The organism is Cellulomonas phragmiteti, from assembly GCF_016862775.1.
Classification (GTDB): domain Bacteria; phylum Actinomycetota; class Actinomycetes; order Actinomycetales; family Cellulomonadaceae; genus Cellulomonas; species Cellulomonas phragmiteti.
Genome location: NZ_BONP01000021.1, coordinates 1 through 57,671 on the forward strand (window position 1 = coordinate 1; position 57,671 = coordinate 57,671).

46 protein-coding genes (1 of these 46 running past the window's edge) are annotated in these 57,671 nt (G+C 76.3%); 17 read left to right on the forward strand and 29 right to left on the reverse strand.

The genetic code is table 11. From position 1 onward, the window contains the following. Window positions 1-259: hypothetical protein (locus Cph01nite_RS14780; RefSeq protein WP_203675503.1), on the reverse strand; the 259-nt coding region annotated here is incomplete at its 3' end. On the opposite strand from Cph01nite_RS14780, the gene Cph01nite_RS14785 reads away from it, so the two are divergent. Further along, window positions 177-902 (forward strand): endo alpha-1,4 polygalactosaminidase, encoded by a 726-nt coding sequence (locus Cph01nite_RS14785; protein WP_203675455.1) that lies wholly within the window; start codon window positions 177-179, stop codon window positions 900-902. The two genes, Cph01nite_RS14780 and Cph01nite_RS14785, sit on opposite strands and share 83 nt — an antisense overlap. Before the next feature lie 43 nt (window positions 903-945). Further along, window positions 946-2,502, forward strand: coding sequence for a DNA polymerase IV (locus tag Cph01nite_RS14790; protein ID WP_203675456.1), 1,557 nt, complete (start codon window positions 946-948; stop codon window positions 2,500-2,502). On the opposite strand, the gene Cph01nite_RS14795 is transcribed toward Cph01nite_RS14790, so the two are convergent. From Cph01nite_RS14795 to Cph01nite_RS14820, 6 genes are all read right to left on the reverse strand, one after another. Beyond that, complete coding sequence (locus Cph01nite_RS14795) at window positions 2,456-2,914, reverse strand: hypothetical protein (RefSeq protein WP_203675457.1); 459 nt, start codon at window positions 2,912-2,914, stop codon at window positions 2,456-2,458. The genes Cph01nite_RS14790 and Cph01nite_RS14795 overlap by 47 nt on opposite strands. A gap of 114 nt (window positions 2,915-3,028) precedes the next feature. Beyond that, on the reverse strand, window positions 3,029-3,793 hold the full coding sequence (gene map / locus Cph01nite_RS14800; protein ID WP_203675458.1) for a type I methionyl aminopeptidase: 765 nt from the start codon (window positions 3,791-3,793) through the stop codon (window positions 3,029-3,031). A gap of 13 nt (window positions 3,794-3,806) precedes the next feature. Then, on the reverse strand, window positions 3,807-5,168 hold the full coding sequence (locus tag Cph01nite_RS14805; protein ID WP_203675459.1) for a YcaO-like family protein: 1,362 nt from the start codon (window positions 5,166-5,168) through the stop codon (window positions 3,807-3,809). Further along, complete coding sequence (locus Cph01nite_RS14810) at window positions 5,161-7,410, reverse strand: YcaO-like family protein (RefSeq protein WP_203675460.1); 2,250 nt, start codon at window positions 7,408-7,410, stop codon at window positions 5,161-5,163. Before Cph01nite_RS14810 ends, Cph01nite_RS14805 begins: the two co-directional genes overlap by 8 nt. A gap of 312 nt (window positions 7,411-7,722) precedes the next feature. Continuing rightward, entirely contained in the window at window positions 7,723-9,561 is a 1,839-nt protein-coding gene (locus Cph01nite_RS14815) for an amino acid ABC transporter ATP-binding/permease protein (RefSeq protein WP_203675461.1), read from the reverse strand. Beyond that, complete coding sequence (locus Cph01nite_RS14820) at window positions 9,558-11,366, reverse strand: ATP-binding cassette domain-containing protein (RefSeq protein WP_203675462.1); 1,809 nt, start codon at window positions 11,364-11,366, stop codon at window positions 9,558-9,560. The genes Cph01nite_RS14815 and Cph01nite_RS14820 overlap by 4 nt, the downstream gene beginning before the upstream one ends. 39 nt (window positions 11,367-11,405) lie before the next feature. Here Cph01nite_RS14820 and Cph01nite_RS14825 point away from each other — a divergent pair, with 39 nt between their 5' ends. Genes Cph01nite_RS14825 through Cph01nite_RS14835 form a run of 3 tightly spaced genes read left to right on the forward strand, consistent with a single transcriptional unit; the run spans window position 11,406 to window position 14,351 of the window. Continuing rightward, a complete protein-coding gene (locus tag Cph01nite_RS14825; protein WP_239069285.1) occupies window positions 11,406-12,554 on the forward strand; it encodes a FecCD family ABC transporter permease in 1,149 nt (382 codons plus the stop codon). A gap of 29 nt (window positions 12,555-12,583) precedes the next feature. Next, window positions 12,584-13,573 (forward strand): ABC transporter substrate-binding protein, encoded by a 990-nt coding sequence (locus tag Cph01nite_RS14830; protein WP_203675463.1) that lies wholly within the window; start codon window positions 12,584-12,586, stop codon window positions 13,571-13,573. A gap of 25 nt (window positions 13,574-13,598) precedes the next feature. Then, the gene (locus Cph01nite_RS14835) at window positions 13,599-14,351 is read left to right on the forward strand and encodes an ABC transporter ATP-binding protein (protein WP_203675464.1); all 753 of its coding nucleotides are present in this window, start codon (window positions 13,599-13,601) and stop codon (window positions 14,349-14,351) included. Window positions 14,352-14,734: 383 nt separating this feature from the next. On the opposite strand, the gene Cph01nite_RS14840 is transcribed toward Cph01nite_RS14835, so the two are convergent. Further along, complete coding sequence (locus tag Cph01nite_RS14840) at window positions 14,735-15,373, reverse strand: GNAT family N-acetyltransferase (RefSeq protein ID WP_203675465.1); 639 nt, start codon at window positions 15,371-15,373, stop codon at window positions 14,735-14,737. Window positions 15,374-15,473: 100 nt separating this feature from the next. Here Cph01nite_RS14840 and Cph01nite_RS14845 point away from each other — a divergent pair, with 100 nt between their 5' ends. The 5 genes from Cph01nite_RS14845 to Cph01nite_RS19260 all read left to right on the forward strand — a co-directional run bounded on the left by Cph01nite_RS14845 (window position 15,474) and on the right by Cph01nite_RS19260 (window position 22,165). Continuing rightward, a complete protein-coding gene (locus tag Cph01nite_RS14845) occupies window positions 15,474-16,079 on the forward strand; it encodes a TetR/AcrR family transcriptional regulator (RefSeq protein ID WP_203675466.1) in 606 nt (201 codons plus the stop codon). 185 nt (window positions 16,080-16,264) lie between these two features. Next, the gene (locus tag Cph01nite_RS14850; RefSeq protein WP_203675467.1) at window positions 16,265-17,383 is read left to right on the forward strand and encodes an LPXTG cell wall anchor domain-containing protein; all 1,119 of its coding nucleotides are present in this window, start codon (window positions 16,265-16,267) and stop codon (window positions 17,381-17,383) included. 212 nt (window positions 17,384-17,595) lie between these two features. Further along, window positions 17,596-19,125: an outer membrane protein assembly factor BamB family protein gene (locus tag Cph01nite_RS14855; protein WP_203675468.1), complete on the forward strand. Its 1,530-nt coding sequence runs from the start codon at window positions 17,596-17,598 to the stop codon at window positions 19,123-19,125. Next, a complete protein-coding gene (locus Cph01nite_RS14860; protein ID WP_203675469.1) occupies window positions 19,122-20,603 on the forward strand; it encodes a PQQ-binding-like beta-propeller repeat protein in 1,482 nt (493 codons plus the stop codon). Before Cph01nite_RS14855 ends, Cph01nite_RS14860 begins: the two co-directional genes overlap by 4 nt. 53 nt (window positions 20,604-20,656) lie before the next feature. Beyond that, window positions 20,657-22,165, forward strand: a complete 1,509-nt coding sequence (locus tag Cph01nite_RS19260) for an outer membrane protein assembly factor BamB family protein (RefSeq protein ID WP_203675470.1) — start codon at window positions 20,657-20,659, stop codon at window positions 22,163-22,165. 87 nt (window positions 22,166-22,252) lie between these two features. Here the strand turns inward: Cph01nite_RS19260 and Cph01nite_RS14870 are convergent, their stop codons facing one another. Then, window positions 22,253-23,908, reverse strand: coding sequence for a beta-1,3-glucanase family protein (locus tag Cph01nite_RS14870; RefSeq protein ID WP_203675471.1), 1,656 nt, complete (start codon window positions 23,906-23,908; stop codon window positions 22,253-22,255). A 213-nt stretch (window positions 23,909-24,121) separates the two neighbouring features. Next, window positions 24,122-24,508: a DUF1304 domain-containing protein gene (locus tag Cph01nite_RS14875; protein WP_203675502.1), complete on the reverse strand. Its 387-nt coding sequence runs from the start codon at window positions 24,506-24,508 to the stop codon at window positions 24,122-24,124. Window positions 24,509-24,699: 191 nt separating this feature from the next. Between Cph01nite_RS14875 and Cph01nite_RS14880 the strand changes: the two genes are divergently transcribed. Beyond that, a complete protein-coding gene (locus tag Cph01nite_RS14880) occupies window positions 24,700-25,860 on the forward strand; it encodes an AI-2E family transporter (RefSeq protein WP_203675472.1) in 1,161 nt (386 codons plus the stop codon). Window positions 25,861-25,867: 7 nt separating this feature from the next. On the opposite strand, the gene Cph01nite_RS14885 is transcribed toward Cph01nite_RS14880, so the two are convergent. Then, on the reverse strand, window positions 25,868-26,533 hold the full coding sequence (locus tag Cph01nite_RS14885) for a ThuA domain-containing protein (protein WP_203675473.1): 666 nt from the start codon (window positions 26,531-26,533) through the stop codon (window positions 25,868-25,870). A gap of 270 nt (window positions 26,534-26,803) precedes the next feature. On the opposite strand from Cph01nite_RS14885, the gene Cph01nite_RS14890 reads away from it, so the two are divergent. The 3 genes from Cph01nite_RS14890 to Cph01nite_RS14900 all read left to right on the forward strand — a co-directional run bounded on the left by Cph01nite_RS14890 (window position 26,804) and on the right by Cph01nite_RS14900 (window position 28,097). Further along, window positions 26,804-27,496 carry an Abi family protein gene (locus Cph01nite_RS14890; protein WP_203675474.1) on the forward strand — a complete coding sequence of 231 codons (693 nt, stop codon included), beginning with the start codon at window positions 26,804-26,806 and terminating at the stop codon, window positions 27,494-27,496. Next, complete coding sequence (locus tag Cph01nite_RS14895) at window positions 27,493-27,888, forward strand: YchJ family protein (RefSeq protein WP_203675475.1); 396 nt, start codon at window positions 27,493-27,495, stop codon at window positions 27,886-27,888. The genes Cph01nite_RS14890 and Cph01nite_RS14895 overlap by 4 nt, the downstream gene beginning before the upstream one ends. Window positions 27,889-27,953: 65 nt before the next feature. After that, window positions 27,954-28,097 (forward strand): hypothetical protein, encoded by a 144-nt coding sequence (locus Cph01nite_RS14900; RefSeq protein WP_203675476.1) that lies wholly within the window; start codon window positions 27,954-27,956, stop codon window positions 28,095-28,097. Window positions 28,098-28,119: 22 nt separating this feature from the next. Here Cph01nite_RS14900 and Cph01nite_RS14905 read toward each other — a convergent pair whose 3' ends face one another. From Cph01nite_RS14905 to Cph01nite_RS14915, 3 genes are all read right to left on the reverse strand, one after another. Beyond that, window positions 28,120-29,586, reverse strand: coding sequence for a YyaL domain-containing protein (locus Cph01nite_RS14905; protein ID WP_203675477.1), 1,467 nt, complete (start codon window positions 29,584-29,586; stop codon window positions 28,120-28,122). 83 nt (window positions 29,587-29,669) lie between these two features. After that, a complete protein-coding gene (locus Cph01nite_RS14910; protein ID WP_203675478.1) occupies window positions 29,670-30,212 on the reverse strand; it encodes a hypothetical protein in 543 nt (180 codons plus the stop codon). 116 nt (window positions 30,213-30,328) lie between these two features. Next, on the reverse strand, window positions 30,329-31,975 hold the full coding sequence (locus Cph01nite_RS14915; RefSeq protein WP_203675479.1) for an ABC-F family ATP-binding cassette domain-containing protein: 1,647 nt from the start codon (window positions 31,973-31,975) through the stop codon (window positions 30,329-30,331). Window positions 31,976-32,014: 39 nt separating this feature from the next. Between Cph01nite_RS14915 and Cph01nite_RS14920 the strand changes: the two genes are divergently transcribed. Then, a complete protein-coding gene (locus Cph01nite_RS14920) occupies window positions 32,015-32,785 on the forward strand; it encodes a phosphatase PAP2 family protein (protein ID WP_203675480.1) in 771 nt (256 codons plus the stop codon). A gap of 152 nt (window positions 32,786-32,937) precedes the next feature. Then, complete coding sequence (locus Cph01nite_RS14925) at window positions 32,938-33,918, forward strand: LacI family DNA-binding transcriptional regulator (protein WP_203675481.1); 981 nt, start codon at window positions 32,938-32,940, stop codon at window positions 33,916-33,918. A gap of 56 nt (window positions 33,919-33,974) precedes the next feature. Here the strand turns inward: Cph01nite_RS14925 and Cph01nite_RS14930 are convergent, their stop codons facing one another. From Cph01nite_RS14930 to Cph01nite_RS14960, 7 genes are all read right to left on the reverse strand, one after another. Next, the gene (locus tag Cph01nite_RS14930; RefSeq protein WP_203675482.1) at window positions 33,975-37,484 is read right to left on the reverse strand and encodes a choice-of-anchor I family protein; all 3,510 of its coding nucleotides are present in this window, start codon (window positions 37,482-37,484) and stop codon (window positions 33,975-33,977) included. A gap of 49 nt (window positions 37,485-37,533) precedes the next feature. Then, a complete protein-coding gene (locus Cph01nite_RS14935; protein ID WP_203675483.1) occupies window positions 37,534-39,045 on the reverse strand; it encodes a nitronate monooxygenase in 1,512 nt (503 codons plus the stop codon). A gap of 40 nt (window positions 39,046-39,085) precedes the next feature. Then, window positions 39,086-39,850 carry an enoyl-ACP reductase FabI gene (gene fabI, locus Cph01nite_RS14940; RefSeq protein WP_203675484.1) on the reverse strand — a complete coding sequence of 255 codons (765 nt, stop codon included), beginning with the start codon at window positions 39,848-39,850 and terminating at the stop codon, window positions 39,086-39,088. Window positions 39,851-40,070: 220 nt separating this feature from the next. After that, window positions 40,071-40,613 (reverse strand): hypothetical protein, encoded by a 543-nt coding sequence (locus Cph01nite_RS14945; protein ID WP_203675485.1) that lies wholly within the window; start codon window positions 40,611-40,613, stop codon window positions 40,071-40,073. Window positions 40,614-40,708: 95 nt separating this feature from the next. Continuing rightward, window positions 40,709-41,257: a DUF3558 family protein gene (locus Cph01nite_RS14950; protein WP_203675486.1), complete on the reverse strand. Its 549-nt coding sequence runs from the start codon at window positions 41,255-41,257 to the stop codon at window positions 40,709-40,711. A gap of 16 nt (window positions 41,258-41,273) precedes the next feature. Further along, window positions 41,274-42,767, reverse strand: coding sequence for a hypothetical protein (locus Cph01nite_RS14955; protein ID WP_203675487.1), 1,494 nt, complete (start codon window positions 42,765-42,767; stop codon window positions 41,274-41,276). Between the two features lie 250 nt (window positions 42,768-43,017). Beyond that, a complete protein-coding gene (locus tag Cph01nite_RS14960; RefSeq protein WP_203675488.1) occupies window positions 43,018-43,215 on the reverse strand; it encodes a hypothetical protein in 198 nt (65 codons plus the stop codon). Between the two features lie 492 nt (window positions 43,216-43,707). On the opposite strand from Cph01nite_RS14960, the gene Cph01nite_RS14965 reads away from it, so the two are divergent. Further along, on the forward strand, window positions 43,708-44,097 hold the full coding sequence (locus Cph01nite_RS14965; RefSeq protein WP_203675489.1) for a hypothetical protein: 390 nt from the start codon (window positions 43,708-43,710) through the stop codon (window positions 44,095-44,097). A gap of 175 nt (window positions 44,098-44,272) precedes the next feature. Here the strand turns inward: Cph01nite_RS14965 and Cph01nite_RS14970 are convergent, their stop codons facing one another. The 8 genes from Cph01nite_RS14970 to Cph01nite_RS15005 all read right to left on the reverse strand — a co-directional run. Further along, the gene (locus Cph01nite_RS14970; protein WP_203675490.1) at window positions 44,273-44,482 is read right to left on the reverse strand and encodes a hypothetical protein; all 210 of its coding nucleotides are present in this window, start codon (window positions 44,480-44,482) and stop codon (window positions 44,273-44,275) included. A 322-nt stretch (window positions 44,483-44,804) separates the two neighbouring features. After that, window positions 44,805-45,992, reverse strand: coding sequence for a cytochrome P450 (locus tag Cph01nite_RS14975; protein WP_203675491.1), 1,188 nt, complete (start codon window positions 45,990-45,992; stop codon window positions 44,805-44,807). Further along, entirely contained in the window at window positions 45,989-46,255 is a 267-nt protein-coding gene (locus tag Cph01nite_RS14980) for an acyl carrier protein (protein WP_203675492.1), read from the reverse strand. The genes Cph01nite_RS14975 and Cph01nite_RS14980 overlap by 4 nt, the downstream gene beginning before the upstream one ends. Before the next feature lie 14 nt (window positions 46,256-46,269). Beyond that, the gene (locus Cph01nite_RS14985) at window positions 46,270-47,928 is read right to left on the reverse strand and encodes an acyl-CoA dehydrogenase family protein (RefSeq protein ID WP_203675493.1); all 1,659 of its coding nucleotides are present in this window, start codon (window positions 47,926-47,928) and stop codon (window positions 46,270-46,272) included. Further along, window positions 47,925-49,526 carry an acyl-CoA dehydrogenase family protein gene (locus Cph01nite_RS14990; RefSeq protein WP_239069288.1) on the reverse strand — a complete coding sequence of 534 codons (1,602 nt, stop codon included), beginning with the start codon at window positions 49,524-49,526 and terminating at the stop codon, window positions 47,925-47,927. The genes Cph01nite_RS14985 and Cph01nite_RS14990 overlap by 4 nt, the downstream gene beginning before the upstream one ends. Before the next feature lie 23 nt (window positions 49,527-49,549). After that, the gene (locus Cph01nite_RS14995) at window positions 49,550-51,262 is read right to left on the reverse strand and encodes a fatty acyl-AMP ligase (protein WP_203675495.1); all 1,713 of its coding nucleotides are present in this window, start codon (window positions 51,260-51,262) and stop codon (window positions 49,550-49,552) included. Continuing rightward, entirely contained in the window at window positions 51,259-52,977 is a 1,719-nt protein-coding gene (locus tag Cph01nite_RS15000; RefSeq protein ID WP_203675496.1) for a thioester reductase domain-containing protein, read from the reverse strand. The genes Cph01nite_RS14995 and Cph01nite_RS15000 overlap by 4 nt, the downstream gene beginning before the upstream one ends. Then, window positions 52,974-57,671 carry the 3' portion of a non-ribosomal peptide synthetase gene (locus Cph01nite_RS15005; protein WP_203675497.1) on the reverse strand. The gene runs 2,301 nt beyond the window's last position, so 4,698 of the gene's 6,999 nt are visible here — the last part of the coding sequence; its start codon lies beyond the right edge, outside the window — the gene reads right to left on this strand; it ends in the stop codon at window positions 52,974-52,976. The genes Cph01nite_RS15000 and Cph01nite_RS15005 overlap by 4 nt, the downstream gene beginning before the upstream one ends.

Here is a 57,671-nt window from a genome sequence, read left to right on the forward strand (position 1 = left end):
CCACGGTCGTGCCGACCCCCACCCCCACCCGCAGCGCGGCACCTCGCCCCACGACGAGCCCGTCCGCCACCGCCGCGCCGGCCCCCACCCCCACCCGCAGCGCGGCACCTCGCCCCACGACGAGCCCGTCCGCCACGGCCGCACCGGCACCTGCTCCCACGGCGAGCGCCCCGGGCGTGACGCTGCCGCCGGCGGGCGCACGCTTCGAGTACCAGATCGGTGGCGCGGACGCACCCGCCGCGGACACCCAGGTGGTCATCCGTGACTCCACCGCCGCCCCGACCGGCCGCTACGACATCTGCTACGTCAACGGGTTCCAGACCCAGCCGGGCGAGACCGCTCGTCTCCTGCGCGAGTCCCCCGAGCTGGTGCTGCACCGCAACGGCAAGCCCGTGCAGGACGCGGGCTGGCCGGACGAGGTGCTGTACGACATCACGACCCCCGCGCTGCGCACCCGGGTCGCGGAGCGCATCGGCGCCGTCATCGCCTCGTGCGCCGCCGCAGGGTTCGACGCCGTCGAGATCGACAACCTGGACTCCTACACGCGCTCCGGTGGTCTGATCACCCCCGAGCACACGCTCGCCTACACGGGGCTGCTGGTGGACCGGGCGCACAGCCTGGGCCTGGCGTTCGCGCAGAAGAACACCGCCGAGCTGGTGCGGGAGGTCCGCGCCCTGGGTGCCGACCTCGTGGTCGCGGAGGAGTGCCAGGAGTGGAAGGAGTGCCACGTGTACACGCGGGTCTACCCGGTGGTCCTCGACATCGAGTACCAGCGCGCGGCGTTCGACGCCGCCTGCGCGGTGCAGCGGTCCACCGCACGCGACCCACGCCTGTCGGTGATCCTGCGCGACTACGGCGTCTCCCCGCGCGGCGCCCGTGGTGCGGTGCACGGGACCTGCTGACCCACCGGCGGCCACCCCGCCGCTGACACCGCAGGATAGGGGCGTGGACCCCGCACGCGCGCACCGTCTCGAGGCCGGTGTGCGCGTGCGGGGCGCAGCCACGGTGCTGCACCTGGACGCCGACGCGTTCTTCGCGGCCGTCGAGCAGCGCGACAAGCCGTCGCTGCGGGGACGGCCCGTGCTCGTCGGCGGCGTCGGGGGGCGCGGCGTCGTGTCGACCGCGTCCTACGAGGCGCGGCGCGACGGCGCCCGGTCCGCGATGCCGATGGCCCGGGCCCGCCGCCTCAGCCCCGCCGCGGCCGTCCTCGTGCCCCGGTTCGCCGCGTACGCCGCGTACTCGCAGGTCATCATGGGGGTGCTGCGCGAGCTGACGCCCGCGGTCGAGCCGCTGTCGATCGACGAGGCGTTCGCCGACCTGGCCCTCGCGCCGGATGGCGTCCCGGAGCCCGAGGATGCCGCCGCACAGCTGCAGGCGCGCGTGGCCGAGCTCACCGGGCTCACCGTGTCGGTGGGCGTCGGCCGCTCCAAGCTGGTCGCCAAGATCGCGTCCGACCTGCGCAAGCCCGGCGGGGTCGTCGTCGTGCGGCCCGAGGACGAGGACGACGTGCTGCTGCCCCTGGACGTGCGGACCGTCCCCGGGGTCGGCCCCGCGACCCAGGGCGCGCTGGAGCGCCTCGGCGTGCGGACCGTCGCCGACCTGCGACGCCAGCCGCTCGACACCCTGACGATGACGCTCGGCGAGGCGCACGGCACCGGGCTGTACCTCATGTCCCGCGGCCTGGACGACCGGCCCGTGGTCACCACGACCGAGCGCAAGTCCGCCGGTGCCGAGCGGACCTTCGCCACCGACCTGCGCGGGCGCGACGTCGTCCTGTCCGCGGTCGACGACGTCGTCGACGAGGCCCTGCAGCGGCTCGAGCGGCACGGTGGCGCCGCGCGCACGGTCGTCGCCAAGGTGCGCTACGCCGACTTCTCGACCGTCACCCGGTCGGTCACGTTCCCGCACCCCACCGCGTCGGACGCGGACCTGCGCGACGCCGCCCGCAGGGCGGTGCTCGCCGCCGGCGTCGTCGAGCCAGTCCGCCTGCTGGGGGTGGCGTTCCACGCCCTGTCCACGCACGCGCAGCTCGCCCTCGACCTCGACGCCCACCTGTTCGACGCGCCACGTCGCGCGGTCGTCGGCGAGCACGACCACGTGGGCGGGCGGATGGTGGACGCGGACGGCGCGGACCCGGTGCTGCCCGACGGCGTCGCGGCCCCCGACGTCGACGAGGACGTGGTCCGGCTCGTCGAGGACGACCCGCGGCTCGTCGGGGCGGAGAAGGCGGTCGTCGGCCGGCCGCTCGGCGGCTCGCAGGTGGGGCTGCCGCTCGACGAGGGCAACGCGCGCCCGGGGCTCGACGTCGAGCACGCGACCCTCGGGCGCGGCTGGGTCGTGCACGTGCGCGGGCGGGAGGCGACCGTGCGGTTCGAGACCGCCGTGACCCCGCCCGCCCGGTCCCGGGTGGTCGACCTCGACGCGGACCCGCTCGTGCTCGTCGAGCCCGTGGGGGTCACGCCCCCGTCGGCAGTCCCGCCCGAGCTGCGCGACGACGCCTGACGACGGCCCCCACCACGACGACGCCCGCCCCGAGCAGCGCCCCGACCAAGAGCTGGGCGGCGAGCTCCACGCCCGGGAGCGCCTGCCCCAGTGGGGTGAGCACGAGCGCACCGGTCGCGACGAGCACCAGCACGGCGATCTCCAGCACGGTCCACCAGCGGACGCCGGTCCGGCGGGTCCGCACCGTCTGCTCCGCGGCGACGACGACCACGACCGCGAGCACGAGCGGCCCGAGGTCCCCCAGCGCGGACGCGAGCACCAACGCCGCGGCCAACGCGGCGCGCAGCCACCGGTCCCCGTCCTGGTTCCAGCGGGGCCCGTCCCCGTCGTCGCCCGACGGGTCCGAGCGGTACGCCTGCGCGTCGACCGGCCGCGCCGCCGGGATCCCTGCCGCCCCCTGCTGTCCGCTCATCCGGCCATCCTGGCGCACCGGCCCCGTCCGCGGGGGCCGTTCGCCGCGTCGGAACCGGGACCGTGCGGGGTTGCCGTCGTCAGGCGACGGCAACCCCTCACGTTCGCGGGTGCGTCAGTCGCGGGCCGTCAGGACCACCGGGCCGCGCTTGGTGATCGCGACGGTGTGCTCCGCGTGCGCCGTGAGCGCGCCGTCGGCGCTGCGGATGGTCCAGCCGTCGTCGTCGATGACGTAGTCGCTGCCGCCGGCCATGAGCCACGGCTCGATGGCGATCACCGTGCCCGGCTTGAGGCGGATGCCGGTGCCGGGTCGGCCGTCGTTGGCGACGTGCGGGTCCTCGTGCATCGTCCGCCCGACGCCGTGCCCACCGAAGTCGGTGTTGAGCGCGAACCCGGTCTGCCGCGCGACCCGCCCGATGGCAGCGGAGATGTCGCCCATCCGCGCGTTCGGCTGCGCCGCCGCGATACCCGCCGCGAGCGCCTGCTCGGTCGCCGTGATGAGGGCCTGCGCCTGGGGCGTCGTCGTGCCGAGCTGGAACGTCAGCGCCGAGTCGGCGACCCAGCCCTCGACCTCGCACGCGAAGTCGATGCTCACGACGTCCCCGTCGGCCAGCACCCGGTCCGAGGGGAGCCCGTGCAGCGCGTGGTCGTTGACGGACGTGCACAGGACGCCCGGGTACGGCATCGCCCCGAAGCTCGGGTGGTACCCGAGGTACACCGAGCGGGCGCCGGCCTGCGCGATGAGGTCGCGCGCGTGGGCGTCCAGGTCGTTCGTCGTCATGCCGACCTGGGCGTACGCGCGCAGCGACGTCAGGACGCTCGCGACGAACCGCCCGGCGGGGCGCATCTGCTCGATCTCTGCGGGGGACTTGAGGGCCACGCGCGTCAGTGTGTCACCACCCCGGCCAGGGCACGGACTCGCGCGGGCCGGGCTCGCGACCCAGGCGCCGGGCGGCGGCGCGGGCGACGGCCGGGTCGGGCGGGAAGGCGCCCGGCGCCAGGCGCGACGCCCCGGGGACGAGGACGCGCACGCACGCCCACCCACGCGCGGCGACGTCCGGGGTCGTCAGGTCGACGACCCACGGGACCGCCGCCGGGTCCGCCGCGAGCGCGCCGTGGACAGCCGCGAGCGCGCCGTGTGCCCCGGGCGCCGGGTCCGCCCCAGGCGACGACGACCGCTGCGTGCCGCGCGCGGGCGCCGTCGTCCGCAGGCCGCCCAGCCGCGCGTGCACGCGCCGGCGCACCGTCGGGTCCAGGGCGAGCTGCACGTGGTGCAGGGGGTCGACGAGGCCGCGCGCACCCGGTCCCGCGGCGGCGAGGTGGTCGCCGGACGGGCGGTGCACGGCCGCGCCGGAGCGCACGAGCGAGCCCCCCGGGTCGGCGAGGTCGCGCGCCACGACGAGCTGCCACAGCGCGCGGGCCGCGGCGGCGTGCTGCGCGCGCGGACCGGCCGCGACCGCCAGGACGGTCACCGCGCCGTCGTCGACGACCGCGAGCACGGCACCCTCCGCACCGCCCGCCAGCAGGGGTGCCGGCAGCGCCCGCAGGTCCAGCCGCAACGGGCTGCGGCCCCAGGCGCGCACGAGGTCCGGGACGGGAGCCAGCGGGCGCGGGGCCGGGGCGGCGGTGTCCGACCACCAGGTCCAGGCCGCGTCCTGCGCGACCACGTCCGCCCACGCGGCGGCCACGGCCGCGTCGGGGGTGGGGCCGGCGCCGAGCCCGGCCATGGTCAGGGGGTGGGCGACGGGCTCGTCCGGGCGGCCGTCGAGGTACCGCACGACGACCTGCCCGTACGGCACCCGCCCGGTGGCCGCGCCGTCGGTGCCGCGCCCGTCGATGCCGTGCCCGGGCGGCCCGATGCGGGTCGCGCGGACCCACGTCAGCGGCGTGCTGCCGTCGACCCGGACCAGCGGGCAGCCCGGCGTGGCGAGCACGGCCGGGTCGACGAGGCCGAGGTCCTCGAGCGTCAGCACGGGCACCCCCGCCGCCCGCAGCGCGTCGGCCGACGTGCGGACGACGTCGAGCTGGCCGTGGTCCTCGCCCGCCCAGTGCCGCACGGCGGCGGCCGTCAGCACGTCGGGGTCCGGTGCGCCTGGACCGTCGGGCCCGTCGGCGACGAGCTGCACGGCGACCGCGTGCGCGTCGACGCCGTGCGCCGCGGGCATCGTGACCTGGTGGTGGTGGAAGCCGGGCGGCAGGTCCGGGGGGTGGCGCAGCCGCACGGCCGTCAGCGCGTCGAGCACGGCGTCAGGCATGCGGCATCGGGAAGGTCACCAGCTCGTCCTCCGCGAGGGGGCGCTCGCGCCACCCCAGCTCGACCGCCAGGTCCTGCACGCGGCGCCGGCCCAGGAACGGGAAGGCGGCGGGCGCGTTGCCGACCGTGCCGGGCACCAGCACGCGGACCACGCGCATGCCCGTCGAGGCGACGTCCGGCGTGGTGAGGTCCACGACGACGACCTCGTGGCCCGCGGCCTCGACGGTCGCGCGGTACGTCGCCGCGGACCGGTCGGGCAGGGACGGCACGTCCGCGAGGGTGCGCGTGACCGGCGGGTCGAGCAGGTGCGCCATGCGCGCGCCGGCACGCGGGTCCAGGTAGACCTGCTGCTGCACCATGAGGTCGTCGCAGTCGCGCATGTCGGGGCGGAAGTCGTCGAGGTAGCGGCGGTCCGCGCGCCACGGCTTGAACGCGCGGCCGTTGAGCTCGCCGTCGGCCATCACCTGCCAGTGCAGGCCGTCGCGGCGCAGCAGGTCGCGCGAGCCCTCCTGCAGCGTGAACGCCTCGGTCCACGCCTTGAGGGCCGCGTCGGCGAACGACGGGCGCACGGAGAACCCGACGTTGACCAGCTGCGCGTCGTCGTCGTGCACGACCGCGGCGGCCACGGGCACGCCCAGCTCGTTGTCCAGGTGCAGCAGCGCGGTGCGGCCCGGGCCGGCGGTCACGGCGGCGACGTGCGGTCCCAGGGCGTCGGGGGCGACGGCGGGCAGCGGGTGGCCGTTGAGCCACCAGACCATCGTCGCGTGCCGCTCGACGACCTCCTCCAGCGCGCTGGCGACCGCGAAGTCCTCGTCCGGGCCGGCGGCGATGCCGGCGAACGCGCAGAAGTTGGTCGGCGGTGCCGCGGCGTACCCGGCGGAGTACCAGTTGACGTAGACCAGCGACGCGGGCACGAGCAGCTCGCGGTCCGTCGTCAGGGAGCGCCCCGGCACCCAGTGGACGGCCAGGTCGCGCGCGAGCGGCACGAACGGGAAGCCGCGTGCCGCGTACTGCGCGTCGGAGTACAGGACCAGGTCGGCCGGGTCGAGCGCGGGCACCCCGCGGCGGCGCAGCTCGTCGTACGACGCGTGGGTCACCGGCAGGGTGTCGAGGACGTTGCCGCAGTACCGCTCGACCGACTCGCCGACGGCCGCGGCGTACGCCCCCGCGGGGTCGCCGAACGCGCTGCCCTGGCACAGGACGTTGTTGGCCCACGCGCTGACGGACCGCACGTCGCCGACGTCGGCCTGCCGCGTGACCAGCGACGACGGCACCGCGGCGTGGTGGCGCACGTCCCGCACCCGCAGGACGAGACCGGTGCGCGGGTCGACGAGGTCGGCGCGGTCGTGCGGCCGGTGGACGGTGCTGCGGTGCGGCAGCGGCAGCACGGGGTGCCGCGCGTGCTCGACGCCGCCCGGGCTGCGGTGCAGCTCGTGCAGGACGTCCCCGGGGGCGGCGAGGCCGTCGTGCGCGCGCGGCGCGAGGTCGGCGACGACGTCGATCACCGCGTCGAGCACGTCGGGCAGGAGCAGCGGGTCGGGGCCGCCGTCGCCGCCCACGGCCGGCCCGCGCACGGCCCGGTGGACGCGCCGGTCCCGCGCGGCGGCGGTGCGCCGGGCGACCGCGTCCTCGTACGACGCGCCCACGCCGGGCGTCACCAGCGGGCCCACCCACGCGCGCCCGCGGGTCAGCTCGACCGCGAGCCACGGCACCCGCAGGTCGTGGCACATGCGGTCGAGGTCGGCCAGGTCGGCGTCGCGCGGCCCGCGCACCGCGACGACGAGCAGCCGTCGCGTCGTGTAGGCGCGGTTCACGGACGCGCGGTCGTCGCGCGGCAGCACCTGCACGCCGTCCGCGCGCGCGGCGAGCGCGGCGACCAGGTCGTCGTCGCCGGTGAGCAGCACGTCGAGCGTGCGGCGTGGGGCGTCCGGGCGGGCGGGCGCTCCCGCGGGGCCGTCGACGGCGTCCGCAGACCCACCCAGCCCGCCACGCGCGACGAGCAGGTCGTGCAGCGGGCGCGCCGCGACCGCGAGCGCGGGGTCGACGAGGTCGGTGCGCCCGCTGCGCCACGCGTCGACCAGCCGCAGGACGTCGAGCGCGGGCAGCCCGACGACGTGGTGCACGTCGTCAGGAGTGGTCACCACGCACGTGCCGGGGTCGAGCGGGCGCACCTCGGCGAGGGTGCCGGGGTGCACCGCCGAGCGGGCGGCCGGGTGCGGGGTCGTCGCGGGCAGGCTGGTCATCGTGCTCTCCGCTCGGGGGGTGCTCGGTGGCCGTCGTCTCGACGACGGGTGCGGGGGGACGGGACGGGACCGGGTGGGACGCCGGTCACGTGCGGGCGTCCGACGCGCGGGCGTAGCGTCGGAGCCGGCACCCGTGCGGTGCCGACGCGGGTCCGGCCTCATGCGTCGAGGCCGGACCCGCTCGGGTACCGCCCGGGCGTCAGGCCCAGGAGAACGCCGTGGAGACGTGGCCGTGGTGGTTGGAGTTCGGCGCGAGGACCGTCTCGGCCGTGCGCTGCTCCTCGACCGTGGTGATCGTGATCTGCATCTGTGTCACCCCCTCTCCGGGATCGGTGCGTCCCCCGGCTGGTCGCCGGGGTCGTCGGGGGCCGCGAGCGCGTCGCGGTAGGCGGCGCTCGTGGCGAGCAGGCGGTCGTGCGGGCCGTCGGCGACGACGCGCCCGCCGGCCAGCAGCACCACGCGGTCGCACGCGCGCATCGCGGCGGGCCGGTGGGTGACCACGACGGTCGTGCGCCCGGCGCGCACGTCGGCGAGCGTCGCGAGGAACGCCGCCTCGGTGCGGGTGTCCAGGCCGGCGGTCGGCTCGTCGAGCACGAGGACGGACGGGTCGCGCAGCAGCCCGCGTGCAAGGCCGAGGCGCTGCCGCTCCCCGCCGGACCAGGCGCCGCCGCGCTCGGCGAGCGGGGTGTCCAGCCCCTCGGGCAGCGCCCGCACGCGGTCCGCGAGGTGCACGCGCTCGAGCACGCGCCACAGCGCGGCGTCGGAGGTGCCGGGCGCGAGCAGGTTGTCGCGCACGCTCGCGCGGAAGACGTGCGCGTGCTGCCCGACGAGCACGAGCCGCTCGCGCGTGCGGCGCCCCGTCTCGTCGTCCGCGGGGACGCCGTCGACCGCCAGGTGGCCGGAGTCCGGCGCCACGAGCCGCGCGAGCGCCAGCGTGAGCGTCGTCTTGCCGGCGCCGCTCGCACCCACGACGGCGACGTGCTCCCCGGGGGTGACGTGCAGGTCCACTCCGGCCAGGACGGCGCGGTCCGTGCCCGGGTACGTCACGCGCAGCTGCTCGACGTCGAGGCGGCCGGGCGCGGGTGCGCCGCGGTCGACGTCGGGGCCGTCGGCCGGTCGCGCCCCGGGGGCGCGCAGCAGCGCGTCGACGCGGGCGGCGGCGGCGGACGTCTCGCCGGTGCGCTGCAGGCCGGCGACGACGGTGAGCACCGGCGCGAGCCCAGCACCGGCCAGCGCGACCGCGACGGGCAGCGCCGTGGGCGCCAGCGCGCCGTCCTGGACCCGGGCGGCGACCAGCGCGAGCGTCGTCAGGACGGTCGCGGCGCCGACGGCCTCGAGGGCGGCCTGCTCCGCACCGGTGCGCACGGCGATCCCGCGGCGCACGCGCTGGACGCGGGCGGTCCCGGCCCGCACGTCGGCGACGACGGCGGGCACGCGGCCCAGCAGCACGGTCTCGCGGGCGGCGGCGCGGGCCTCCATGACGACGGACGCGAGGTCCGCGATCCCGCCGCGCAGCGCGGCACCCTGCCGGGACGCGACGGGCAGCGCCAGCAGCGGGACAGCGAGGACCAGCAGCTGCGCGACGGGCAGCACCAGCCCGGCCGGGCCGAGCCAGACGACGGCGCCGACCGACACGGTCAGCGCGGCCGCGAGCCCGGCGACGACCTGCGCGGCGGTGTGCGCGTAGAACCACTCGAGCGCCTCGGCGTCGGTCATCGCGGCCGCGACCGTCTCACCGGAGCGGCGACGCCCCAGGCCGAGCGGCGCGAGGCGCGCGATCGCGTCGTGCACGGCCCTCCGCACGGCGTCGATGACGCGGTAGGCGAGCACGTGCGCGACCCACTGCTCGGTCCAGGCCAGCAGCCCGAGGGCGACGACGGCGACGGCGAGCGCGGCGAGCAGCGCGCCGGCGCCGTCGTCGACGACCGCGGCGGTGGTCGCGGCCACGGACAGCACGGTGGTGCCGACGCCCAGGACGAGCACGAGCCACGCGACGACGACGACCTGGACGGCGAGCCGCGCCTCGGCCCGCAGGTGCGCACCGAGCGCGACGAGCGGTGCGGCGACGGTCCGCCACGTCGAGACAAGGCGGCGCACGGGCGCGTCGGCGTGTGCGTCGGCGCGGGCCTCGGTGAGCGACGTCGCGCTCATACGGCGACCACCCCGGCGAGCGCGGCGAACGCCCCGTCGCGGGCCAGCAGCGCGTCCGGCGGGCCCTGCTCGACGACGCGCCCGGCGTCGACGACGACGACGTGCGCGGCGCGCAGCGCGACGTCGACGCGGTGGGTCACGGCCACGACGGGCCGCGTCGGGTCGGCGGTGACGACGGCGTCGACCAGCGCGGCCTCGCTCGCGGCGTCGAGCGCCGACGTGGCCTCGTCGAGCACGAGCACCTCACGTCCCTGGACCAGGGCGCGGGCGACCGCGACGCGTTGCCGCTGCCCGCCGGACACGAGCGCACCGCGCTCACCCACGGGCGTCGCGGGGCCGAGCGTGGGGTCCTGCGTGCCGATCCCCACCAGGGCCAGCGCGGCCGGCACGTCGGGCACGTCCCGGCGCGTCCCCTCCGCGCGAGGTCCGGCCGGGCCACCGGCCGCCGTGACACCGGACGGCAGACCGAGCGCGACGTCCGCGGCGACGGTGCCGGCGAACAGCACGGGGTCCTGCGGGACGAGGCTGACGCGCTCCAGCAGGGTGTCCGGGCCGGCGGGGACCCCGTGCAGCAGCACCTGCCCGGCGCTCGGCACGAGCAGGCCGGCGAGCACGCCCGCGAGGGTGGACTTGCCGCTGCCGGTGGCGCCGACGACGGCGGTGAGCCCGGCGTGCAGCACCACGTCGACGTCGGCGAGCGCGTCGCTCTCGGTGCCGGGGTACCGCGCGGTGACGCCGCGCAGGACGACGGGCGCGGGCGCACCGGGCGCCGTCGTCGGACCGCCGCGGGCGTCGTCGTCCGCCGCGGGCACCGCGGTCACCGCGTCCCGTCCGGCGGCCGCCCGGACGCGGTCGGCCTCGAGGACGGCGGCGACCTGCGCGCCGGAGTACGTGCCGAGGTACCCGGCGTGCCACTGGGCGGCGAGGTCGCGCAGCGGCCGGACGAGCTCGACGGACAGCAGGACCAGGGCGAACACCGCGACCGTGTCGAGGCTCGCCCGGCGTGCCACGACCACGCCGAGGGTGACGACGGGGACGGCGGCCAGGGCGAAGGTCGACAGGCCGGACTCGATCAGCGAGACCCGCAGCTGGTGCAGCGTGCGCTCGAGCAGCCGCGCGGACGCCGCGGCGAGCTCCCGGGCGCGCGACCGCTCGGCGTTGAGGGTGACGAGCGTGGTCATGCCCTGCATGGAGTCGACGAACTCGGCGTGCAGGTGCTGGTAGGCGTCCCAGTGGTCGGCGCCGCGCGCCGCCAGGACGCGATCCCACGCGCGCGGCAGCAGGGGCAGCACCGCGGTCGCGGCGACGGCCGTGAGCCCGACGACCGGGTCGACGACGACCATCGCGGTACCCACGCCGGCCACGACCACGCCGGTGACGAGGAGCTGCGGGAGGTACCCGGACAGGTAGGGGTCGAGGTTCTCGATGCCGTCCACGACCACCGCGTGGTCGCGGCCGGTGCGCCCGGTACCGGGGTCGGCGGCGCTGCGGCGCAGGAACCCGCCGGTGACGGCGGCGCGCAGGTCCTGCTTGGTGCGCGTCATGAGGCGCTGGGCGAGCAGCTGGCGGGTCAGGACGAGCAGCGGGCGCGCGACGAGCAGGGCGGCCAGCGCGACGAGCAGGGGCGCCAGGTCGTCGAGGGGCGCGGGGGCGCGGCCGGCGCCGGGCACGACGGCGGCGAAGACCCGGGAGGTGACCAGTGCCTGGGCGACCCACGTCGCGGCGACGGCCACGCCGACGGCAGCCAGCGGCACCAGCACCCAGCGGCGTCGCCCGAGCAGCCGTGACAGGCGCACGTGGACCACGTCGACCCCCCGTTGTTGAGAGTGGTTATCATTCCCGCTGTGACCCTAAGCACCTCGCCGCCGCACGTCAACGCGTCGTCCACGTCGGGTCCGTCCCGGACCCCGACGGCGGACGACGCGACGGCCGCTCCCGCACGGCCGACGCGGGGCCGCCGACGCACCCCCACGCGCGGCGCCGTGGTGCTCGTGGTGCTCGCTGCCGCGCTCGTCGCCGGCTGCGTCGCGGCCGTGGGGATCGGGCCGCTCGTCGTGCCCCCGCGGGCCGTCCTCGACGTGGTCCTCGCGCACGTCGCCGGCGGGCCCGGGCCCGCCGACCCGATGCACGACACGGTCGTCTGGCTGCTGCGGCTGCCCCGCGTGCTCGTCGGCGCGTGCGTCGGCGCGGTGCTCGCCGCCTCCGGGGCCGCGCTGCAGGCCGTCGTGCGCAACCAGCTCGCCGACCCCTACCTGCTCGGGGTGTCCGCCGGGGCGTCCCTCGGTGCGGCGCTCGTGCTCACCCTGGGGCTCGGCGCCCTGGTCGGCACCGTCACCCTGACCGGCGGCGCGTTCGCCGGGGCGCTGCTCGCGCTGCTGCTGGTCATCGGCGTGCTCGGCGCCCGCACCGGCCTATCCAGCCACCGGCTCGTGCTCGCCGGACTCACCGTCGGCTACTTCCTCACGGCCGTCACCAACCTCGTCGTCGTGCTGGCCGACAGCCGCGACGCCGTGCGGGCCGTCATGTTCTGGATGCTCGGCTCGCTCGGCCGCTCGAGCTGGGGCGACCTGCCGCTGCTCGCCGCCGCGACGGCCGTCACGCTCGGCGTCCTCGTGCTGCGCGCCCGCCGCCTCGACGCGATCTCGCTCGGCGACGACGTCGCCCGCAGCCTGGGCACCGACCCGGACCGGCTACGACGCCAGGTCGCGGTCGTCGCGGCGCTCGGCGTGGCCGCGGCCGTCGCGGTCAGCGGTGCCATCGGGTTCGTCGGGCTCGTCGTCCCGCACCTCGCGCGCCGGCTCGTCGGCGCCACCCACCGGCTCGTCGTGCCCGCGTCGGCCCTGCTGGGCGCGCTCGTGCTCGTCGTCGCCGACACGCTCGCGCGCACCGTGCTCGCCCCGCGGGAGATCCCGCTGGGCGTGCTCACCGCGCTGCTCGGCACCCCCCTGCTCATGGCCCTCGTGCGTCGCCGCCTGCGGCGCAGCGCCGACTGACCGCCCCCCACCCCTCCAGGAGGAACCCGATGAACCCCCGCACCCGCACCACCGCCCTGCTCGGCACCGCGCTCGTCGCGCTGCTCGCCGCGTGCACGTCGTCCGCCCCCGCGTCGGAGCCCGCCGCCGCGCCGACGGGCTCGGCCGACGGCTACCCCGTGACCGTCGACGACTGCGGCACCCCCGTCACGCTCGACGCCCGCCCGGCCTCGGTCATGACGGTCGGCACCGCGGCCGTCGCGCTGCTCGACGCCGCCGGCGCCGCCGACGTCATCACCGCCCGGTCGGGTGAGTTCGACGCGGCCCTGCCCGCCGGCCTGACCGACCCGCCCGCGGACGACCTGGTCGTCGACCCGTCGGACCCGACGACCGAGGCCGTGCTCACCGCCGACCCCGACGTCGTCCTCGGGTACGGGCTGTTCGTCGCCGACCCCGACCAGGTGCGCGACGCCGGCATCACCCTGCTCACCGTGCAGGGCGACTGCGGCCACGACGCCTCGACCGACGCCCCGGCCGAGATCACGCTCGACACCGTCGTGGACGACGTGCGACGCCTCGGCCAGGTGTTCGCGACGTCGGACGTCGCCGAGCCCGCCGCCGACGCCCTCGCCGAGCGGATCGCCGACGCCACGCGCCCGGCCACCGGGCAGACCGCCGCCTGGCTGTACTACTTCTCGTCCACCGACACGCTGTCCGGCTACGGCGGCACCGGCCTGCCGCACGCGCTGCTCACCGCCGCGGGCCTGGAGAACGTGTTCGCCGACCAGCGCGAGGCCTACCTCACCATCGCCACCGAGAGCCTGCTGGCGGCGCAGCCCGACTGGGTCGTGCTCAGCCACGGCCTGTACGGCGAGAGCGTCGAGGACGCCCGCGCCACCCTGCTCGCCGAGCCGGGCATCGGCGACCTGACCGCCGTGCAGGAGGGCCGCATCGTGCTCGTCGGGCCCGACGCGTCGCACCCGTCGCCGGCGTCCGTCGGCGGGCTCGAGGAGCTCGTCGCCGGGACCGAGGCCGGCTGACGTGCCCCCGGCCGAGGTCGCGCCCGTGCTGCACGCCGTGGGGGTCGGCGTGCGGCACGGGCGCGTGGACGCGGTCACGGACGTGACGCTGGCGGTCGCCGCCGGGGACAAGGTCGCGCTCGTCGGCCCCAACGGGTCGGGCAAGACGACGCTGCTGCGGGTGCTCGGCGGGCTGTGCACACCGACGTCGGGCATCGCGCACCTCGACGGGGCGGACCTGCGGCGCGTGCCGGGGCCCGCCCGCGCGCGACGGCTCGCGTTCGTCGGGCAGGACGAGCAGGGCGACCTGCCGTTCACGGCCCGGGACGTGCTGCTGCTGGGCCGCGCGGTCCGGCACCCGGACTGGCGCCCGTACGACGACGCCGACCACGCGGCCGTCGACGCCCTGCTGGACCGCTGGGAGCTGGCGCCGCTCGCGTCGCGCGGGCTCGACGAGATGTCGGGCGGCGAGCGGCGACGCGTGCTGCTCGCCCGGGCGTTCGCGCAGGGCGGCGACGTCCTGCTGCTCGACGAGCCGACCAACCACCTCGACCTGCGCCACCAGCACGCGCTGCTCGCGCACGTCGCCGACGCCCCGGGCACGGCCGTCGTCGCGCTGCACGACCTGGACCTCGCGGCGGCGTACTGCACGCGCGTCGTCATGCTCGCCCGCGGCCGCGTGGTGGCCGACGGCCCGGCGCCGCAGGTGCTGACGGCGGCCCGCGTCGGCGAGGTCTACGGCGTGGACGCCCGCGCGGTGGACCTCGGGGGCCGTCACCACCTGCTCGTGGGCCGTTGACGCCGCCGCCCGGGCGGCGGCCGCGCGGGCCCGGGCGGAGCGCTGCGGGCAGGGAACAGCCCGTGGGCTGCACCTCCTGACGGAGGTGCTGCCGCGAAGGACGAGGTCGCGGCTCCCACGGGCTGCGGTGACTGCCGGGTAGTCGCTGACCGCCCTGCCGGCGAGCCGGCGGAGCAGCGAGCGGACCGAGCGGTCCGTCCGATGACTCGGGCGGCTAGCGGGCAGCCACCTCACGCGTCCGGTGAGACTTCATGTCGTGGACCACCTCCTTCCGTGTGTGCCACGACGCTACGACGTCCGCGCGGGCCCGCCAAGGGTTTTCCCGCGCGCACGGACGACCGGGCCGCGGCGGGTGTCCGCGCCGGTGTCCGCGCCGGACGCCGTCAGCCGGCGACGGTGCTGGCGCGCAGGGCGCGCTCGGTGGCGGGGGCGCGCCACATCGCCATGGGGGCGGCGCGCAGGCCCCGCACGGGGGCCACGTCGACGAACCCGTGACGCCGGTACAGCCGGCGGTTGCGCTCGGTCGAGGACTCCAGGTAGGCGGCGGCACCCTCGCCGTCGACGCCGGCGAGGCGGGCCTCGAGGAGCGCACCACCGACGCCGCGGCCGCGCGCCGCGGCGGACACGCCGATCTCCTGCAGGTACCAGTGGGGGCGGCGCGGGCGGTGCCGGTCGAGCGCGTTCTTGGTCGTCGCGGCCCGCCACAGGCCGGTGGGGCCGCACGCGCGCCAGAACCAGGGCACCTGCAGCGCGAGCCGCGCGACGCCGGTGACCGAGCCGGGGGCCTCCCAGATCGCGACGCCGAGGACCCGCGGGTCGCCGGCCTCGCGGGCGACGTCGACCGTGCCGTCGGCGATGACGGGGCGCAGCAGTCCCGTGAACAGGTGCTCGGTGCGGGCGAGCCGGTCACGGACGGGACCGCCCACGACGGCACCCGTGACCGGGTCGTCGACGAAGGCCTCGGCGAGGACGGACACGGCTGCGGCGAGGTCGCTGGGCGCGGCCGGTGCGACGACGATCATGGGGTCCTCCTGCGGGCAGTCACGCGGTGCGTGACCCACCGTACGGCGAAGTTGGCCAAGCGTCCAAGTCATCTGGCCAAGCCCGTCCTACGATGGCCGGGTGAACCTTCCAGCGGTCGGGCACCGATCCGTCGACGAGCGGCGCGCGCAGCTGCTCGACGCCGCGGTCGAGGTGCTGCGCGAGCACGGGCTCGCGGGCCTGACGACGCGGGCGGTCACCTCCCACGCGGGCGTGCCGCACGGGATCTTCCACTACGCCTTCGGGTCCAAGGCCGCCCTGGTGCGCGCGCTGATCGACCGGGAGCTGACCGGCGCGACCGCCGCGTGGGGCGCCGCCGTCGCGACCGACGACCTGGAGACCGCGCTGCGCCAGGCGCTGCGCGCCCAGCTGGACATCGTGCGCGCCGACCCCGCCCACCAGGCCGCGCTCTACGAGCTCATCCGCGCGGCGCGCGACGACGCGGGGGTCAGCGCCGTGGCCTGGGAGCGCCGGCGCTACCTGGCCGAGATCGAGCGGCTCCTCGACACGTGGTCCCGGCACGGCGGCGTGGCGTGGGAGGCACCGGTCGGTCACGTCGCCGCGCTCGTGCTGTCCGCCACGGACGGGATCGTGCAGGCGTGGACCGCGGACCACGACGACGCGCAGGCCGACGCGTCGATCGAGCTGCTGGCGCGGGCCGTCACGTCGCTCGCCCGGCCCGCCTGACCCCGCCCGACCCCGCCCCCACCCGGACGGACCCCACCGGGGCAGGTCCGAACGGATGATTCACCCCCAACTTGGACAGAAGTTCACCACGGGACCGGGTTTTGCCTCTATTGTCCGTTACGCCCGATGGCGTGGCCGTCACCGTCAGGCACCCGTCCAAGCGTCCGCGGCCGAGGAGTCCCCCCGTGAACCGCCGTCTCCCCCTCGTCATCCTGTCCGTCGCAGCGCTCGTCGTGCTGCCTGCCGCCTCCGCGACCGCGACCGGGAACCACGGGTACTCCAAGCCCGGGTACTCCTCGGGCCACGACCGCGGCAAGGGCCCCGGCAAGGTCAAGCCCACGCCGCAGCCCACCTCCGCCCCCACCGACCTGTGCGGTGGCACGCGCAAGGGCGAGGTCATCGCCTGGCACGCCTACACGTGCGAGAAGGCCACGGGGTACTACCTCTACAAGAAGCTCGACGTGCGCAAGCCGGCCGGGTTCTGGAACAGCGGCGAGCAGCACCGCGTCGCGCTGCACCCGGTGTGGGCGTGGCCCTCGGCCGACGCGTCGCTGCGCCTCGAGGCGTCGAAGAGCCTGCCGCGCGAGTCGCAGGTCATCCCGCTCGAGCTGGACGCCGCCGACACCGCGGCCGTCTGCGCCGACCGCGCGTCCTACGGCCTGCAGGTGGACCTCGCGGGCAACGGCGTCGCCGGTCGCGAGCTCGACCTCGTGTCCGTCATGCCGACGATCATCACGCCGCCGAACGGCGGGTTCATGCCGAACACGCTCGCCTACTACGGCCACTACGAGGTCTCGCGCATCGTCGACCTCGACGCCCTGTGCGCCCCGGCGCCGACGCCGAGCCCGACCCCGGTCGTGCCGACGCCGACCCCGACGACCCCGGTCGTCGTCGTCCCGACGCCCACGCCGACCCCGCCGGTCGAGGTCGTCCCGACGCCTGCGCCGACGCCGACCCCGTCGCCGAGCCCGACCGCCGAGGTCGAGGAGACGCCCGAGGCGACGCCTCCGGCGCCCGTGCCCTCGCCGTCGCCGTCCGAGACCAGCGAGGTGCTCCCGGCCCCGGCCGAGACCCCGACGCCGGTCGCGACGCCGGCGCCGAGCGCCACCCCGACGCCGGCCGCCACGCCCACGCCGACCCCCACGCCGACGGAGCGCGCCGAGGTGCTCGCCGCGGTCGACGACGACGACCGGCTCGCCGCGACGGGCACGCAGGCCGCCCTCGGCCTGATGGCCGCGATCGGTGCGATCGCCGGTGGCGCCGCCCTCGTGCTCGCCCGGCGCCGTCACCGCACGGAGAGCTGACCCGGGGCGCACCCGCGCCCGACCCACGGGTGTCAGCGACACCCCCAGAACACGTCACCCCCCGGCCCTCCCCCCCGGCCGGGGGGTGACGTCCGTCCGGGCATGTCCACCGATCCGCCCCGGCGGGCGGCACGGCCCCGGCAGCCTGCGCGCCCGGGTGAGCGCGGGCCGCACGCCTGTCGCCCACCTCGTCCGGCGGTTAGCCTGCGCCCGTGGCACGCGGCGACGCGAGGACGGACGTCGAGCTCGTCGAGGACGACGGGGACGACGCCCCCGGCGCGCCCCGGGACGCCGGGACCGGCCCCACGGGACGCGGCGCACGCACCGCCCCCGGGCCCACGGCGGACGACGCCCCGCGCCGCACCCGCCGGCGCGTCCTGGCCCTCGCGGCGGTGCTGGTCGCGGTGATCGTCGCGGTCGCCGTCGTCGGGGAGACGGTGGCCCGCTCGCGCGAGCAGGCCCGGGTCGCGGCCGTCGCCGGGGTGCCCGGCGTCGTCGACGTGGCCGACGGGCCGGTCCGGGTGCTGCGCACCGCGGCGGACGAGGGGGTGCGTCGCGCGAGCGCCCGCACGTCCGCCGGTCTGCTGGTCAGCGCGTCCGCCGGGCAGGACGGCGAGGAGTCGGTCCGCGCGATCGACCCCACCGACGGCTCCGTGGCGTGGGAGACCACGCTGATCCCGCGCGGGCAGGAGCTGCACGTCCCGCCGGGCGGCGAGCTGGTCCCCAGCCGCGGCTGGTGCCGGGCGCACGGCGCCGGCGAGGACCTGCTGGTGTGCCTGGCCGACAACGGGCTCTCGCTGGTGGGGCGCGGCACGCTCACCCAGGTGCGGCCGACCGTGACGCGGCTGCTGCTGCTCGACGCGCGCGACGGGTCGGTCGTCACGGACCTGTCGGGTGCCGTGGGTGACCCGATGGTGTCGCGGTCGTCGGTCGTCCTGGACGACCTGGTCGTGCTGGGTGGTGCCGACGGCGGCGGCGCCCACGTGCGTGCGGTCACCGCGGACGGCACGGTCGCCTGGCAGGGCACGTTCCCGACCAGGACGACCACGGCCTTCGGTGCGCACGTCGAGCTGCACGCCACGACGGACGGCGTCGCGGTCGCCACGTCGGACGCGCTGCGGCTGCTCGACGCGCGGGGCGTCACCCGGCAGGAGGTCGAGCTGTCCTCCGCCGACCACGTGCGCGGCACGGCCGGCGACGCGGCGCTGGTGCAGACGCCCGCCGGCCGGACGGTCGTCGTGCGCCCGGCCGGCGTGCAGCGGCTCCCGGGCGACTGGGTGGAGCTGACGGTCGACGACGGCAGCACGCCGGGCCTCCTGCTGACGTCGGACGACGACGGCCTGCACGCGTGGGACGCCGCCGGCACGCCGCTGTGGACGTCGGACCGGCGGGTGGGCGGCCGGGACGCCCTGTCCCTCGCGGGTCGGGTCCTCGTCGGGCAGGGTGCGGGGGTCGTCGCCCTCGACGGCGTCACCGGCGAGCAGCTGTGGCGCGTGGACGGCCTGCTGCCGGACTCCGGCCTGACGACGGACGGGCGCCACCTGTTCGTCCTCGGTCCGCGCCCGGGCGCCAGCGACCCGGAGGTCCTGGTCGCGCTCGACCCCACGGACGGCGACGTGGCGTGGCGCGTGACGCTGCCGGTGGAGGGCAACGTGCTCCGCTCGGTGCTGGGGCTGCTCGCCGTCTACTCGTTCGCCCCGCTCTCCGACGGGACCTGGCCCGTCATCACCCTCCTGGGGTGACGACGGGCCGTGCGGGCTACCGTGCGCGCATGGGCCGGGCGCGCAGGGTCGAGGTGGAGCTCGGCGACGACGCGCCCGCGACCGACGCCGCACCGGCGCCCGCGCGCGACGAGCCGCGCCGCCGCCCGTGGTGGCTCGCGGCGGTGCTCGCGGTGGTGCTCGTGCTCGTCGGTGCGCAGGTCGTCACCGACCAGCGGGAGCGCGCCGCGCGGGCGGCGCTGGCCGCCGTCCCGGGCGTCCTGTCGCCGCTCGACGACGTCGTGCGGGCCGCGTGGCAGGTCGACCCGGGGACGCGGCCCGGTGCTCGCGTCGGCGACGTGCTGGTCGCCGGGCTCGTGAGCGACGACCAGGCCGTGGCGCTGCAGGGCCTCGACGTGGCCACGGGCGCACCGGTGTGGACGCTCGAGGTGCTGGCCGCGCGCGGTGACTGGGTGCCCGACGCCCTGGCCGACACCGTGCCGTGCGCGACCGTCCCGGCGCGCCCGGGGCAGGTCGCGTGCCTGGTCACCGAGGGTGGCTGGGGTCGGGTCGACGGTCGCTGGGTGCAGACGCCCACCGCGACCGCCCGGCTGCTCGTGCTCGACGCCGCCGACGGCACGGTGCGCGTGGACCGTGAGGTCCCGCCGTCGACGCAGTCGTTCACGCCGTCGGGGCAGGACGTGCTCCTCGTCGGCCACGAGGGCGGCACGCTGCACGTGCGCGCGCAGTCCCTGGCGGAGGGCACGCCGCGGTGGCAGGTGACCGCGGACGTCGCCGACGACGGTCCGTTCGCGGAGGTGACCGCGACCAGCGGCCTGCTCGACGCGGGCACCCTGGGTGTCGTGCACGGGCGCGGGGTCACGCTCGTGGCCACGGACGGCGAGGTGCTGCGGACGGTGGTCGCCGAGCCGCGGGCGGCGCTGTCCGGGGTGACGACGACGTCGAGCGCCGTGCTGGCGCCCGCGCTGCGCGCCGCGGTGGTCGGTGACGGCGAGCGCACCACGGTGGTGTCGGCGACGGCCGAGGTCGTCCTCGACGGCACGCCGGTGCGGGTGGTCGTCGACGACGGCAGCGTGCCCGGCCTCGTGCTGACGCGCACGCCGCGCCTGGAGGCGTGGGACGCGGGCGACGGCACCCGGCGATGGGGGACGACGGTCGTCGACGCCCAGGACGTGGTCGTGCTGCGCGGCCGGGTGCACGTGGGCACGTCGGCGGCGGTCGTGACGTACGACGGCGCGACGGGCGCCGAGCTGTGGCGCACGCAGCGGCCGACCGCGACGGGGCCGCCCCAGACCGACGGCCGGCACCTGCTGGTCCTGGGCGGCCGCGACGGCCGGCACCGCGCCCCGTACGACCTGGTCGCGCTGCACGTCACCGACGGCACCGAGGCCTGGCGCACCCCGCTGCCCGCCGGCACGTCGGTGCAGGGACTGCAGGGCCTGCTGGTCACCCGGCCCCTGGACCCGGTGGTGCCGACGGTCGCGCAGGTGCTGCGCTGAGCCGGGCGCGCCGTCCGTCCCCGCGCGGCCGCGGACACCGCTAGCCTGCGACGATGGCACGCCGCGGTCCGCTGCACGACGTCGAGCTGGTCGAGGACGACGAGCCCGACGCTCCCGCGCCGACGGCGCCGGACACCCACCCGCCGTCGCGGCCCCGACGGCGGCGGGCCGTCGCGGCCGCGGCGGCCCTGCTCGTGGTGGTCGTCGGCGCGGCCGTCGTCGGGCAGGGGGTCGTCGACGCCCGCGAGCGCGAGACCGTCGCCGCGGTCGCGCGCCAGCCCGGTGGCGTCGACCTGCTGGCGGGGCCGCCGGCCATGCGGTGGGAGGCGTCGTTCGACGACCTCTACCTCGGCGCCGAGGTACGCGCGGGGGACGTGCTCGTGGGGGTGCAGCACGCCTCGCAGGGGCCGGTGGCGGTGGCCGGGCGCGACGCCGGGACGGGTGCGGAGGTGTGGCGCACCGAGCTCGTCGACGGGACGACCCGCGAGCAGCCCGCCGGGACCCCGGAGGCGCACGCGTGGTCCGGGCAGTGCGTCGGGGTGACCGGTGAGCAGCACCTGGTGGTCTGCATGGCGCACGACGGCTCCTGGGTGGTGGCCGACCTCCAGTCGGTCGAGGTGCCGCCGTCGACGGTCCGGGTGGTGGTCCTCGACGTGCGCGACGGGTCGGTCGTCGAGGACCTCACGCAGGCGCTGCACGTCACGGACCGGCCCTCCGCGGTGGCGGCCACGGGCGGCGTCGTGGCGGTCGCCGTCGCGGCGGACGCGGGCGCGCAGGTCCACGCGGTGCGGCTCGACGGCACGCCGGCGTGGGAGCTGACCGTCCCCGGGCCGCGCGACGAGGACGGCTGGGGGACGTTCGTCACGTCCGTGGGCGAGCTGGTGGCGCTGGTGACGCCCACCGAGCTGCGGCTGCTGGACGCCACGGGGCGCGCCGTGCGCACGGAGCAGCTGGACGGGCGGTTCGTGACGGGCCGGCCCGGGATCGAGCTGTACGTGGTGCCGTCCCCGATGGGGTACGAGCGCGGTGCCGACGGGTCGCGCGTCGAGGGCGCGCGGACCACGACGACGGTGGTGCGGCCCGAGGGCGACGTGGAGGTGACCGGCGACATCGTGGTGACCCAGGTCGACGACGGCAGCGTCCCGGGCCTGGTCCTCACCTCGGGCGGGGGACGGCTGACCGCGTGGGACGGCGAGGGCGCCGAGGTGTGGTCGGTCGAGGTGGCCGCGCCGGGCGCCGCGCTGCTGCTGGCGGGGCGCGTGCACGTGGACGCGGGCTCGGAGGTGCTGACGCTGGACGCGCGGACGGGGGACGAGCTGTGGCGCTCGTCCGCCACGACCGCGCTGCCCGTGACGGACGGCCGGCACCTGCTGGCGCTGGCGGCGGCCCCGCAGCGGGGGCAGCGGGCCGAGCTCGTGGCCCTGGACCCCGCCGGTGGCGGGGAGCTGTGGCGCGGTCCGCTGCCCGACGGCACGGACGAGGTGCGCACCCACCTGCGGCTGCTGCTGGCCGTCGAGCTCGGCAGCGGCGAGGGGGGCGAGAGCTACACGGTCCTCGGGTGAGCAGGACGGTGCCCTGCGGGGGGTCGGTCCCGCAGGGCACCGTCGTCCGGGGCCGCGCCGCTCAGGCGCGGGGTGCGGTGCGCGTGCTCAGCGCAGCGACCACTTCTGGTTGGACGTCCCGCCGCACTGCCAGATCTGCAGCAGGGCGTTGTCGGCGCGGTTGAGGTCGACGACGTCGAGGCACTTGTCGGACTGCGGGTTGACCAGGTCCCCGGCGGCCGTCAGCACCCAGCGCTGCGCGGCGTTGCCGCTGCACGTGGCGAGCTGCACGGGCGTGCCGTTGGTGGTGGCGCCCCAGGTGACGTCGAGGCACTGGTTGCCCTGGGTGCGGACGGTCCCGCCGGTGAGCTCCCACCGCTGGTTGGTGCCGCCGTGGCAGCCCCACATGACGACCCGGGTGCCGGGCTCGTACCGGCCGCCCGGCACGTCGAGGCACTTGCCGTTGAGCGCGGACACCAGCATCCGGCCGGTGGTGGGGGTGCCGGGGTCGCCGCCGCCGGTCTCGCCGCCGGTGCCGCCGCCGCCCCCGCCGGAGGTCCCGCCGACGAACGGCGTGAGGTCGACGCGGGCCGAGCGCGGGTCCCCGTCGTGGACGAGGGACTCGAAGGCGCCGACGTCGTCGAACGCGAAGGCGTAGGCGCGGCCGTCGACCATGGCGGCGTGCACGGCCTTGCCGTACTCGTTGACGGGGGTCGCGCGGTAGAACTGCGAGGCGTCGGTGACGGGCTCGAGCGTCGAGGTGCCGAGCGTGCCGCGGAACAGCGCGGCGCACAGCGTGCGGGCGATGGGCCCGACGACCTGGTCGTTGGGGGCGTGCAGCGCCCCGTCGCAGCCCCACACGTCCGCGGACGACGGGCGCGCGAAGCTCGCGACCTGCCGGCCGGAGGAGTCGGTGAAGACGAGCGAGGTGCCGCTGCTGCGGCCGGTGTACCGCACGTCGGGGCGGTCACCGAAGGGCGCGACGGTGAGCGTGCGCGAGGTGTACGAGCCCCAGGCGGTGGCGATGTAGCCGTCGAGGAACGTCCTGCTCATGAGCCCGGCGGCGGCGGCCTTGCCGGGCGCCAGGACGCGCAGCACGGTGCCGTCGGCGCGGGTCACGACGCTGCCGGCCCACTCGGGGCGGGCGCGCAGGGCGTCGATGACGGCGGCGCGGCCGTTCGGGACGAGGCGGCCGGTGGTGCGCGTCGTGCCGGACGCGCCGGTGACGCTGACGGAGTGCGGCACGGCGAACATGTCGACCTGCGAGCTGTTGAGCCACAGCCCGGCGTCGTTGTACGTGAACTCGCTCCAGTCGAACAGGATGTCGCGCGTCGGGTCGCCGCCGGCCCACGGGGCGGGCTGCACGAGGCCGTCGGGCGTCAGGGAGAACGGCAGCTTCTGCCCGAACGAGAAGTACATGCGCCCGGAGAACCCGCGCGGCACGCGCACCGTCGTGCTGCCGCCGTTCGCGGGCCCGGCGATCGAGGCGTCGGGTGCGGGTGAGGGCGGGTTGGACCCGGCGGGCCACGCGTTGAACGTGCCGCTGCCGTCGACCCAGCCGAGGCGGCCGGTGGCGAGGTTCGTGCCGAGGACGTACAGGTACACCTGCTCGCCGCGGCCGGACTGGTTGCCGACGGTGATCGGCAGGCGGTCGGGCCCGACCGCGGCCGCGGGTGCGGCGGCGGCGATCCCCGCGACCAGCGTCCCCGCCAGGGTCAGGGCTGCCGTGACGGCTGCCGTCCACCTCGTGCGTACGTGGCGCATCGCGCTCCTCTCGCCCCCCGGCTGCCCGCGCGGGGTGTACCGCGCGGGGAGGCCTCACCCGCCGTCCCTCGTCGACGAGGGCGGCTGCGCGGCACAGATAAGTACGGAGTGCTTACTTATCTGTCAGCAAGACTTCCATGAGAAGTCCATGAGCCGCGTCACCCGTTCGGCTGATTCGTGCACATCGGGTGAATCGGACAGGCGTCCAGTGCGTCACACGAGCAGGCCGACCACCACGGCGACCACGGCCAGCAGCGGCACCACGCCCTGCTTCAGCGCGGCGGCCGCCTTGCTCCGGTCGGACAGCAGCAGGACCAGCGCCGCCGCCGCCATCGACCCCACGCCCGTCAGCACGAGCGTGAGACCGACCGTCCGGTGACCGACGGCGACCAGGACCACCCCCAGCAGCGCGGCCACCGCGAGGAACAGGTTGTAGAAACCCTGGTTGTAGGCGAGCGCGCGCGTCGCGCTCGCCTCGTCCGGCGTGGTCCCGAAGACCGCGCGCGCCCGCGGGGTCGTCCACGCGACCGACTCCAGCCAGAAGATGTAGACGTGCACGAGCGCGGCCACGCCCGCCAGCACCAGCCCGACGACGACCACCGCGACCTCCTCGACCGGGCGCCCCTGCTCGCGCGCGCGGGACCTCCGCGCGGGCGGCGAGCCCGCCCGCAGCCCCAGGATCCGCCGGTCGGCGACCGCGCGCCAGCCGCTCGTCGCGCCGAGCACACGGCCAGGCCGTAGCGTCGGACGCGGTGGGCCCCGCCGGGAGCCTGGGACGACGGAGGACACCGATGGGCTGGTTCGGCACACGACGCGACGTGGCACCCAGCCGCCCGCCCGCGGCGAGCGCGCCCGCCCCTGGCCCGCAGCGCACCGCCGGCACCCTGTGGTCCGACGGGTTCGGGCGCGTCGGCACGCGCGCGCTGCAGACGCTCGCGGTGCTCGCGGTCCTCGCCGTCGGGGTGCTGGCGGTCATGGAGCTGACCCTCGTCGTCATCCCCGTGCTCATCGCGCTCGTGCTCGCCGCCGCGATCAGCCCCCTGGTGTCCGGCCTGCGCCGCCGCGGCGTGCCGTCGATGCTGGCGACCTGGATCGCGCTGCTCACGCTCGTGGGGCTGCTCTCGCTGGTCGTGTGGGCGGTCGTGCGGGCCGTCATCAACCAGTGGGAGGAGCTCGCGGAGTCCGCGTCGGAGGGCCTGGCCGAGCTGCAGACGCTCATCTCGGGCCTGCCGTTCGAGATCACCGACGAGCAGATCGGCGAGGCGCAGGAGGCCCTGCAGGGAGCCCTGGCCTCCGACGCCGTCGGCGCCGGTGCGCTGGCCGGCCTGTCGGCCACCGCCAACTTCGTCACCGGCTTCTTCATCATGGTCGTGGTGCTGTTCTTCTTCCTCAAGGACGGCCCCAAGATCTGGGAGTTCCTGCTGCGGCCCTTCGAGGGCGAGCGCTACGCGCGCGGGCAGCGCGTCGGCGCCAAGACCGTGCAGACCCTCGGCGGGTACGTGCGCGGCACCGCGATCGTCGCCGCGGTCGACGCGATCGGCATCGGCATCGGCCTGGCGATCGTCGGCGTCCCGCTCGTCATCCCCCTGGCGGTCCTGACGTTCCTGCTCGCGTTCATCCCGCTGGTCGGGGCGACCCTCGCCGGGATCCTGGCCGCGCTGGTAGCGCTCGTGTCGCTGGGCCCGATCGAGGCGCTCATCGTCCTGGCCATCGTCGTCGGCGTGAACCAGCTCGAGGGCGACCTGCTGCAGCCGATCGTCATGGGACGCTCGCTGCGCCTGCACCCGCTGATGATCCTCGTCGCCCTGACCGCCGGCACCGTCCTGGCGGGCATCACCGGCGCGGTCCTCGCCGTGCCGATCGCCGCGTCGCTGTGGGGTGCGGTGCAGGTGTGGGACGGCCCCGACACCCCCGCGCGCTTCGCCCGCAAGAAGCGACCCGAGACCGTCTGACGGCGGCTCAGGCCGGCGGCAGGCCCACCAGCCAGCGCGCCTCGCGCCGCAGCAGCGCGCACCGCGCCGCGGACGCGTACGACGCGACCCCGTGACCCAGCGCGTCGTAGACGACGTTCCCGGCGGCGGTGACCCACACGACCGGGTGGGTCGCGGCGCCCTCCTCGTGCTGCACGAGCACCCGCACGCCCGCGTCGACCACGAGGTCGGTGTACCGCTCGTCCTCGGCGACGAGCGCGCCCAGCCCGTCGGTCACGGGGTGCCCGGGCTGCACGTCGAACGTCGCGCTGCCCAGCGGCGGGTGCCACGAGGTGCCGTGCACCCACCGCCCGCCGACGACCTCGGTCCACCACGGGCTGTCGGCGAACGTCATCGTCGCCTGGTGCAGCGCGAGGACCGGACCCCCGGCGTCCGCGTGGTCCCGCACCCGCTCGTGCAGCGGGCGCCACGCGGCGTCGTCGTCCCCGGCCGGGCCCTCGCCGGAGTTGACGACCAGCAGGTCGGCGACCGCCAGGTCGTCGAGCGCGTCGGGGAACGTGCTGCGCACCTCCACGCCGAACCCGGCGGCCGTCAGCTCGTGCGCCACCCGGTACGACGTGGCCGCGTGGTCGTGCCACGGGTCGCCGTAGCGGTCACGACCGGACAGGACCAGGGCACGCGGGGGCGTCGTCACCCCGCCACGCTACCCACGTGACCGGCGCCGGCCGCACGTCGGACGCTGCGGGAGGACTCGGCCCCGCCCCGTGCGCGGCATGAGCTCGGTACCGGCCCTCACATCGCACTGTCGGAGCGGACCGATATCGTGAGCGAGCGGCGACGGCAGAAAGCCCCGGGTCAGCTCTCGCCGATACCGGGGCTTCCCCAAGCCTTGGCTCCAACAACATGCATGCAGCGGTCGTTTGGAACTCTCACGCTCCGCCAACTTTACAGGGGGACGACGCAGGTGTCGACGCCGACGTGGGTGCATGACTGGCTGACCCCGGGCAGGTTCGCGAAGTACCTCAACGCCGCCGGCGGGGACCCCCGGCTGGGCCTCGAGCTGTACGAATGGAACAGCGAGATCGCGTCCGCGTTCCTGCGCGACCTCGGCCACCTGGAGGTCGCCGTGCGCAACGCCTACGACCGGGCGCTGCTGACCCACCCGGACCTCCTCCACGGCGAGTGGCTCACTGCTGCGTCCTGCGACCGGATCTTCCCACCGCACATGGCGAACGACACGAACGGGCAGCGCCAGGACAAGAACGCCACCCCCCGGTCCAACGTCAAGAACGCGCGCAGGCTCTCCGGGTTCGACCATGGTGTCGTGCCTCGAGGCAAAGCCGTCGCCGAGCTGATGTTCGGCTTCTGGTCGTACCTCACCGACGACCTGCACGAGAAGTCGCTCTGGGTGCCAGCCCTGCACACCGCGTACGTGCCCGGCGCCGACCGCCGCCGACTCCACGTCGCGCTCAGCGCTCTGCGCGAGTTCCGCAACCGCGTGGCGCACCATGAGTCGGTGTTCGACAGACAGCCCGAGAACCACCGTCGACACATCGTGTTCGTGGCACGCCACCTCTCGCCCGACCTCCACCAGCACCTCACGCAGCACAGCCGTCTGCCTGCGGTCATCGCTGCACGGCCTGTGGCCGGCGCATGAGGCCCGTGACACGGTGCCCCTGCTCGCGCGGTCTGCCCCTGGACGAGTGCTGCGCGCCGCTGCACCGCGGCGAGCGGGCCGCGGGGACCGCCGAGCAGCTCATGCGGTCGCGCTTCAGCGCGTTCGCGGTCGGTGACGCCGCGTACCTGCTCCGCTCGTGGCACCCCTCGACGCGGCCCGCGGACCTCACGCTCGACGACGACGTGCGCTGGTACCGCCTCGACGTCCTCGCGACCTCGGACGGCGGCGCCTTCGACACGCGCGGGACCGTGGAGTTCGAGGCGTTCTGGCGCAGTCCCGACGGGCGGGGGTCGCTGCGGGAGGTCAGCCGGTTCGCGCGCGGGGCCGACGGGTGGCAGTACGTGGACGGGGACGTCGCGGCGGCGGGGTGAGCACCTCGCCGGGCGCGAGCGCCACGGGCGGGCTAGCGTCGGGCGCACCGACCAGGAGGTGCGTCATGAGCAGCCCCATCCCCGACCCGGGGGCAGTCCCGGACGAGCCGAACTTCACGGATCTGCCGTCGAACGACGAGCCGGACCCGCGCGAGCCGGTGGTGCCGCGGCCGTCCGCCGACGACCCCGAGCCGACCGAGTCGGCCTGACCCGTCGCCGCCCGGCGCCGGGTCAGCGCACGCCGCCCCAGCGCATGGGGTTGGCGGCGTTGGAGGCGAGCAGGAACCACGCGGTCGCGCCCACGTGCTGCACCTGGAAGTAGCCGAACCCGAAGCCCGAGTCCAGCAGGCTCGACGCCGCGACGACCCCGCCGTCGACGGGCGCACCGCCCAGGCGCTGCCCGGCGCCCAGGGTGTCCTGCGCCCGGCGCACCTGCCCCAGCAGCCAGTCCGCCCGCTGCCGGTCGCCGCGGCGGTCCCGGTCGAGCAGGGACGTCGCGAGCTGGGCGGTGCCCTCGAGCCACACGCCCTGCGGGTGCACCGGGGTGTCGTTGTACGTCGCGGTCGACGTGAGGGAGGCGGTGCTGAACGTGACGCCGGAGATCCGGCCCGCGTCGGCGGGCAGCTGGGACGTCGCCGCGGACGGGTCGTCGGTCACCGCGAGCGCCTGCCCCGCCCAGTCCAGGGCGCCGTCGTAGCGTCGCTCGCGGATCGCGAGCCGGCTCCACGTCGCCGGGTCGAGCGGCACGGGGTCCCGGTTGATCTCGACCCCGTCGTTCGTGCCCGTCCAGAACCACCCCGAGCCCGGCTCCCACATGCGGTCGACGAACGCGAGCGCGTGCTCGGACGCGTCGGTCCACCGCCGCTCGCCGGTGGCCTTGCGCAGCATCGTGAAGAACGCGACGCAGTCCACGTTGTGCTCCGTCGAGCCGTTCGGCACGGGGGCGTCGACGCCGTCGACGCCGAACGAGAAGCCGCCCAGCGGCGCGGTCGACCAGGTGGTCGAGGTGATCCACTCGCCGATGCGCACGGCGGCGGTGAGGTAGCGCGCGTCGCGCGTCGCGCGGAACAGGTGCAGCAGCGCGATGCCCGGCCACGCCATGTCGCCGACCGCCGTGCCGAGGAACCCGAACTGCGCGCCGACGTTCGCGGACCCGTCGGCGCGCACGAACCCGTCGGGCTGCGGCGTGCCGTCGTAGAACGTGTACGGCCCGACGTTGTAGGCCTGGCGCAGGCGCCCGTCGGTGTGGTCGGGGTCGTGGTCCTGCGCGAAGACCAGGCCGTCGCCGATGATCCGGGCGCTGTCGACGCTGCTGCGCCGGCCGTCGGCGAGCAGCGCGCAGATCGCGAGCGCGTTGTCGTAGACGAACGCGGTGGAGAACAGCCCGAGCTCGTCGGCGTAGCTCTGCGCGAGGCGCGGTCCGGTGTTGAGGGCGGGGTACGCGTCGGCGGCAGCGCGCACGAATGCGACGGCGGCGCGCTCGGACCCGGCCCGGCCGCCGTGGTGCTGGCCCGGGCGGTCGTGCAGGACGGGCCGCGGACCCCACGTGCGGCCGTCGTGCGCGGCGGCGGCGGCGCCTGCCCCGGTGACCACGGCGGCCGTCGCCCCGGCCACGGCGAGGAACGTGCGGCGGCCCAGGACCTGGCCGCGGGCGCGGCGCGTCGGGGTCGGGACGGGGACCTCGGTGGAGTCCGGCATCGCACGCTCCCGGCGGGGTGGGCAGGCCGCGTGTCCCGCGGCACCCGTCCAGGCTAGGCACCGACGGGCGCCGGTGGGAAGGCTCAGCGCGAGGCGACGTCCTGCGAGGGGTCGTCCGGGGAGCGGTCGCCGGACGGCGTCGTCGCCGTGAGGACCAGGTCCGCGGCGGCCGTGAGCGCCCCGAGCGCGAGTGCGGTGCGGGTGTGCGCGCACCGCACCCCGGCCGCCGCAGCGGCCTGCCCCCGGCGGAACAGCCACCGCTCGGCCGCGACGGTGCCCGCGATGGAGGCGACGACGACGACGAGCCCGACGGCGATCGCCGGTCCGGTCGGGGACGGGGTGGCGTCGGGGGTGGCGCCGTCCAGGGAGACGCCGTCCGGGTCGGTGCCGTCGACCTCGCCGTCCCCCGTGGTCCCGTCGACCGCGTCGCGCCACGACCGGCGCATGTCGTGCCAGCCCTCGCGCACGTCCGGGGCGGAGACCGCGAGCGCGGCCGCCACGCAGGCGGCCTTCAGCCAGCCGCGTGACGCACGGGTGCGGGCGACGTCGGGGACGGCGTAGTAGGCGGTGGTCGTCAGGCCGGTGAGCAGCGCACGCAGCACGCGTGAGCTCGGGATCGTCGTCATGTCGTCGGACCTCCTGTGGTCGGACCGTCACGCTAACGACGTGGCACCCGGGCGGGCATCGGTCGCCGGGACGACGGGGGTCGGTCGCGCGACGGGTGCGCCCCGCCGGCACGCGGTCAGTCCGGGCGGACCTCGCCCACCTGCCCGTCCTCGACGTGCCAGCGGCGGGTCAGGCGCACGGTGTCGAGCATCCGCCGGTCGTGCGTGACCAGCAGGATCGTGCCGTCGAACGACTCCATGGCCTGCTCGAGCTGCTCGATGGCGGGCAGGTCGAGGTGGTTGGTCGGCTCGTCGAGCACGAGCAGGTTGACGCCGCGGGCCTGCAGCAGCGCGAGCGCGGCGCGGGTGCGCTCCCCCGGTGACAGGGACGTGGCGGGGCGGCCGACCTGGTGCCCGGCGAGGCCGAACTTGGCGAGCAGGGTGCGCACGTCGGCCGTCGTCCAGTCCGGCACCTGCCGGGCGAACGCGTCACCGACCGGCTCGTCGCCCTCGAACGCGGCGCGCGCCTGGTCGACCTCGCCGACCAGCACGCCGGGACCCAGCGACGCGCTGCCCGCGTCCGGGGCCAGGCGCCCCAGCAGCAGCGCGAGCAGCGTGGACTTGCCGGCGCCGTTGGGACCGGTGACGGCGACGCGGTCCTGCCAGTCGAGCTGCAGGTCGACGGGCCCGAGGACGAAGTCGCCGCGCCGCACGACGGCGGCGCGCGTGGTGGCCACCACGGCACCGGAGCGCGGTGCGGTCGCGATGCTCATCTGCAGCCGCCACTCCTTGCGCGGCTCCTCGACCGTCTCGAGCCGCTCGATCATCCTGTCCGTCTGGCGGGCCTTGGCCGCCTGCTTCTCGGACGTCTCGCCGCGGTGGTGCTTGACGTGCTTGTCGTTGTCCGACGCCTTGCGCCGCGCGTTGCGCACGCCCTTCTCCATCCACGCGCGCTGCATGCGGGCGCGCCCGGCGAGCGCGTCGCGGCGGGACGCGTAGTCCTCGTACGCCTCGCGGGCCTGTCGCCGGGCCGTGGAGCGCTCCTCGAGGTACGCGTCGTACGAGCCGCCGTAGGTCGCGACGCGCTGCAGGCTGCGGTCGATCTCGACGACCGTGGTCACCGTCCGGGCGAGGAACTCCCGGTCGTGGCTGACGACCACGATCGGCGCCTGCGCCCGCTCGACGAACTCCTCGAGGCGGTCGAGCCCGTCGGCGTCGAGGTCGTTGGTCGGCTCGTCGAGCAGGTACAGGTCGAAGCGCGACAGCAGTAGGGCCGCCAGCCCGACGCGGGCGGCCTGCCCGCCGGACAGCGCGGTCATCGGCAGGTCCAGGTCGACCGCCAGGCCGAGGTCGTCGGCGACGACGCCGAGCCGCGCGTCGAGGTCCCCGCCGCCCAGGGCCATCCAGCGCTCCAGCGCGTGGGTGAACGCGTCGTCGGCGCCCGGCTCGTCGGCCGCGAGCGCGTCCGCGGCGGCGTCCATCGCCCGCTGCGCGTCGTGCACCCCGGTGCGCCGCTCCAGGAACGTCCGCACGCTCTCGTCCGCGCGCCGCTCGACCTCCTGCACGAGGTACCCGACCTGCGCTGACGGCGGCGACAGCGCGATCGAGCCGGCCTCGGGAGGCCGCTGACCGGCGAGGATGCGCAGCAGCGTCGTCTTGCCGGCGCCGTTGGGGCCGACGAGCCCGACGACGTCCCCGGGCGCGACGACGAGGTCGAGGCCGCTGAACAGCTCGCGGTCGCCGAACGCCGCGGCCACCGCGCGGGCCTGGAGGGTTGCACTCATGAGGACATCATCCGGTGCCGGTCGTGTCAGGCTGGTCCGATGTCCGACGCGCAGAGGTCCGAGGAGCGGTCGCCGCACCCGCAGGCGCGCCCAGGGCTCGGCGCGCTCACGGCGCGGGTGCGGGGTCACGGGCAGCAGGTCGCGGTCGGGGTGGGCGTGCTCCTGGTGGTGCTCGGCACGGCCGGGTTCCTCGGGGTGCTGGACGCCGTGCAGGAGGCGGAGGACCTGGCGGCACTGGACGACCCGGTCCTGACGGCACTGGCCGCCGGCCGCAGCGACGTGCTGACGGTGGTGCTCACCGCCATCACCACGGTGTCGGGGCCGACGGTGCTGCCGATCATCGTGCTGGTGGCTGCCCTGGCGTGGGGGCTGGTCCGCGGGCGGTGGTGGCAGGCCGGGCTCCTGGCGGCCGCGATGGTCGTCTCGACCCTCGTCTCCGTGGCGATCAAGGGCATCGTCGCGCGGCCGCGCCCGCCGGTGGACACGATGACGGTCGCGGGGGTGGAGTCGACCTACTCGTTCCCGTCCGGGCACACCATCGGGGCGGCCACGCTGCTGCTCGTCGCCGGCTACCTGGCGTGGGTCCGCCGACCGGCGTGGGCCTCCCTGCTGGGGTGGCTCGCGCTCATCGTGCTGGGGACGGGACTCGTGGGGTTGAGCCGCCTCTACCTCGGGTACCACTTCCTCACCGACGTGACGGCCTCGGTCGCGCTGGCCGTCGCGGTGCTGGGTGGGGTCGTGATCGTGGACCGACGCCGCGCGGTCCGCGCCGCGCAGGTCACGGCCGCTGCGCCGCCGACCGCGACCTGACGACGCTCCCGCCCCCCGGCGCGTCGGTGGCGCGCCCGCGACCGGGTGATGTCCGGCGCTGACCCCGCGGGGGGTCGGTAGTGTCGGGTCCGGGCTCGCGGCGCCCGTCCCGCCGTGCCCGCACCGATCCGCGCCCAGGCAAGGAGGCCGACGTGTCGCGCGTGACCAGCGCCGACGTGGCCCGCGAGAGCGGCGTCTCGCGCACGACCGTGTCCTACGTGCTCAACGCCCGCGCCGACGTCGTCCTCACCGAGGCGACCCGCCAGCGCGTCCTGGAGACCGCCGCGCGGCTGGGGTACACACCGTCGGCCCCCGCCCGGGCGCTGCGCTCGGGGCGCAGCGACCTCGTGCTGTGCGTGCTGCCGGACTGGACCATCGGCCCCGCCATCGACACGCTGCTCGACCACCTGACCACGGCGCTGGCCGAGCACGGCCTGTCGGTCCTCGTGCACATCCGCCGCGGCGCCCGGCCGCTGTCGGACCTGTGGCGCGCGGTCACCCCGTGCGCGGTGCTGGGCCTGCTGCCGTTCGGGGAGCAGGACGCGCGGGCGATGCGCCAGGCGGGGATCCCCGTGGTGGGGGCCGCCCTCGACGAGGACCCGCAGCCGGACGTGTTCGCGGTGCCGCAGGCGAGCATCGGCGGGCTGCAGGCGGACCACCTCGTGTCCCGGGGCCGCCGCGTGCTCGCGTACGCCGCCCCGCACGACGACCGCGTCGCGGCGTTCGCCGACCGGCGGCTCGCCGGTGTGCGGGCCGCGTGCGAGCGCCACGGCCTGCCGGAGCCGCTGGTCACGGCCGTGGACCTCGACGTCGCGTCGGCGGCGGACGCGGTCCGCGGCTGGCACGCCGGTGGCGTGACGGGGGTCGCGGCGTACAACGACGAGGTCGCGCTGGCCGTGCTGGCGGGTGTGCGGGCCGCCGGGCTCGACGTGCCGGGGGACGTCGCCGTGATCGGCGTCGACGACATCCCCGCCGCGCGCGTGGCCGCGCCGGCGCTGACGACCGTGTGGCAGGCCATCGACGCCCAGGCGGCGTACCTGGCGACCGCGCTGCTCGCGGCGCTGGGCCTGGCGGACGCCCCGCCGGAGCGCCCCGACGACGTGTTCCACGTGGTGCCGCGCGCGTCGACCTGACCGCGGGTCCACCGCCGGGTGGGTCGGCGCGCCGGTGCCGGCGCGCCGACCCGTCCTCAGCCGGTGGTGGTGCGTGCCGGACGCAGCCGTGCGCGCGCACGGAGCAGGGCGGCGCCGGCGCCCAGCAGGCCCAGCCCGGCGAGCAGGCCGAGCGCGGCGTCCGCGCCGGTGGCCGCGAGCCTGGCCCCGACCGCGCCGCCGCCCGCCTGCACGAGCGCCCCGACGGTGGTGCCGCCGCCCCCCTGCGGCTGCGGCTGCGTGGTGCTCCCCCCGGCCGCCTCCGACACCGGCACGGCCCGCCCGAGAGCCGCGGGCGACACCGGTGAGAGGGCGCGGACGTACGCGACGGACGCCGCGAGGTCCACCTGCCCGGAGTCGACGCGCGCGGCACCGGCCGCGAGCGCCGTGAACCCGTCGCCACCGGCCGCGAGGAACGAGTTGGCGGTGACGCGGTACGTCGTGGCCGGGTCGACCGGCCGCCCGTCCACGCGCACCGACACGACCCGCTGCCCCACAGGCGCGGCCTCGTCGTACACGTACGTGACGTTCTCCGACAGGCCCAGGTGCAGGCGGGTGCGCGGCGCGGCGGGTGTGCCCCACTGCTGCTCGAGGAGCGTGGCGAGCTGCGCGCCGGTGAGGTCGACGACGACGAGCGTGTTGGCGAACGGCTGGACGTCGGCGACCGCGCGGTAGGTCACCTCGCCGCCGGGCCCGCCCAGCAGGTCGGCGCGCAGACCGCCCGGGTTCATGACCGCGAGGTCGGCGGGCGGGCCGCTGTACCCGGGGTTGGCGGTGCTCGTCGCCCACAGGTGCATGTCGGCGACGAGGTTGCCCAGCGGGGACTCCAGGCCGCGGTCGACCTCGCCGGCGGCGTTGCGCGCCCGCAGGACGTCGGCCGTCACGGACCCGATGACGACGGACCCGGACTCCTCGGCGTCCGCGACGGCCCGGTCGACGATCGCCTGGACCGTCGGGTCCGCGGGGTACGCGGCGGCACCGCCGACGACCATCGGCAGCAGGTCCTGCGTGGCGGCCACGACGCGGTCCGTGGCGGTGTCGTAGGTGAGCCCGACGCGGGCCAGGTGCGAGCCGTACTGCCCGCCCTGCACGACGGGCCGCGGGACGTCGCTGCCCGTGACGGGGAACGCGCACGCGTACGTGCGGTGCGTGTGCGCCGAGAAGATCGCGTCGACGGCGGGCGTGGTGTCGCGCACGACGCGACCGAAGTCGCTGTCCTCGGTCCCGACGGCGGTGCAGGTGCTCGCCTCGGCGCCGTCGTGGACGAGCGCGACCGTCACGTCCGCCAAGTCCTCGGCCTCGATGCGTGCCGCGACCCGGTCGAGCGCGGCGACGGGGTCGCCGAACTCGAGGCCCGCGACACCCGTGGGTGAGACGAGCGTGGGCGTCTGCGCGGTGACGACGCCGACGAACGCGACGCGCACGCCGGAGCGCTCCACGACCGCGTACTCCGGCAGGACCGGGTCGGTGGTGCCGCGCGCGTAGACGTTGGCACCCAGGTACGGGAAGTCCGCGAGCGGCTGCACCCGGTCCGTGAGGTCGTCGATCCCCTGGTCGAACTCGTGGTTGCCGACGGCCGAGACCTCCAGGCCCGCGGCGTTGAGCACGTCGATGGTCGGGACGTCCTGGGCGATCGCCGACGGGAACGTCGACGCGCCGATGTTGTCGCCCGCGGACACCAGCACCGTGTCGGGGTTCTCGCCGCGCAGCTGCTCGACCGCACCGGCGAGGACCGCCGCACCGGCGACGCCGCCGCGCAGGTCCGGCTCGAGGCGCCCGTGGAAGTCGTTGACGCCCAGCAGCTGCAGCTCGACGAGGTCGTCGGTGGCGGACCCGTCGGTCTCGACGGTGAACAGGGTCGTGGTGCCCGAGACCTCGTTGCCGACGACGACCAGCGGCCGGCCCGTGGGCGAGTCCGCCGCGGGGACGAACGTGAGGGACTCCGGCCCCAGGTCACCGGCCGCGGCCAGGTCGCCGCCCCCGGCGACGGACACCGAGAAGTCGCGGTTGTTGACGTAGCTGACGAACGACGCGTCCCGCGGGTCGGTGACGTCGTAGACGGCGACGCCGCCGACGCGCTCGAACCCGACGAACGCGTACGTGCGGCCGTCGACCTCACCGATCGTCAGCGCCTCGGGCTCGGGGCCCTTGTCGTCGCTGCGTCCCTCGAGGTTGGACTCGCTGTGGTTGGAGTTCACGAACTCGGGGGCGGCGGCGTGGGTGATCTCCTCGAACGACGAGCCCGAGTCCCAGACCTGCGTGCCGTCGGTCGTCCAGATGGAGAAGGACCGCGAGCCGAACGCGTGCAGCTCCTCGTAGCAGGTGCCGGTGGCGTCCAGGCCCGACGCGGTCGAGACGTTGAGGCGTCCCAGGTCGGCGTCGCCGGTCAGCCCGGCCAGCGGTGCGCACACCGGCGCCAGGCCCTTCTTGCCGAGGTCCTTCACGCGTGCGGGCTCGGCGTAGTCGCCCCACTCGCGGGCGTCGCCCTCGTTGGCGGTGACGAGGTACGTCACGCCGCCGGCCGTGTAGGACGCGATCGAGTCCGGCTGGTAGAGGCCGCGCAGGCCGGCGTACGTGCGGGGCGCGAACCCGCCGTCGCGGTCCGACGGGTCGAGCGGGACCACGGCGTGGTCCTGGGTGCCGAGCGCGCGGATCCCCGTCACGGTCGCGGTGCCCAGGTCGACCGTCGCGAGCGCGTTCGCCTCCTGCAGCGTCACGTACGCCGTGCCGCCGACGACCGTCACGTACTCCGGCTCGAGGTTGAGCGAGGGCAGCAGCGCGGGCGCCCCGGGGCCCGTGGGCCCGAAGACGCGCACGCCGGCCGGCAGCGCACCGGGGGCGTCGAACGCCTCGAAGCCGGCCGTGCGGACCGCCTCCTGCGCGGGCGCGGCCACACCGGAGGGCAGGGCCACGACGCTGACGGACCCGGGCGGGTCGGTGCTGTAGTCGTCGGCCGGCTCGGCCTCGTCGGCCGTCACGGCCCACGCGCCGTCGGGGGCCACGACCACCCGGTCGGGCTGCGCGCCGACGCGCACCGCGCCGAGCACGTCGAGCGTGGCGGCGTCGAGGAACGCCACCCAGCCGCGCTCCGTCTTGGTCGCGTGCTCCACGGCGACGACGACCAGGCCGTCCGCGCGCACGTCGACCGAGTTCACCGACGCCCCGTCGGGGACAGTCACGCCCTGGGCGTCCTCGATGCCGGCCACGCCGATGGTGCCGACCTTCGTCGGCGCGGTCGGGTCGGAGGCGTCGAGCACGTCGACCTCGCCCGACTGCGCGTTCACGACGAACAGCCGCTGCGTGCCGGCGTGGTGGACGACGATCTCCGCCGCCGACGCGTTGAACACGCCCGTCGCGTAGGTGCCGAGCGGTGCGAGCGTCAGCGCCGCGTCGGTGGCCGCGTGCCGCACCGGCTCCGCGACGAGGTTCGCCGACGCGGGGGCCAGCAGGGCCGGGACGAGGCCGGCGGACAGCAGGGCCGTCGCGGCGACGGTCGCCGCCCCCCGTCGGTACCGGGCACGGGGGGCATGCGGGCGCAGGTCGCTCACGGGGGTCCTTCCTCACGGGTGCCGGGGGGACCGGCAGACGGAGGGGACGTTAGGTTGGAGGCGCGACCGGACGACGAGCGTCGGACGACGGGGGGATGAACGACGGGTGACGCCGCCCCGTGCCGCCGAGCAGGAAGTCGACCACGTCCGCGACGGTCCAGCCCGCCGGGTGCCGCGCGAGCATCCGCGTCGGGCCCTCGACGTCCGAGCCGAGGGTGACCAGGGCGGTCTCCTCGTACCCGTCGCGCCGGGTCTGACCGAGGCCGACGCCAGCCAGCAGCGCGTTGCACACGCACTTGCGACCCGCGGTGTCGGCCTCCTGCCCGCCCTTCTCCAGGTAGGCGTCGACGGGCTCGCCGGGGCACCGGTAGCCCACCGACCCGTCGGCCCGCTCGTAGGGCGTGCGCAGGTGGCCGATGTCGCACAGCTTCGGCCGGGCCCCGTGCACCGCGTCGTCGGACTGCGTGCCCGGCAGGGAGACGACCTTGAAGGGGAAGCGCGTGGGTGACGCGCGCGGGTCGGTGCGGACCTCGAGCGTCCCGGCGCGCAGGTCGGCCAGCACCTGCGCGCGCCAGGTGTCCGCCAGCCCGGACTCCTCGGCCAGGGCGAACAGCGAGCCGCACTGGATGCCGGTGGCACCGACCCGGAGCGCCTCGCGCAGCGCCTCGGGGCTGCCCGCACCGCCGGCGAGCCAGAACGGCAGGCCCACCGCGGCGACCTTGGCCAGGTCGGCCTCGTCCCGGGGCCCGAACACGGGTTGCCCGTCGTCGTCGAGGACGAGGCGGCCACGCGGGGGCGCGTTGTGCCCGCCGGCCCGCCACCCCTCGACCACGAACCCGTCGGGGCGGGTCGCCTCGTCCTTGGCCAGGTGCGTGGCCAGCACGTGCGCCGAGACGATGGCCAGGAACCGCGGGCGCCGCAGCGGGGGCAGGTCGAGCCCGGTGACGGCGCGCGGGTCGATCCCGACGGTGTGCGGGGCGGTGGCGCCCTCGACGTGCAGGTCGAGCGTGCCCGGCTCGTGCGCGGCCAGGCGGCCGAGCAGGCGCGGGACCTGCGACGGGATGCCCGCGCCGACGAGCACGACGTCCACGCCCGCGAGCATCGCGCCGTAGAGCGTGCTGGGCGTCGCGAGCTGGATCTTCTCCAGCAGGTTGATCCCGACGGGGGCGTCGTGGCCCTCCTTGGCGAGCCACACCTCGGCGAACGCCCCGGCCACGGACAGCTCGGCGGCGACGGCGGACGGACGCACGCTGAGCTTCTGCACCGGCAGGTAGGGCGTGCCGGGCGGACGTCCGCCGGGCCGCAGGTACCGGTCGAGGATCCGCTGCGCGACCTGCGGCACGGGGAAGTGCGCGAGGGCCCGGCGCAGGTGGCCGCCCACGTCACCGTCCTGCAGCCGGCGGGCGAGCACGACGTCCAGCGCGGTCCCGGACACCACGCCCAGCTGCCCGGCCAGGGAGACGGCCCGGGCCATCACCCAGGACGACACGGCGACGCCCATCCCGCCCTGGATGATCGTCGGCCACGGGCCCGCGAGTCGTGCGGACGGTGTTCCTAGCATGACGACCCCCGGGTCGGTCGACGGCTCCTCCGTGGCACGGTCATCCCATCGCGTGCGCGCCGCCGTCGACGTGCACGACCTCACCCGTGGTGGCCGGGAACCAGTCGGAGAGCAGCGCGACGACCGCCTGCGCGCTGGGCCGGGCGTCACGGACGTCCCAGCCGAGGGGTGCGCGGGCGTCCCAGCCCTCCTCGATCGTGGCGAAGCCCGGGATCGAGGTGGCCGCCGTCGTGCGGACGGGGCCGGCCGAGACCAGGTTGACGCGGATCCCCTGGGGGCCCAGGTCACGGGCGAGGTAGCGCGACGTCGCCTCGAACGCCGCCTTGGCCACGCCCATCCAGTCGTACACGGGCCACGCGTAGCGGGCGTCGAAGGTCAGGCCGACCACCGACGAGCCCTGCCCCATCAGCGGCTGGGCGGCCACGGCCAGCGCCTGGAGCGAGTACGCGGAGATCTGCACGGCCGTGCTCACGTCGTCCCACTGCGCCTCGAGGAACCGGCCGCCCAGCACGGCCTGCGGCGCGAACCCGATCGAGTGCACGACGCCGTCGAGCCGCGGGACGTGGGCGCCCACGCGGGTGGCCAGCTCGGCCAGGTCCTGCGTCGAGGTGACGTCCAGCTCGACGACGGGCGCCGGGGCGGGCAGCCGCCGGGCGATGACCTCGGTCAGCCGGAACTGCCGGCCGAAGGACGTCAGGACCACGTCGGCCCCCTGCTCCTGGGCGAGCCGCGCCACGTGGAACGCGATGGAGCCCTCGGTGAGGACGCCGGTGACCAGGATGGACTTTCCGTCGAGCAGTCCCATGGCGGGCTCCGTTCGCTGCAGCCGGTACGACGACACGGAGCCGCGGGCCGGGCTGCCGGACGTGCCGACCACGGGCGGCGCGGGCCGCCCCGCGAGGCTATGCGCGGCCGCGGGCGCCCGAATGGGCCCAACCGCCCATGCGGGTGCCTGCGGGACGTGCGGTCGTCGCACGGGTCGTGGCGCCGGTCGTCGCACCCGTCCGGCGAGCGGCCCCGGCTTCTCAGCCGAGCAGCGGACGGCCCCAGGCGTCCCGCGTGAAGCGGCCGCGCCGCGAGCCCAGGACGAGCAGACCCTCGACGAGGCCCCACACCCCCATGAGGAGCGCGGCGACGCCCAGCGTGAGCGGGCCCAGCACGAGCGTCGTCCCGAGCATCCACAGCCCCCGCCGCCGGTGGCCCAGGTACAGCGCGTGCAGGCCGAGGCCGCCCAGGACGACACCGAGCAGCCCCGCCAGCACGCGCGAGCGGGGCAGCGGCTGCCTCGTCGGCCGCGCGGGCGAGCGCGTCCCCGGGCGACGGGACCGCAGGCGGTCCCGCGCCCACGTCACCGGACGACGCGCGCCGAGCCACCGCGCCGGCCCGGCCCACCGGGCGCGCGGGCCGCTCACGGCGGGCACGGCGTCCTCGACGTCCGGCACCGGACCCACCGGGTAGCGCACGGCGGCGGCGGGCGACGCGCCCGCAGGCGGCCTGTGCCGGGGCGGCACCCTGGTCACGACGGGACGCTCGAGGTCCTCGTCGAGATCCAGGTGGCTGGAGGTCACGGGTGCTCCCGCGGGTCGGTCGGGTCGTTCCGTCGACCGTACCCCGGACGGGCCGCGCGGCGAACCCCCGCGGTGGTGCCGAGGAGGCGCGGCCGTCAGAGCCTGGTGACGAGGGTGCGCGCCAGCTCCCGCATCGGCTCCACGTACTGGGCCTTGTCGTCCAGCCGCACCAGGCGCACGGCCGCCCACGTCGTCCCCTGCCGGACGAAGATGGCGCCGGGCTCCTGGTGCGCCTCGTCACCGATGCCGGGCACCTCCTCGAGCACGTGCCCCAGGGCCCGCTCGACGTCCAGGTACTTCTCGGCACCGGGCCCGACGAAGACCTCCACCTGCGCGACGGGGCCGTCGGTGGGGCCTGGGTACGTGCACGTCGCGTCGTCGTCGCCGCCGGCGCGGATGCCGTCGAGCAGCGGGGTGCGCGCGAGCGCCTCCGCCTCGGCCCGGGTGACCAGCTCGCACGGCTGGAGCGGACCGGCCGGCTCCGGTGCGACGGACGCGGCAGCGGTCGTCGCGACGGCCGCCGGGGTGACGGCCGGGGGGTCGGTCGTGGCGACCGTGGCCGGCTGCTCGCTGCTGCACGCGGCGAGCGCCGCGACGACGAGCACAACTGTCCAGGGCACGGCCCGACGGCGGGTTCCGGGCATGGCACGCTCCTCGGGTTCAGCCTCGGCAGAGGGGGACGTCGGGGGTCGTCTGGCTCCGGGTGAGCACGGTGGTCGACGCCTCGACGCCGTACTCGAGGTTCGTGCCCGGGGGGAGCAGCCGCTCGAGCGCGCGGTTCACCGACGCGCTGAGCTTGAGGCTGGCCCCGCCGGCGACCTTCATGTCCAGCGTCCCGGTCTGGCAGGTCACGAGCGGCGAGCCGAGCGCGGACCCCTGGGTGACGCCGATCGACGTCGTGAGCTTGCCGTAGGGGCCCGCGGAGAACGCCGGGGGTCCGATGCCGATCTGCACCTGCACGCTCGTCCCGACGACGATGCCGCTGGGCCCGAGCGTCAGCCCCTGGATGCTGTCCATCAGGCTCTGCTGCACGCTCAGCTCGGGGGTCACGAGGCTGCCGTCGCGCAGGCCGATCGGACCGGCCAGGCCGTACCTGCCCGTCGCGAGCAGCGTCGAGTTGCTGCCGCTGAGCGCCGTGGAGGCGAGCGCCTTGAACGTCACCGTCAGGTTCAGCGGCAGGCCCCCGGTCGCCGGGCTCGGCGGGATGGGGATGGTCAGCACGATCGGCACCTCGAGGCGCACGGACTCGTTGTCGGCCGTGCCGCCCTCCCCGATGCCGGCGGAGAACGTGACGCTGACGGAGCGCAGCCCCTCGATCAGCATCGTGGCGTCCCCGAGGATGCTGTCGCTCACCGTGACGCCGCCCTGGATCCGCAGGTCCTCGACGCCGAACGCGGTCTCGACGCCCGCCTTGAGCCCGGTCGTGACGTCGTGCTCGAGCTTCAGGGACAGCCTCGAGCTGCTCCCGCTGGCCGTCACGGACCAGTCCCCGAGCGGGACCTCGACCTGGGTGGTGCTGCTGGGCGGCAGGTCGACGGCGCCGGCGGGTGCAGCGAGGAGCCGGACGGCCGGCAGGACGACCGCCCCCGCGGCCGCGTCACCCGACGGGACGCCCTCGGCGCCGGCGATCCCCTCCGTGGTCCCGAGGTCGGGCTCGGAGACGACACCCGGCAGGTCCGGCACCACCTGGTACCGCATCGTGCCCGGGTCGAGGGCGCGATCGATCTCGATGGTGGCGTCACGGACGACCTCGGCCAGGCCGACGGGCGAGATGGTCACCGCCACGTCGTCGCCCACCGGTGCGAGCTCCGCGACCCGGCCGACCGCCGAGGCCGACGCGAACATCACGTCACCGACCTGCAGGCCGGCCACCCCGTCCGCGTCGCCGTCGAGGACCCACTGCAGGCCGTCGCCGCGCGCGGAGCGGATGGCGGCCGGACCCCCGGCGATCAGGACGACGTCGTCCTGCAGCGTCGCGGCGGGCTCGGCGTCCGGCCCGTACCCGTACGTCCCAAGCAGGTCGGCCCCCACACCGGCGTCGTCCCCGCCGCCGGACCGGCGGTCCGGACCGCCGCACGCCGCCACCGCCAGGGCGGGCAGCACCACGAGGACGGCCGTCACTCGTGCCGCGCTGAACGCCGGACGACGCCTCATCCCGACAAACTAGGGCAGGACACCCGCGGCGTCACAGAGGTTCCCCGCTCGTCGACGACCCAGGTCGGCGACCACGGGGACGCGGGCGGCCGGCTGCGCCCGAGGCGGCGGGGCGCCAGTGGCTGCTCAGTCCTGCGAGTAGCCGGGGAAGAGCGAGATGTCCCGCCACCCGGCGGCCACGGACTCCGGGGTCGAGCCCGCGGGGACGTCGGCGAAGCCTGCGCCGTCGTTCGCCGAACGGGGATCGTACTCAGCGTCGGGGGCGCGATCGGCCCGTCAGGTCCCGGACCAGCCACGTCACGGCGAACACCGAGATGAGGATCCAGGGAACCAGCCAGAATCGCATCGCCCAGACGTCACCCTCGATCACGGCGATGACGAGCGCCGCGATCGTCATCGGCGGGAAGAAGACCGCGGCCAGCCAGAGCCCTGCCCGACGACTGAGCATCTCGTACCGTCCTCCTGCTAGTTCCCGAGCCACCGATGGGCGGCTCGACCTGGACTGGGCGGCTGCGTGTCTCGGGCACCCCGCGGCGGCCTGAGCCCACGTCTGCCCGCAGAGTCTTGTGGCGCCGTCGCGACCGTGCACCTCGGGAACCCGCACTCGCGCTCTGAGACCCTCGGCAGGGCTTCTCGAGGCCCGCGGGCGCCTGCATCACCGGCTGAGCTGAACCGCACCGGGTTCAGCTCAGTCCTGCCGGGCCGTTCGCGCGAGGCAGCCGCCCTTGCCCGGGTGGCCGGGGCAGCGCCGGGCATTGACACGTGGACAGAAGGTGGTGACACACGGTCGTGTCGCATCACTTCTTCTTCACGATGGCAATCACCGTGAACACGACCATGATCGCGAGGATGGGCACCTCCTTGATGCGACCCTGCGGGCACGCCGAGCGCCTACTTGCGCCCCCTTCTGTCGCGGATCTTGTTCCCGACGATCACGACGATGAGCGCGACGACGATCGTGAGAACGCCCCAGAGGGCGTTCCCGCTGGCGCCGGTAGAGACCATGATCAGAGTCCTTTCACTACGTGAGCGAACCACCCCACAGGCCGATGCCTGCGTACGCGCCCTCGACCACGGTCGAGGTCACCCTCCCGACGTCCTCCTGCTGGTTCCCGAGCCCCACCCCGCCGCTCGCGTGAGGTCGTCGACGCCACCCACCGTCGGTGCGTCGCGTCACTTCTTCCTCACGATCGTGATCGCCGTGAGCGCGAGCATGATGGCGAGGACGGCCAGTCCGAGCACCGGGACGAGGAACGTCGGCTGGATCGCCGCGAGTGAGACTTCCAGCGATGGCCCGATCGTGCATCCGGAGCGTGTCTCGGCCGTGTGAGCTCGTGGACACCCCCGCGGACAGGCGCGTGAACGCTGTCGTCTGTCGCTCGGCGGCTGGCCGGGACGCACCAGTCGGTCGCGTCAGCCTGCCCGGCGACCGCTTCGCAGCACTGCCTCCAGCCGAAGAGGCCCTGCCGAGTCAGCGCCGCTCTGCGTGGGGCGCCGGTGGCTGCTCAGTCCTGCGAGTAGCCGGGGAAGTGCGAGATGTCCCGCCACCCGGCGGCGACGGACTCGGGGGTCGAGCCCGCGGGGACGGCGGCGAAGCCTGCGCCGTCGTCGTCGAGGAGCACGAGTGCCGGGCCGTCCGCCGGAAGGGCCGCGCGGACGACGGCGGCGATCTCCGCGGCCTCCTCCCAGCTGCCCTGGATCGCGAGGTTGGTCATCGAGTCCGACAGGTCGAGGATCGCTGGAACGCCCCGCCAGGATGCCGATGTTCACGGCATTGCCTCGCCCTGATGGGGACCGGGCGACGTGGAGATGCTCGTAGCGGTCCCGTAACGCCGACTCGAGCTCGTCCGGAGTGATGACCACGTCAGCGCCCGCGAGCGACATCAGCATCATGGGGTGCCCTCCAGAGGCTCGAGAACGACTTCCCCGTCGACATCGACGCCAAGGTCCATTCGGCCAGAGGACTCCATCCTGATCACCCTTTCGTGAGGAGAGCTCTCCGCCCGCCCCACCAGCCGGTGGCCTTCGACGGGTCGGTCACCGGTCCCATCCGACAGGCAGCGAGCGCAGGCCGTACAGCACCATGTCGTGGCGGAAGGGCAGGTCTCCCTCGGGCACCTCGCAGCGCAGGCCCGGAAGAAGGTCGAAGAGCGTCATGAAGACCACCTGGAGCTCGATCCGGGCCAGGGTCAGCCCGATGCACTTGTGGAAGCCGTGCCCGAAGGCGACGTGGTCGCGCGAGCCGCGGGTGAGGTCCAGCGCGTCCGGGTCGGTGAACGCGTCCTGGTCCCGGTTGGCGGCGTTGAGCATGACGATGACCCCCTCGCCGGCCCGGATCGGCTGCCCGCCGATCTCGGTGTCCTCGAGCACGCCGCGGGGCAGGCCGGAGTGGTTGACGGTGAGGTAGCGCAGCAGCTCCTCGACCGCGCCCGGGGCCAGCGAGGAGTCCCCTCGCAGCCGGGCGAGCTCGTCGGGGTGCCGGAGCAGGGCGTAGACGCCGAGGCCGATCATCTGCGCCATCGTGTCGTAACCGCCGAGCAGCAGCAGGGTGGCGACCCCCACGAGCTCCTCGTGCGTCGCGTCACCGGCCTCCTCGCGGGCGACGAGCCGCGAGAACACGTCGTCGGTGGGGTGCTGCTTCTTCGCGGTGACGAGCCGGTCGAAGTAGCCGAGCAGCTCGACGGCCGCGCCCATGGCCTGCTCGGGCGTGCTCGTGCGCGACAGGACGGTGTCGGTGAGCCGGACGAACAGCGGGTAGTCCTCGAACGGCACGCCGAGCAGCTCGCAGATCGTGCTGGCCGCGAGCGGCAGCGCGACCTGCGACACGAGGTCGGCGGAGTCGACCGGGCCGAGGTCGGCGACGATGCGGCGCAGGTTCTCCTCGATCCGAGGCCGCAACGCCTCCATGTTCGAGACGAGGAACTCGCGCGTCACGAGCCGGCGCAGGCGGGTGTGGTCCGGTGGGTCGGCCTGCATGAAGAACCCCGGCGGTGGAGGGACGTCGCCGGTGAGGTAGGTCGGGAAGCCGGGCGTGCGCGGGTCGGAGCTGAGCGCCCGGTCGGTGAGGGCCTGCCGGACGTCCTCGAGCCGCGAGACGACCCACGCCAGGTCCCCGCGCGGGGTGCGCACCTGGAAGACCCGCTCCTGCGCCGCGAGCGCGCGGTAGGCGGGAGGCGGGTCCAGAGGGTCGGTGCGGTCCAGGGGCAGCGTCGCGACGGCGGTCATCGGACGGCCCCGGCGGCGACGGAGCCGTGGACGGCCGCTGCGAGCCCGCGGATCGTCGGCTGCTCCCACATCTGGGCCTCGTCGACGACCACCCCGTACTCGTCCTCGACGTCGGTGCTGAGACCGAGCAGCTGGATGGAGTCCAGGCCCAGGTCGGCGAGCGGGCGGTCGGCGCCGACCTCGTCGACGGGGGTGCCGGACAGCTCGGCCACCCGCGATCGGAGGAAGTTCTCGAGGTGGTCAGCCGTGGGGGTGGTGGACATGAGGTGGCTACCTTTCAGGCGAGCGTCGGGTCGGGGTCGAGGTCGAGGGTCAGGCGACCCTCGACCCGGGCGAGAAGCAGGTCGAGCAGGTGCTCGCGGGCGGCGCGGGTGAGCGGCGCCTCGTGACGGCGGGCCTGCAGCGCGAGCCGGGTCAGCGCGGCGGCCCGCACCAGCGGGTCCGCGAGCGGCGTGCGGCCGGCGTCGGAGAGCCCGAGGCAGGCACCGGCAGCCTGGGCGCAGGTCCACGCGTGCGCGGCGTCCAGCGCAGCCGCCGAGGCGTCGACGCGGGTGTCGGCCAGGCCGCGGGCGCGGACGTCGGCGGCGAGTGCGGCGACCCGGGCGTCCCAGCCGGCGGCCGGTTCGCCGGCCGCCCGGGCGGCGAGGAGGTCGCCGGCCGGAGCCGCGACGCGGAGCCGCGAGACGTCGACCGGCCCGACGTCGGTGGCGTCGAAGAGCACGGCGGGGACCGTGGGGGCCGGGCCGTCGGGCCGCGCGCAGCGCAGCAGGTGCGGGAGCAGGGAGACGAGGCACGTGACCTGCGAGGCGTGCCCGAAGGAGGTCGGCCGGGCGTCGCGCACGAGCTTCTGCACCGTCGCGCCGGTGCCGTCGCGCAGGAAGAACTGCGAGCCGAGCAGCAGGCCGAGCCGGTCGACTGCGCCGACGAGGATCTCGGGCACGAGCGCCTTGACGCCCGAGGCCAGCGGCCCGAGGTGCTCCGGTGCTGCTGACGCGGCCCGCGCGACGGCCCGGACGTGAGCGTCCGCGACGAGCAGGTCGAGGAAGGCTGCGGCCAGCACCTCGCGGGTCGCCGGCAGGTCCAGCGCCGTGCCTCCGTACAGCGAGCGGCCCCGCAGGGCGGTGACGGCGAGGCGGAGCATCGTGTCCAGCAGTCCGAGCGTGGCACCGGGCAGGACGACCCGGCTCAGCTGGAAGCACCGCAGCGCCGTCTCCGTGGCGCGGCCCGGCGTGCCGAGCACGGCGTCCCCGGGCACCGGGCAGCCGTCGAGGTCGAGGCCGGTGAGGCGGACCCCACGCATCCCCGCCGTGCGGTAGCGCGGCAGGGTGCGGGCCCGGGGATCGCCGAGCACCGCTGCGTCCAGCAGGAACAGGCTGTGCGAGCGCGGGCCGGGCCGGGCCTCGGTGCGGGCGAAGACGACGGCGGCGGCGCAAAAGTCGGCGTTGGAGATCACCTCCTTGCGGCCGGTGAGAACCCACCCGTCGCCGTCCGGGCGGGCGGTCAGGGCGTTCGCGGTGAGGTCGTTGCCGTGGTCCAGCTCGTGGTACGCGCACGCCGCCCGCTCCCCCGCGGCGAGCAGCCGACCGACGGCGTCCCGCTGCCCGGCGTCGCCGGCGACCCACACGTTGGCCCAGGCCATGAACGGGGTCACCCCGAGGGCCAGGGCGGCGGCAGGATCGCGACGGTCGACCGCGCGCAGCACGCGCACGAGGCCGTCGAGACCCCGGAGCCGGCCGCCGTGGGCCTCGGGCACGAGCGCGGCCCCGAGCCCGGCGACCGTCAGGGCCTGCGGCAGCCCGGGGGCGAGCCGTCCGGCGTCGTCGTGGGTGCCGATGGCGGCGTGCCCGAACGGGTTGCCGAGGTCGGTGGCGTCCCCGAGGACCGCCTCGACCGCGGCGAGCCCGTCGACCGGCCGGGCGTCGACGAGCTCGGTCATGCCGCGACCTCGGCATCCAGGGGCAGCGCCTGGACCTGCCGTGCCGCGAGGGACAGTGCCCGCTCCGCCCGGTCGTCGGCCAGCTCCCCGGCCCGGCGGCGCAGCTCGACCGCCGCTGCGAGGTACAGCAGCTCGAGGCGGGCGACGAGCTGGACCGCGGCGGGCTCCTGGCGGTCGGCGACCGTCCGCAGCGCCCGGCCGGCCTCCAGGGTGGCGGACAGCGCGCCGGCCAGGACGCCGGCAGCGCCGGGCGCGGACGGGTCGGTGAGCACCCCGAGCAGGGTGCAGCCGTCGCGGCTGAGGAGTGTGGCGCCCCCGTAGTCGGCGGGCCGGCGGTCACGGGCGGCGGCGAGGAGGTCGAGCAGGTCGCCGCCGGCGGCAGGGCCTGCGGCGTGCCGGGCGGCGTGCCGGGCCGCGACGACGGGCAGCTGGGCGACCACCCCGGCCCGGTTGACCGCCGTCGAGCCGTCGAAGATCGCGACGATCCGGTGGTCCCGCTCCAGCCGCGCGAAGCGGCCGTCGGACACGGGCCCGGGCGCGAGGTAGCCGCGCGCGCCGTACAGCTGGGCCAGCGCCGTGAGGTGACGCTGCGCCAGCGTCGGCACCCCGGCCTTGACGAGCGCCGAGACGACGGACAGCTCAGCCGGGCGGGTCGCGGACGTCCCGAGGGCGGTCCGGCAGCCGGAGACGACGAGGTCGAGTGCAGCGGCGGCGTCGGCGAGCACCCTGGCCGCGTGCGGCAGCCGAGCCAACCGGGTCCCGTGCAGCTCGCGGGCGTGCGCGAACTCCCCGACGACCCGGTGTGCGCTCGTCAGGGCCGCCACCGACAGCGCCGCCGTCACCATCCGGGTGAACTGGAGGGCCAGCAGCGTCGTCCGCAGCCCGGTGCCCTCCTGCCCGACGAGCGCGCCGGCGGGCAGGACCGCCTCGCTGAACCGCACACCGCTGATGTCGGCGCCCCTGATGCCGTGGGTGCGTGCCTTGGGCAGCGGGGTACGCCCCCCGGGGCCGATGTCGGCGCCGTCGACGAGGAGCACCGACGTGCCGGCCGGTCCCGGCCGGTCGGCCGTGCGGGCCAGGACGGTCAGGAGCCGGCCACGGCTCGCGTTGTTCACCGGCCACTTCGTGCCGTCCAGCACCCAGGCGCCGTCCGGTCGTCGGCGGGCCCGGGTGGTACCCGCGGCGAGGTCGCTGCCACGACCCGGCTCGGTGAGCCCCCACGACGCCACGGCGTGCTCGACCATCACGAGCCGCGCCACCTGGGCCTGCTGCTCGGGGCCGCCCGCGACCCAGACGGGCGCCGCCCCGAGGTAGGTCTTGCAGTACCCGACAGCGAGGGTGAGGTCGTGCTCGGCGAGGACCCGCACGACGTCGAAGAGGTCGTGGACGTCGCCCGGCGCCCCGCCCAGGCGGGCGGGGACGAACGCCGCGGGACCACCCCAGGCGTCGAGCAGCCGCACCTCGTCGTCCGGGAAGCGCTCGGCCTCGTCGCGCGCCGCCGTCGCGTCCGGGCCGAACGGACCGCCGGTCGCCGCGTCGGCGGCGATCCGGTCGGCCAACGACTCCGCGAGCGACCCCGGGCGGGTCGCCGCGGTCATCTCCGTCACCGCCGTCACCGCCGTCACCGCACCGAGCCGACGGGCCGCGACCACGAGGCGACCGGCACGAGCTGCCGGGCGAGGTGCAGCTCCCGCATCGTCGTGCGCTGCACCTTGCCGGACGTGGACTTACGGACGGCGCCCGGGCGCAGCAGGTGCACCTCCGACGGGACGACGCCGAAGTCCCGGGCCACCAGCTGCTGGATGGACATCATCAGGCCGTGCAGCGCCTCGCCGTCGCGGCGACCGCGTACCTCGTGGAGGACGACCATCGCGTCGCGGCCCGCCTCATCGGCAACCGCGAACGCGGCCCCGGACAGGCTCGCCAGCTCGCGCAGCTCGGCGCGGATGCTGTGCTCGACGTCCTGGGGGTAGATGTTCCGGCCGTGGATGATGACGACCTCCTTGGCCCGGCCGGTGACGTACAGATCACCGTCGACCAGCGCGCCGAGGTCGCCGGTGCGCAGGAACGGACCCTCGCCGTCGGCCGTGTGCGCCTCGAACTGCTCGGCCGTGGCGTCCAGGCGCCCCCAGTAGCCGGCGCCGACGCTCGGCCCGGCGAGCCAGATCTCGCCGACCTCCCCCTCGGGCAGCACGCGAAGCGTCGCACGGTCGACCACGCGGCACGTGAAGTCCTCAGGGCGGCCGCAGTTGACGACCTCCGTGGCGTCGTCGGCGCCGGACGACGCCACGAGGCGCCCCGCCTCCAGCGCGGCCACCGAGACCGAGCGCGTGAGAGGTCGCGGATCCGGCTCCCCGCTGACGTAGACGGTGGCCTCGGCCATGCCGTAGCTCGGGGTGAACGCGGCGCCGTCGAAGCCCACGGGGGCGAAGCGCTCGGTGAACGCCCGCAACGTCGAGGCGATGACCGGCTCGCTGCCGTTGGCCGCGACCTTCCAGCACGACAGCTCGAGGGTCGCGACGTCGGCGTCGGTCATCCGGTCCAGGCACAGCTCGTAGCCGAAGTCCGGCGAGGCCGAGTAGTGCACCCGGTGGCGGCTGATCGTCTGCAGCCACATCCGGGGCCGCTTGGCGAAGGCCGTCGGGGACAGCAGGACCGCCGTCGCCCCCAGCACCAGTGCCGGGAGGAGCTGCCCCATGAGGCCCATGTCGTGGTACAGCGGGATCCAGCCGCCGACCGGGGTCTGCGAGGTGAGGCCGTAGACGCGCGTGATGCAGGCGGTGTTGTGGCTGAGGTTCGCGTGCGTGACGACAACCCCCTTGGGGTCGCCGGTGGATCCCGAGGTGAACTGGAGCAGCGCGACGTCCGCCCCGTCGACGCCGTCCGGGAGCACCCAGGCGCCGGCCCCGGACCAGGCGTCGGTCGCGTGGACGGCCACCCGCCCGCCGTCCGTCGCCGCCCACTCGCCGACGTCGGTCACGCCACCGGCCGCGGTGAGCGCGACCCGGGCGCCCGCGTCCTGCGCGATGGCCGAGATGCGGGTGCGCTGGTACTGGTAGTGGCCGGGCAGCGGCGCCGGGACCGCGACCACCCGGGCCAGGAGGCAGCCGAGGAACGCGGCGACGAACTCGGTGCCGCTCGGGTACATGAGCAGCGCGCGGTCGCCGGGCTCACAGACCTCGCGCAGGCGCGCGGCGATCGCGGCGGCCCTGTCGGCGAGGGCGCCGTAGGTGAGCACCTCGTCGTCGTCGTGCTCGCGCACGTAGACGACGGCCGGGTGCTCGGGGCGCTCGCCGACGGCCGCCGCGATGCGGTGCAGGATCGTCTCGGTCATCGTCGTCTCTTCGTCGGTGCGGGCAGGAAGCCGGTGTCGACGAAGTGGTCGAGGTACCGGGTCCACAGGTGGAGGTCGGGTGGTGCGCAGGTGATACCGGAGCCGGCGAGCGCCGCCCGGGTGTTGTCGTCGCGGTAGTCCGGCGCGCTGTGCTCGTAGCCCAGGTCGGCCTCGGGCGCCTGCGCGGAGAACAGCGGCAGGTAGCCCTCGAGCTCGTTGCCGTCCCCGGCCGCCACCGCCGCCCGCAGCCGCGCGTGCCACTCGGGGTAGGGCAGCACCGGCAGCGGGTAGCCGTAGTCGCCGAGGATCGCGGTGAGGTCGGCCCACGTGAGCGGTCTCGCGCCGGGCAGGTTGTACGCGTGCCCCGTGTGACCGCCGTCCAGGGCCAGGTGCGCGAGGGCGGCCGAGCAGTAGTCGACCGGCGTGACCTCGAGAGCGACGTCGAAGTCCAGCGACGCCCCGAGCTGGATGCAGCCGCGGATCATCGCGTTGAGGAAGGTGGCCGTGTCGCACGCCCCCGTCGCCTGCGACCCCGTGATCTGGCCGGGCCGGTACCGGGCGGTCGGGATGCCGCGCCGGTGGGCCTGCTCGACGAGCGAGTCGCCGACCCACTTGCTCTGCCGGTACCCGCCGACGACGCCCTCGGCCGGCACCGGGGCGTCCTCGTCCCAGCGCGGCGCCCCGGGGACACCCGGGTAGACCGCGAGCGAGGAGACGTAGTGCACCGGGCTGGGCCTCCCCGCGGCGGCGAGGCGCAGCACCTCCTCGGTCCCGAGGACGTTGGTCGGCCGCAGCCGGTCCAGCGGCAGGGCGTAGGAGGACCAGGCGCCGTTGTGCACGACGAGGTCGGCCGTCGCGGCGAGGTCGTCCCACGCCGCCACCGGCAGGTCCAGGTGGGGCAGGGCCAGGTCGCCGGCCAGGGCGTGGACCCGCTCGGCGTCGCCGTCCCGCAGCACCCCGTAGCGGCGCATGGCCGCGATCACCCTGGCGGCGGCCTCGGCGTCGTCGGCGGCCCGGGCGACGACCGTGAGCCGCGCGTCGGACCGGTCGAGCAGCTCGCGCACGAGGTGCGCACCGGTGTAGCCGGTGCCGCCCGTGACCAGGACGTGCTGGAACGGCGGCTCCCACGGCCGGGCCCCGGGCTCAGGCGCGATGTCGTCGGGCAGCACCGCGAGCGCCTGCAGCCGCTGTGCCGGCACCGACCGCGGGTTGCCGCCACCGGTGGCCCCCACGCCGGGGGTGCTCGCGCCGCCGAGGGCGGCGAGGTGCCGCACGGTCGGGTTCTCGAGGAAGGCCCGCATGTCGGTGCGCCGCCCGGAGCCCACGTCCCACCGGGCGAGCATCTGGGTGGCGCGCACCGAGTCGCCCCCGAGCTCGAAGAACGACTGCTCGGCCCCGACCGCCGCCACGCCGAGCAGGGACGTCCACAGTGCGGCGGCCCGCTCCTCGACCTCACCCTCGGGCGGGGTCGCCGCGGACGTGCCGCCCGCGTCGTCGTCGACCGACCGGGTCAGGGCGCCGCGGTCGACCTTGCCGTTCGGCAGCTTCGGCAGCTCGTCGACGACGACGATGCGGGCGGGCACCATCGGGGCCGGCAGCCGGTCCGCGAGGAAGCCGCGCAGGTCGGCGCGCAGCCCGGCCGCGGCGGTCGCGGTGGCGGGGTCGTTGGCGAGGGCCTGCGACGCGGGCCGGGGACGGGTCGCGGGAGTGGTCATCGGGTCACCGCCACGAGGTCGACGTCGAGCAGGTACGGGTCGCCGCAGGCCGCCGGTCCGGCCTGGACCGCCACGCCCGCCGCGGCCGCGACGTCGGCGAGCACGGCCGGGTCGCAGCCCGGCCGCCGGTCGGCCGCCCACGCGCGGCGTTGGACGTCGCGCACGGTGAGGCCGTCGTCGGCCGCGGCGGCCAGCGCGCCGGCGGGCCGGTGCAGCCGGGAGCTGGGGACCCCGGTGACCCGGGTGCGCCCGCCGGCGCCGGCGAGCGCGGCGAGACCGGCCGGTGATGCGAGGTCGGTGTCCTCGTCCCACGCGACCTGGACCTCCGGCGCGCCGTGTGCGCGTTCCGGGTGGTCCGGCCCGAGGAGCACGGCGTCCCACCGGAAGCGGGACATCTCGGTGCGGTCGGGCTCGGTACGCGAGAGCAGCCGCACGGCCCACCCGGGGCGGGTCGCGGCGAGCCCGGCGAAGTACGCCGGGGCCAGGCAGAGCTCGGTCTCGGCCGCCGCCAGCCGGCGCACCGTCGCCGCGAGGTCGCCCGCCGGGCTGCCGGGCGGTAGCCGGCGTGACTGGGTGTCGGCGTGGAAGGCCTCGACCAGCCGCAGGTCACGCACGTCCCCGACGACGACCGCCCCGGCCGGACCCGCCACCCGCATCGCGTGGCCCAGCACCTCGGTGAGGTAGGCCTCGGACGGGAAGTACTGCACCACGGAGTTGAGGACCACGAGGTCGGCGCTGCCGTCGTCCAGGTCACGCAGCGCGAGGGCGTCGTCGACCCCGGTCGTGACGCGGTGCCGCAGCTCCGACGGGACGGAGGACAGCGCGCGGTCCAGGGCGTGCGGGGCGACGTCGAACGCACGGTAGGACTCGCAGGTTGCGACCAGGTGCTCCAGCACCAGCCCGACACCGCAGCCGACGTCGACGACGCGGCGGTGCGGCAGCGCCTCGAGGCGTCGGACCGTCGCCTCGACCCAGCGCCGCATGTGCGCGGTGGGCAGCGGCTCGCCGGTGTAGCTGCTGGTCCACCCGGAGAACCGGCTCGTGGCGTCGTCCTCGGCGGCGTACGCGGCGTCCCACAGGTCGCGCCAGCGCTCACGCTGGTCGGCGGACCCGTCGTCACCCGGCCGGGGCACGACGTACGCGGTCAGCTCGTGGCCGGTGCCGGTGGGGCGTGCGATCACGGCGGCGCCGGCGACCGCCGGGTGGCGCGACATCGTGCTCTCGATCTCGTCGAGCTCGACGCGCTGGCCGAGGATCTTCACCTGCCGGTCGAGCCTGCCCTGGAAGACCAGGTCACCGTGCTCCGTCCAGCGCACCCGGTCACCGGTGCGGTACCCACGGCCGTCACCCGAGCGCACCGTGAAGCGCTCCGCGGTCAGCTCCGGCCGCTCGTGGTAGCCGACGGCGACCCCGGCACCACCGATCCACAGCTCGCCGGAGACCCCGAGCGGCAGCTCGCGCCCGTCGGTCGTGGTGACCCGCACGACCGTGTGGGCCACCGGGCGTCCGATCGCCAGCGGTCCGGCGTCCTCGGCGAGGCCGGCAGGCACCGGCGCGGTGGTCGACCAGATCGTCGTCTCGGTGGGGCCGTACATGTTGATGAGCCGCGTCCCGGGTGCGCGGTCGGCGAGCACGCGGGCCAGCCCGAGCGGCAGGGCCTCACCGCCGACGAGCACCGTGCCCACGCCGGCGAGCGCGGCGGTGGGTTCGGGCAGGGTCACGGCGGCGGCGAGGAAGGACGGCGTGGCCTGCAGGTGGGTCGGCGCGAAGGAGCCGATGAGACCGGTGAGGGACTCCCGCCCGTGGGCGAGGTTCTCGACAAGCCTGCCGGGTGCGACGAGCACCTGCCCGCCGCGGGCCACGGGCCACAGCAGCTCGAGGATCGAGATGTCGAAGGACACGCTGGTCAGCGCGAGCAGCCGGTCCTGCGGACCGAAGCCGACGGCCTCGTCCATCGCGACGAGGAAGTTGCCGAGGTTCCCGTGGGTGAGCACCGTCCCCTTGGGCCGGCCCGTGGAGCCGGAGGTGTAGATGACGTAGGCCGGGCTGTCGGGGCTCACGACTGCGGGAGGCGGGACGGCAGTGCCGGCGACGTCGGCGTCCGTGGCGTCGTGCAGCGCCAGCACCGGCACGCCCGCGGCGGGTGCGACGTCGGGGGCGTCGCTGACGACGCAGACCGGTCCGGCGTCGCGCGCGATGTACTCGAGCCGCTCGGCCGGGAAGTCCGGGTCGAGCGGCACGTAGGCCGCGCCCGTGCGCAGCACGGCGAGCATCGCGACGACGAGGCCGGACCCGCGCGTCACGTGCAGCCCCACCCGGGTGCCGGGGCCGGCTCCCTGCGCCGTGAGCCGCACGGAGAGCGCGCCCACCTCCGCGGCGAGCCCTCCGTAGGTCAGGGACCCGGCGGTGCTGTGGACGGCGGGGCGGCCGGGGTCGGTGGCGGCGAGGCGCTCGACCGCCTCGACCACGGTCGCAGCGGGGACCTCCGGCGACGGGCCGTGCGCCCACCGCTCGGCGCGGCGGCGCTCGTCGTCGCTGCGCAGGTCGAGCGGCCAGGGCGCCGCGTCGGGATCCTCGGCGAGTCCGCGCAGGGCGGCGAGGTAGTAGCCCGGCATCCGGTGCGCGACGTCCGGGTCGACGCGGGAGGTGTCGACGTCCAGGTAGCCCCCGAGCTCGCGCGTGGTGGGGTCGACGAGGAAGTTCGCGGTGAGCGCGAAGTCCGTCTCGGCGACCCCGAACCCGGACTCGATGCCCGGCACCGACTCCCAGCCCTGGTGGAAGTCCATGAGGTTGACGTAGGTGTCGATGCCGAGATCGGGCAGGTCGGCGGCGATCGCCGGGTACGGGTAGGCGCGGTGGGGCGTGGCGTCGGCCTCCCCGGCCGCGAGGCGCGCGGCCACCTCGAGCCACGACGTGTCCGCCAGCGGCACCCGCACGGGCAGGGTGTTGAGGAACACCCCGACGACCCGGTCGGCGTCCGCGGTGGCCGGGCGGGCGTGCCCGACGACGCCGGTCACCGGCTCGCTCGTGCTCGTGAGGTCACCGACGACCTTGGCGTGCACCGCGGCCAGCGCGTGCTTGAGGGCCACACCGTGCCGCGCGCAGGTGTCGTACAGGTCGGCGGCCAGCGACGCGGGCACCTCCAGAGCCAGCTGGTGGCGGCGGTCGGAGGGCCCGCGCCGCGTCGCGGGCGCGGGCAGCGGGCTGGCCTCGGCGCCGGCCAGCCGCTCCCGCCAGAACGCGGCGTGACGTGGGTCGGCGAGCGCGTCGAGCTCGGCGGCGACGAAGTCGCGGTAGGTCGTGACGAGCGGCGCGCGGCGTGGCGGCTCCTGGCCCGCGACGCGCGCCAGGTAGTCGCGGAGCACCTCGTCGAGGAGCACCGCGTCGCTCCACCCGTCGAGGACGACGTGGTGCTCGATCGCGCTGACCTGGACCGTGCCGTCCGAGCGGGGGTGGACCACGACGCGCAGCAGCGGCGGGGCGGTGAGGTCGACGTCCCAGAACCGGGCGTCCGCGGCCCACGCGGCGAGGGCAGGCCCGGGGTCCGCGAGCGCGGCGCATGAGTCGTCGACCTCCACCGGCACCCTCACCGCGGAGTGCACGAGCTGCAGCGGGCGGTCCGCGCCGGTCAGGTCGACCGAGAGGCGCAGGCTGGGGTGACGCGCGACGGCGTCGGCGAGGGCCGCCTCGAGAGCGGCGACGTCGAGCGCCGCGGCGACGTGCACCGAGGTGACGACGCGGTAGACGGAGGTGCCGGGCGTCGCGTGGTGGACCATCGCCGCCTGCATCCGCGACAGCGGGTAGGCGTCGTCGAGCCCGTCGGGCAGGCCGGCCCGCTCCTGCGCGGTGAGCAGCGAGAACGGCATGGTGAGGTCCGGGTCGCCCACCTCGACGGGCCGCAGGCGGGGGGCGAGCAGGCGCGGCGTCGGGCAGGCGTAGAGGTCGGCGAGGTCGACGGCGAAGCCGGCCGCCTCCACGTGGGAGCGCAACCGCAGCGCGAGGATCGAGTCGCCGCCGACGGCGAAGAAGGAGTCGTCCCTGCCCACCGCGCGGGGCAGGTCCAGCACCGCGGCGAACGCCGTGGCCAGCGCGGCCTCCGCGGGCGACAGCGGTCCGGTGGCGGCCGCGGCGTCCGTCGTCGCCGGTGCCGGCTCGGGCAGGGCGCCGCGATCGAGCTTGCCGTGCGCCGTCAGCGGCAGGGCGTCGAGGACGACGAGGTGCGCGGGCACCATGGACGCCGGCAGCCGGGCGGCCATCGTCGCCCGCAGGGCGTCCGGGTCGACACCGTCACCGACGACGTAGGCGGCGAGGGCCGCCCGCGGGGTGCCGCCCGCGACCAGGACGACGGCGGCCTGGGTGACGGCCGGCTGGTCGCGCAGCACCTGCTCGACCTCGCCCGTCTCGATGCGCACGCCGCGGATCTTCACCTGGCCGTCGTCGCGGCCCAGGTAGCGGACGGTGCCGTCGGCGGCCAGGACCGCGCGGTCACCGGTGCGGTACGTGCGCTCCCCGGTCGCCGGGTCGGTGCCGAAGGCCGCGGCGGTCAGCTCGGGGCGGCCGGCGTAACCGAGGGCCACCTGGATCCCGGAGATCCGCAGCTCGCCCGGCCGGCCGACGGGCAACGGCTCGCCCAGGCCGCTGAGGATCGTGATGCCCGTGGCGTCGACCGCCCGGCCGATCGGGACCGCGGCCTC

Excerpts from the sequence above, each read along its gene's own strand:
- Cph01nite_RS14810 (WP_203675460.1), bottom strand. The coding sequence starts at position 7,410 with ATGACCAGCCTGCCCGCGACGACCCCGCACCCGGCCGCCCGCTCGGCG.
- Cph01nite_RS14970 (WP_203675490.1), bottom strand. The coding sequence starts at position 44,482 with ATGACCAACCTCGCGATCCAGGGCAGCTGGGAGGAGGCCGCGGAGATC.
- Cph01nite_RS14965 (WP_203675489.1), top strand. The coding sequence starts at position 43,708 with ATGAGCGCGACGACGATCGTGAGAACGCCCCAGAGGGCGTTCCCGCTG.
- Cph01nite_RS19260 (WP_203675470.1), top strand. The coding sequence starts at position 20,657 with ATGGCACGCCGCGGTCCGCTGCACGACGTCGAGCTGGTCGAGGACGAC.
- Cph01nite_RS14960 (WP_203675488.1), bottom strand. The coding sequence starts at position 43,215 with ATGCTCAGTCGTCGGGCAGGGCTCTGGCTGGCCGCGGTCTTCTTCCCG.
- Cph01nite_RS14975 (WP_203675491.1), bottom strand. The coding sequence starts at position 45,992 with ATGACCGCCGTCGCGACGCTGCCCCTGGACCGCACCGACCCTCTGGAC.
- Cph01nite_RS15000 (WP_203675496.1), bottom strand. The coding sequence starts at position 52,977 with ATGACCACTCCCGCGACCCGTCCCCGGCCCGCGTCGCAGGCCCTCGCC.
- fabI (WP_203675484.1), bottom strand. The coding sequence starts at position 39,850 with ATGGGACTGCTCGACGGAAAGTCCATCCTGGTCACCGGCGTCCTCACC.
- Cph01nite_RS14805 (WP_203675459.1), bottom strand. The coding sequence starts at position 5,168 with ATGCCTGACGCCGTGCTCGACGCGCTGACGGCCGTGCGGCTGCGCCAC.
- Cph01nite_RS14915 (WP_203675479.1), bottom strand. The coding sequence starts at position 31,975 with ATGAGTGCAACCCTCCAGGCCCGCGCGGTGGCCGCGGCGTTCGGCGAC.
- Cph01nite_RS14985 (WP_203675493.1), bottom strand. The coding sequence starts at position 47,928 with ATGACCGAGCTCGTCGACGCCCGGCCGGTCGACGGGCTCGCCGCGGTC.
- Cph01nite_RS14840 (WP_203675465.1), bottom strand. The coding sequence starts at position 15,373 with ATGATCGTCGTCGCACCGGCCGCGCCCAGCGACCTCGCCGCAGCCGTG.
- Cph01nite_RS14910 (WP_203675478.1), bottom strand. The coding sequence starts at position 30,212 with ATGACGACGATCCCGAGCTCACGCGTGCTGCGTGCGCTGCTCACCGGC.
- Cph01nite_RS14980 (WP_203675492.1), bottom strand. The coding sequence starts at position 46,255 with ATGTCCACCACCCCCACGGCTGACCACCTCGAGAACTTCCTCCGATCG.
- Cph01nite_RS14955 (WP_203675487.1), bottom strand. The coding sequence starts at position 42,767 with ATGAGGCGTCGTCCGGCGTTCAGCGCGGCACGAGTGACGGCCGTCCTC.
- Cph01nite_RS14900 (WP_203675476.1), top strand. The coding sequence starts at position 27,954 with ATGAGCAGCCCCATCCCCGACCCGGGGGCAGTCCCGGACGAGCCGAAC.
- Cph01nite_RS14895 (WP_203675475.1), top strand. The coding sequence starts at position 27,493 with ATGAGGCCCGTGACACGGTGCCCCTGCTCGCGCGGTCTGCCCCTGGAC.
- Cph01nite_RS14815 (WP_203675461.1), bottom strand. The coding sequence starts at position 9,561 with ATGAGCGCGACGTCGCTCACCGAGGCCCGCGCCGACGCACACGCCGAC.
- Cph01nite_RS14870 (WP_203675471.1), bottom strand. The coding sequence starts at position 23,908 with ATGCGCCACGTACGCACGAGGTGGACGGCAGCCGTCACGGCAGCCCTG.
- Cph01nite_RS14905 (WP_203675477.1), bottom strand. The coding sequence starts at position 29,586 with ATGCCGGACTCCACCGAGGTCCCCGTCCCGACCCCGACGCGCCGCGCC.
- Cph01nite_RS14795 (WP_203675457.1), bottom strand. The coding sequence starts at position 2,914 with ATGAGCGGACAGCAGGGGGCGGCAGGGATCCCGGCGGCGCGGCCGGTC.
- Cph01nite_RS14935 (WP_203675483.1), bottom strand. The coding sequence starts at position 39,045 with ATGCTAGGAACACCGTCCGCACGACTCGCGGGCCCGTGGCCGACGATC.
- Cph01nite_RS14880 (WP_203675472.1), top strand. The coding sequence starts at position 24,700 with ATGGGCTGGTTCGGCACACGACGCGACGTGGCACCCAGCCGCCCGCCC.
- Cph01nite_RS14990 (WP_239069288.1), bottom strand. The coding sequence starts at position 49,526 with ATGACCGCGGCGACCCGCCCGGGGTCGCTCGCGGAGTCGTTGGCCGAC.
- Cph01nite_RS14995 (WP_203675495.1), bottom strand. The coding sequence starts at position 51,262 with ATGACCGAGACGATCCTGCACCGCATCGCGGCGGCCGTCGGCGAGCGC.
- Cph01nite_RS14830 (WP_203675463.1), top strand. The coding sequence starts at position 12,584 with ATGAACCCCCGCACCCGCACCACCGCCCTGCTCGGCACCGCGCTCGTC.
- Cph01nite_RS14950 (WP_203675486.1), bottom strand. The coding sequence starts at position 41,257 with ATGCCCGGAACCCGCCGTCGGGCCGTGCCCTGGACAGTTGTGCTCGTC.
- Cph01nite_RS14920 (WP_203675480.1), top strand. The coding sequence starts at position 32,015 with ATGTCCGACGCGCAGAGGTCCGAGGAGCGGTCGCCGCACCCGCAGGCG.